The organism is Streptococcus caprae (assembly GCF_042649745.1).
GTDB lineage: Bacteria > Bacillota > Bacilli > Lactobacillales > Streptococcaceae > Streptococcus > Streptococcus caprae.
Genome location: NZ_JBHRZV010000049.1, coordinates 96,112 through 143,207 on the forward strand (window position 1 = coordinate 96,112; position 47,096 = coordinate 143,207).

General features: G+C 44.5%; 44 protein-coding genes and 3 pseudogenes. 38 read left to right on the top strand and 9 right to left on the bottom strand.

The window, feature by feature from the left end; all coding sequences use genetic code 11:
* On the bottom strand, positions 1-567 hold a 567-nt coding region (locus ACFORF_RS06740), incomplete at its 3' end, for a transposase family protein (RefSeq protein ID WP_380426643.1).
* A 156-nt stretch (positions 568-723) separates the two neighbouring features.
* Here ACFORF_RS06740 and ACFORF_RS06745 point away from each other — a divergent pair.
* Complete coding sequence (locus tag ACFORF_RS06745) at positions 724-1,641, top strand: DMT family transporter (RefSeq protein ID WP_380426645.1); 918 nt, start codon at positions 724-726, stop codon at positions 1,639-1,641.
* Between the two features lie 385 nt (positions 1,642-2,026).
* On the opposite strand, the gene ACFORF_RS06750 is transcribed toward ACFORF_RS06745, so the two are convergent.
* Positions 2,027-2,674 carry a metal-dependent transcriptional regulator gene (locus tag ACFORF_RS06750; RefSeq protein ID WP_380426647.1) on the bottom strand — a complete coding sequence of 216 codons (648 nt, stop codon included), beginning with the start codon at positions 2,672-2,674 and terminating at the stop codon, positions 2,027-2,029.
* A gap of 138 nt (positions 2,675-2,812) precedes the next feature.
* Between ACFORF_RS06750 and ACFORF_RS06755 the strand changes: the two genes are divergently transcribed.
* From ACFORF_RS06755 to ACFORF_RS06865, 23 genes and pseudogenes are all read left to right on the top strand, one after another.
* Positions 2,813-3,742 carry a metal ABC transporter solute-binding protein, Zn/Mn family gene (locus ACFORF_RS06755; RefSeq protein WP_380426649.1) on the top strand — a complete coding sequence of 310 codons (930 nt, stop codon included), beginning with the start codon at positions 2,813-2,815 and terminating at the stop codon, positions 3,740-3,742.
* A gap of 128 nt (positions 3,743-3,870) precedes the next feature.
* A complete protein-coding gene (locus ACFORF_RS06760; protein WP_380426651.1) occupies positions 3,871-4,626 on the top strand; it encodes a metal ABC transporter ATP-binding protein in 756 nt (251 codons plus the stop codon).
* Positions 4,627-4,628: 2 nt separating this feature from the next.
* Positions 4,629-5,486 (top strand): metal ABC transporter permease, encoded by an 858-nt coding sequence (locus ACFORF_RS06765; protein WP_380426653.1) that lies wholly within the window; start codon positions 4,629-4,631, stop codon positions 5,484-5,486.
* Positions 5,479-6,309: a metal ABC transporter permease gene (locus ACFORF_RS06770; RefSeq protein ID WP_380426655.1), complete on the top strand. Its 831-nt coding sequence runs from the start codon at positions 5,479-5,481 to the stop codon at positions 6,307-6,309. Before ACFORF_RS06765 ends, ACFORF_RS06770 begins: the two co-directional genes overlap by 8 nt.
* A gap of 98 nt (positions 6,310-6,407) precedes the next feature.
* A complete protein-coding gene (locus ACFORF_RS06775) occupies positions 6,408-6,935 on the top strand; it encodes a YqeG family HAD IIIA-type phosphatase (RefSeq protein ID WP_380426657.1) in 528 nt (175 codons plus the stop codon).
* Positions 6,936-8,042: a ribosome biogenesis GTPase YqeH gene (gene yqeH / locus ACFORF_RS06780; RefSeq protein WP_380426658.1), complete on the top strand. Its 1,107-nt coding sequence runs from the start codon at positions 6,936-6,938 to the stop codon at positions 8,040-8,042. It begins immediately after the preceding gene.
* Between the two features lie 169 nt (positions 8,043-8,211).
* Entirely contained in the window at positions 8,212-8,520 is a 309-nt protein-coding gene (yhbY, locus tag ACFORF_RS06785) for a ribosome assembly RNA-binding protein YhbY (RefSeq protein ID WP_380426660.1), read from the top strand.
* A 42-nt stretch (positions 8,521-8,562) separates the two neighbouring features.
* Positions 8,563-9,195 carry a nicotinate-nucleotide adenylyltransferase gene (locus ACFORF_RS06790; RefSeq protein WP_380426662.1) on the top strand — a complete coding sequence of 211 codons (633 nt, stop codon included), beginning with the start codon at positions 8,563-8,565 and terminating at the stop codon, positions 9,193-9,195.
* Positions 9,192-9,776 carry a bis(5'-nucleosyl)-tetraphosphatase (symmetrical) YqeK gene (gene yqeK, locus ACFORF_RS06795; protein ID WP_380426664.1) on the top strand — a complete coding sequence of 195 codons (585 nt, stop codon included), beginning with the start codon at positions 9,192-9,194 and terminating at the stop codon, positions 9,774-9,776. Before ACFORF_RS06790 ends, yqeK begins: the two co-directional genes overlap by 4 nt.
* A complete protein-coding gene (locus ACFORF_RS06800) occupies positions 9,773-10,261 on the top strand; it encodes a GNAT family N-acetyltransferase (protein ID WP_380426666.1) in 489 nt (162 codons plus the stop codon). Before yqeK ends, ACFORF_RS06800 begins: the two co-directional genes overlap by 4 nt.
* Before the next feature lie 177 nt (positions 10,262-10,438).
* Complete coding sequence (rsfS, locus tag ACFORF_RS06805) at positions 10,439-10,792, top strand: ribosome silencing factor (RefSeq protein WP_380426668.1); 354 nt, start codon at positions 10,439-10,441, stop codon at positions 10,790-10,792.
* A gap of 58 nt (positions 10,793-10,850) precedes the next feature.
* Entirely contained in the window at positions 10,851-11,594 is a 744-nt protein-coding gene (locus tag ACFORF_RS06810) for a class I SAM-dependent DNA methyltransferase (protein ID WP_380426670.1), read from the top strand.
* Between the two features lie 9 nt (positions 11,595-11,603).
* Positions 11,604-12,116: a hypothetical protein gene (locus tag ACFORF_RS06815; protein ID WP_380426672.1), complete on the top strand. Its 513-nt coding sequence runs from the start codon at positions 11,604-11,606 to the stop codon at positions 12,114-12,116.
* A 48-nt stretch (positions 12,117-12,164) separates the two neighbouring features.
* Positions 12,165-13,250, top strand: a complete 1,086-nt coding sequence (locus ACFORF_RS06820) for a hypothetical protein (RefSeq protein ID WP_380426674.1) — start codon at positions 12,165-12,167, stop codon at positions 13,248-13,250.
* Complete coding sequence (locus ACFORF_RS06825; RefSeq protein WP_380426676.1) at positions 13,240-14,559, top strand: hypothetical protein; 1,320 nt, start codon at positions 13,240-13,242, stop codon at positions 14,557-14,559. Before ACFORF_RS06820 ends, ACFORF_RS06825 begins: the two co-directional genes overlap by 11 nt.
* 126 nt (positions 14,560-14,685) lie before the next feature.
* Positions 14,686-14,835 (top strand): annotated as a pseudogene (locus tag ACFORF_RS06830) (Abi family protein); the annotation flags it as partial.
* A gap of 197 nt (positions 14,836-15,032) precedes the next feature.
* A pseudogene (fic, locus tag ACFORF_RS06835) lies at positions 15,033-15,636 on the top strand (protein adenylyltransferase Fic).
* Between the two features lie 58 nt (positions 15,637-15,694).
* Positions 15,695-16,246, top strand: coding sequence for a restriction endonuclease subunit S (locus tag ACFORF_RS06840; RefSeq protein WP_380427087.1), 552 nt, complete (start codon positions 15,695-15,697; stop codon positions 16,244-16,246).
* A 115-nt stretch (positions 16,247-16,361) separates the two neighbouring features.
* A pseudogene (locus tag ACFORF_RS06845) lies at positions 16,362-16,886 on the top strand (N-6 DNA methylase); the annotation flags it as partial.
* A gap of 1 nt (position 16,887) precedes the next feature.
* A complete protein-coding gene (locus tag ACFORF_RS06850) occupies positions 16,888-17,982 on the top strand; it encodes a nucleotidyltransferase (RefSeq protein ID WP_380426678.1) in 1,095 nt (364 codons plus the stop codon).
* Entirely contained in the window at positions 17,972-18,487 is a 516-nt protein-coding gene (locus ACFORF_RS06855) for a restriction endonuclease subunit S (protein ID WP_380426680.1), read from the top strand. Before ACFORF_RS06850 ends, ACFORF_RS06855 begins: the two co-directional genes overlap by 11 nt.
* Before the next feature lie 16 nt (positions 18,488-18,503).
* On the top strand, positions 18,504-19,427 hold the full coding sequence (locus ACFORF_RS06860; protein WP_380426682.1) for a site-specific integrase: 924 nt from the start codon (positions 18,504-18,506) through the stop codon (positions 19,425-19,427).
* Positions 19,428-19,926: 499 nt separating this feature from the next.
* Entirely contained in the window at positions 19,927-22,026 is a 2,100-nt protein-coding gene (locus ACFORF_RS06865; protein WP_380426683.1) for an ATP-dependent Clp protease ATP-binding subunit, read from the top strand.
* Between the two features lie 49 nt (positions 22,027-22,075).
* Here ACFORF_RS06865 and ACFORF_RS06870 read toward each other — a convergent pair whose 3' ends face one another.
* Together ACFORF_RS06870 and ACFORF_RS06875 are read right to left on the bottom strand one after the other, a co-directional pair.
* Positions 22,076-22,687 carry a DUF2812 domain-containing protein gene (locus ACFORF_RS06870; RefSeq protein WP_380426685.1) on the bottom strand — a complete coding sequence of 204 codons (612 nt, stop codon included), beginning with the start codon at positions 22,685-22,687 and terminating at the stop codon, positions 22,076-22,078.
* A 9-nt stretch (positions 22,688-22,696) separates the two neighbouring features.
* The gene (locus ACFORF_RS06875) at positions 22,697-23,008 is read right to left on the bottom strand and encodes a PadR family transcriptional regulator (protein ID WP_380426687.1); all 312 of its coding nucleotides are present in this window, start codon (positions 23,006-23,008) and stop codon (positions 22,697-22,699) included.
* Between the two features lie 172 nt (positions 23,009-23,180).
* Between ACFORF_RS06875 and ACFORF_RS06880 the strand changes: the two genes are divergently transcribed.
* Positions 23,181-23,897 (top strand): MerR family transcriptional regulator, encoded by a 717-nt coding sequence (locus ACFORF_RS06880; protein WP_380426689.1) that lies wholly within the window; start codon positions 23,181-23,183, stop codon positions 23,895-23,897.
* A 35-nt stretch (positions 23,898-23,932) separates the two neighbouring features.
* On the opposite strand, the gene ACFORF_RS06885 is transcribed toward ACFORF_RS06880, so the two are convergent.
* The 4 genes from ACFORF_RS06885 to ACFORF_RS06900 all read right to left on the bottom strand — a co-directional run bounded on the left by ACFORF_RS06885 (position 23,933) and on the right by ACFORF_RS06900 (position 28,614).
* The gene (locus ACFORF_RS06885) at positions 23,933-24,412 is read right to left on the bottom strand and encodes a glutathione peroxidase (RefSeq protein WP_380426691.1); all 480 of its coding nucleotides are present in this window, start codon (positions 24,410-24,412) and stop codon (positions 23,933-23,935) included.
* Positions 24,413-24,977: 565 nt separating this feature from the next.
* Positions 24,978-25,814: a sugar ABC transporter permease gene (locus ACFORF_RS06890; protein WP_380426693.1), complete on the bottom strand. Its 837-nt coding sequence runs from the start codon at positions 25,812-25,814 to the stop codon at positions 24,978-24,980.
* Entirely contained in the window at positions 25,814-27,175 is a 1,362-nt protein-coding gene (locus ACFORF_RS06895; RefSeq protein ID WP_380426694.1) for a carbohydrate ABC transporter permease, read from the bottom strand. Before ACFORF_RS06895 ends, ACFORF_RS06890 begins: the two co-directional genes overlap by 1 nt.
* 179 nt (positions 27,176-27,354) lie before the next feature.
* On the bottom strand, positions 27,355-28,614 hold the full coding sequence (locus tag ACFORF_RS06900; protein WP_380426696.1) for an extracellular solute-binding protein: 1,260 nt from the start codon (positions 28,612-28,614) through the stop codon (positions 27,355-27,357).
* 274 nt (positions 28,615-28,888) lie between these two features.
* On the opposite strand from ACFORF_RS06900, the gene ACFORF_RS06905 reads away from it, so the two are divergent.
* The 5 genes from ACFORF_RS06905 (at position 28,889) to ACFORF_RS06925 (ending at position 33,478) form a co-directional block, all read left to right on the top strand.
* A complete protein-coding gene (locus ACFORF_RS06905; RefSeq protein WP_380426698.1) occupies positions 28,889-29,632 on the top strand; it encodes a response regulator transcription factor in 744 nt (247 codons plus the stop codon).
* Complete coding sequence (locus ACFORF_RS06910; RefSeq protein WP_380426700.1) at positions 29,625-30,971, top strand: sensor histidine kinase; 1,347 nt, start codon at positions 29,625-29,627, stop codon at positions 30,969-30,971. The genes ACFORF_RS06905 and ACFORF_RS06910 overlap by 8 nt, the downstream gene beginning before the upstream one ends.
* Positions 30,972-31,071: 100 nt before the next feature.
* On the top strand, positions 31,072-31,806 hold the full coding sequence (locus tag ACFORF_RS06915; protein ID WP_380426702.1) for a hypothetical protein: 735 nt from the start codon (positions 31,072-31,074) through the stop codon (positions 31,804-31,806).
* Positions 31,807-31,829: 23 nt separating this feature from the next.
* Positions 31,830-32,705, top strand: coding sequence for an ABC transporter ATP-binding protein (locus tag ACFORF_RS06920; RefSeq protein ID WP_380426704.1), 876 nt, complete (start codon positions 31,830-31,832; stop codon positions 32,703-32,705).
* A 2-nt stretch (positions 32,706-32,707) separates the two neighbouring features.
* Positions 32,708-33,478: a hypothetical protein gene (locus ACFORF_RS06925; RefSeq protein ID WP_380426706.1), complete on the top strand. Its 771-nt coding sequence runs from the start codon at positions 32,708-32,710 to the stop codon at positions 33,476-33,478.
* Between the two features lie 119 nt (positions 33,479-33,597).
* Here the strand turns inward: ACFORF_RS06925 and pepF are convergent, their stop codons facing one another.
* Positions 33,598-35,394, bottom strand: a complete 1,797-nt coding sequence (gene pepF, locus ACFORF_RS06930) for an oligoendopeptidase F (protein WP_380426708.1) — start codon at positions 35,392-35,394, stop codon at positions 33,598-33,600.
* Between the two features lie 216 nt (positions 35,395-35,610).
* Here pepF and ppc point away from each other — a divergent pair, with 216 nt between their 5' ends.
* The 8 genes from ppc (at position 35,611) to mraY (ending at position 46,944) form a co-directional block, all read left to right on the top strand.
* Positions 35,611-38,436, top strand: a complete 2,826-nt coding sequence (gene ppc, locus ACFORF_RS06935; RefSeq protein WP_380426710.1) for a phosphoenolpyruvate carboxylase — start codon at positions 35,611-35,613, stop codon at positions 38,434-38,436.
* Between the two features lie 162 nt (positions 38,437-38,598).
* The gene (gene proB, locus ACFORF_RS06940) at positions 38,599-39,399 is read left to right on the top strand and encodes a glutamate 5-kinase (protein WP_380426712.1); all 801 of its coding nucleotides are present in this window, start codon (positions 38,599-38,601) and stop codon (positions 39,397-39,399) included.
* A gap of 13 nt (positions 39,400-39,412) precedes the next feature.
* A complete protein-coding gene (locus ACFORF_RS06945; RefSeq protein ID WP_380426714.1) occupies positions 39,413-40,663 on the top strand; it encodes a glutamate-5-semialdehyde dehydrogenase in 1,251 nt (416 codons plus the stop codon).
* Between the two features lie 74 nt (positions 40,664-40,737).
* Entirely contained in the window at positions 40,738-41,490 is a 753-nt protein-coding gene (locus ACFORF_RS06950; protein WP_380426716.1) for a hypothetical protein, read from the top strand.
* A gap of 821 nt (positions 41,491-42,311) precedes the next feature.
* Positions 42,312-43,262 carry a 16S rRNA (cytosine(1402)-N(4))-methyltransferase RsmH gene (gene rsmH / locus ACFORF_RS06955; protein ID WP_380426718.1) on the top strand — a complete coding sequence of 317 codons (951 nt, stop codon included), beginning with the start codon at positions 42,312-42,314 and terminating at the stop codon, positions 43,260-43,262.
* A gap of 3 nt (positions 43,263-43,265) precedes the next feature.
* Entirely contained in the window at positions 43,266-43,589 is a 324-nt protein-coding gene (ftsL, locus tag ACFORF_RS06960) for a cell division protein FtsL (protein ID WP_380426720.1), read from the top strand.
* A complete protein-coding gene (pbp2x, locus tag ACFORF_RS06965) occupies positions 43,590-45,836 on the top strand; it encodes a penicillin-binding protein PBP2X (protein WP_380426722.1) in 2,247 nt (748 codons plus the stop codon). It abuts the gene before it with no gap.
* A gap of 100 nt (positions 45,837-45,936) precedes the next feature.
* Positions 45,937-46,944, top strand: coding sequence for a phospho-N-acetylmuramoyl-pentapeptide-transferase (gene mraY / locus ACFORF_RS06970; protein WP_380426724.1), 1,008 nt, complete (start codon positions 45,937-45,939; stop codon positions 46,942-46,944).
* Positions 46,945-47,096 lie beyond the last annotated feature (152 nt).

Consider the following 47,096-nt stretch of genomic DNA (forward strand, 5'->3'; position numbering starts at 1 on the left):
GGTAGCCTGTGTCCGCCCATCAAGAATAGCTAGGATTTTGAGCGAGTCAAAGTCTTGAGCGATGAAGCTCATTTTGCCTTTCTTGAAACTGTACTCGTCCCAGCTCATATTCTCAGGTAGCCAGTTCAAGTCTGTCTTGAACTGGAATTCCTTTAGCTTTCGGATAACCGTTGAGGTTGATACAGCTAGGCTGTCAGCGATGGCCGTCATTGTCACCTTCTCAATCAGTTTCTGGGCGATTTTCTGATTAAGAATGACGGGAATTTGGTGGTTTTTCTTGACCAGTGAAGTTTCAGCGACAGCTATTTTCCTGCAATTTGAACAACGAAAACGGCGTTTCCTTAAACGAATTAACGTTTTATAGCCAGCACAGTCCAGGTAGGGTATTTTGGATGGTTTCTGGAAGTCGTACTTGGTCATCTGTTCTTGGCAATGTTGGCATTTTGGGGCAGGGTAGTCCAGCTTAGCGATGACTTCCTTGTGGGTTCCAGCATCGATATAGTCTGAAATCGAGATATTAGGGTCTTTTATTCCGAGTAGGTTTGTGATAAAATTGAACTGTTCCATATGAGTCTTTCTAATGAGTTGTTTTATCGCTTTTCATTATAGGTCATATGGGACTTTTTCTATACTCAAAAAGGCTCCATAATCTCTGCAGGGGAGTTACCCACTACAGAAATTATAGAGCCCATTATACTTAAAGAACGGTGAGGAGAGGTTAAGATGACCAAGGAATTAAAGGGGAGCCTGATGGTTCTGATTGCAGGTTGTGCCTGGGGCATATCAGGAGTATCGGGTCAATTTTTGATGGACCAAGGTGTTTCAGTCAAGCTTCTCACCAGTTTGCGTTTAATTATCGCGGGTCTGGTTCTAACAGGAATCGTTGGTCTTTCTCAACCCCAGCAGTTGAAAAAGATTGTAAAAGATAAAGGAACCCTGGTTGGGATTTTTATCTTTGCGATTTTTGGTCTCGTTCTCAATCAGTTTGCCTACCTCCAAGCCATTCGTTATACCAACGCAGGTACTGCAACGGTTTTACAATACATCACGCCGGTCTTGATTTTAGCCTTTGTCTGCTTGAAGAACCGTACTCGACCAACCTTGGCAGAAGTGGTAGCAATCGTGCTTGCTATCGGTGGGACCTTTGTGATTGCCACCCATGGGAAACTTGGCAGTTTGGCCATCACGCCAACGGGGCTTTTTTGGGGTATTTTGTCTGCCTTTACCTACGCAGCTTATATCCTCATTCCGGTCCGGTTGATTCAGAAGTGGGGATCGCTTGCCGTTATTGGGCTTGCCATGTTGATGGGCGGATTGGTATTTCCCTTGGCAACTCAGGCTTGGCAGTATGAGGTCCACCTATCCTTGAGTACTCTGTTGGCCTATCTTGGTCTGATTGGGATTGGAACGATTTTTGCCTATACCGTTTTCCTTAAAGGGGTTAGTCTGGTTGGAGCCGTAAAGGGGAGTCTACTAGCTTCTATTGAGCCTATCGCAGCGGTCTTTTTTTCTGTGATTCTTGTTCATGAAACATTTTATGCTGTGGATATTATCGGTATGGCTATGATTATCTCTGCGGTAACGCTAGTGTCGCTCCGCGATTTGCTGGCAGAAAAACAAGCGAAACAAGTAGAACATTAAAAAAGAGTGGAACAGAACTAAAAAAGTCACAAGAGTTCGTATTCCCGCCCCTGTATGGCTTTGACAGTTTGGGGGGAGGCTATCAAAGGTGCGAGCTTAAAAATTTGAAAGTGAGCAGTAGTTCAGTAGACTGTTTGAAGTTGGAAATTGAACAAGCGTTGTTTGCCTCAGTCGTTAGAACTGAAAAAGCTGATGAAATCAGAATATTAAAGTTCACTCAGCAGTGGTTCATTGGTGTGAAGCACCAAATGAACTGTTCAGGGGCCTTTCAAAGCTGGCAAGGCCAGTAGAAAGGCTCCCGACCACTGCGTCTTGCAAGTATAACTGAAAAAACAAAGAAGCTGATGACTTTTGTATCAGCTTCTTTTTTACTTATTCTTTTTACTCAACAGGCTTCGACAAAGAGTTGTCTGGCAACGCTTGTCGTAATCTGTAGCGATACTCCATCACGTTCAAGGGTCAGTGTGCCAGCAAAGTCATCGATGGCAGTAATGGCGAGCCTATCTCCGATAGCCAACTGATGTTCGCTCATATAGTTGAGCAAGGGCTCATTATCCTGAAAACGCACCAGGCGGTAACGACCAGGCCGATCGATTGTATCCAGTGTTATCTGATAATCTTCGACCAAGGGTTGCCCTTTTTGGGGGATGTTGCCACCATGCGGGCAGTGTTTAGGGAAGTTCAGTAGGATTTCAAGTCGATCGATGAAGAGGTCGGAGACGGTGTGCTCTAAGATTTCAGCTTCTTGATGAACTTGTTCGGGAGAATAGCTGAGCTGGTTGATGAGGAAGACCTCTAAGAGCCGATGCTTTCTGTAGAGCTGAGCTACTTGGTCTTGACCAGCTCCTGTAAGCAGGTAACCTGATTCTTTGCTTTTTTCAATCCAATTTTCTAGAAGGAGTTTTTTCAGCATCTCAGAAGCAGCAGGAGCAGAAACAGCCATATTCTCTGCAATCTGTTTATTGGTGATTTTATCGCTTGCTTGCCCCAACTCATGGATGCATTTTAAGTAGTCTTCTTTGTTAGGTGTCATACGTGGCTCCTTTTTCTTTGTTTTATTATAACAAAAATTTAAAAAATAGTTGACAAAAATATATTTTTAGCTTATATTTATATTAAAGTTAGGGCAACCTAATTTATAAAATAAACAAATTTAATCTAGGAGATACATATGTTTAAGAAACTTGCAATTGCCGGATTGGCACTGTTTTCGGCACTAGGGCTAGCAGCCTGCTCTGATTCAAAAGAGGCTGGGACTTCAACTGAAAAACCAACTGTAACGGTGACGACATCCTTCCTCTACGATATGGTTGACCAATTGGCTGGTGACTATGTCGACCGTGAACTGATTATTCCGGCTGGTGAGGATCCACACCTTTACGTCGCAAAATCAAGCGATCTTAAAAAGCTGCAATCTGCTGACCTTGTCCTTTATCACGGTCTTCACTTTGAAGGCAAGATGGTGGATGCACTTGAAGCGTCTGGTGTGGCAGTGACAAAAAACTTTGAAGAGAGTGAGATTGGCACTATGGAGGAAGATGGAGAAGTAGAAACTGATCCACACTTCTGGTTTGATGTTGCCCTCTACAAAAAAGCAACCGAGGTAGCTGCTGAAGAATTGGAAACATTGGTTCCAGATCATAAGGATGAGATTGCAGCAAACGTCAAGAACTACCTCAAGGAATTGGACGACTTAGATGCTTGGGTTAAGGAAAGTTTGGCTGATATTCCATCTGAGAGTCGTTACTTGGTCACTCCTCACGATGCCTTTAACTACTTTGCTCGTCGTTATGACTTTACCCTCTACGCTCCTCAAGGAGTGAGCACGGATTCTGAAGTTGCCAACAGTGACATGATGAAAACTGTTGATTTGATTATTGAACATAAAATCAAGGCTATCTTTACGGAATCAACGACAAACCCAGAGCGGATGGAAAAACTCAAGGAAGCTGTTGCTGCCAAGGGTGGTTCTGTAGAGGTCGTAACTGGAGAAGGTAAGGAACTCTTCTCAGACTCTCTAGCACCAGAAGGTGAAGACGGTGACACTTACATCGATATGTATAAACACAATGTTAACCTTATGGTTGAATACTTAAAATAAACTCTTTCAAAATCTTAACTTGCATGAGTAAGTTTCCTGTGTTAGGATAGGTAAGAGTAAGAAGAATAGCATGCAGTCAAGGTCTTGAGGTTCTCAGACCTTTTCTGTGTAGATGAAAGGAAACGACAATGCAGGAACAAATTTTAAGGGTTGAGCATTTGCGGGTCGACTATGGACAGGTACAGGCTTTAGAAGATATGACGCTGTCTATCCCCAAAGGAGTACGTGCGGCAGTGGTCGGTCCAAATGGTGCTGGGAAGTCCACCTTTTTCAAGGCAATTTTAGGACTAGAAAAGGCGACTCAAGGTCAGGTCACTCTTTTTGGTCAGTCTAATCAACTTGAGCAGATTATCAAGGACAAGGTAGCCTATATTCCTCAGGCTAGTCAAGTCAATTGGAATTTTCCAGCAACCGTTTATGATATCGTCATGATGGGACGGTTTGCCCATATCACAGGCCTCTTTAAGCGTCCTCGTGCACTGGACCGTCAAAAGGTTGAGGAAGCACTGGAGACCATGAGATTAACGGATTTGAAGGACCGTCAGATTGATCAACTTTCTGGTGGGCAGCGTCAGCGGGTCTTTATTGCTCGCGCCTTGGTTCAGGAGGCAGACCTTTATCTTATGGATGAGCCATTAGCGGGTGTTGATATTGAAACTGAAAAGATTATCATGGCAACACTAAAAACCTTTCAGGAGCAGGGGAAAACGTCGATTGTTATCCATCATGATTTGACGACGGTGAGTTCTTATTTTGACTATATGGTTTGGCTCAATCGCAGAGCTGTCGCAGCGGGTCCTCTTAAAGAGGTGATGACAGAGGCTAACTATCTAGCAACCTACCGGGTCCAGGATGTCAGTCTCCTCTTTGGTAAGGAGGGCTAGGTATGGACTTGTTAAGAGATTATAGTTTCTGGACGGTCGCTCTGGGAACCGTATTTCTGGCCTTGGCAGCTAGCTGTGTCGGGACCATTACAGTCCTGACCAAGCAAAGTCTAGTTGGGGATATGGTGGGACATGCCTCTTACCCAGGTGTGGTTTTTGCCTATATGGTGTTTCAGAGTCGCCAGCCCATCTTGCTGATGCTGGGAGCCATGCTTTCTGGCTATCTATCCTATGGCCTGGTTTACTGGGTTAGTCGGCATTACCGTCAAAGTTTGACCAATGGTCTAGCCCTGGTTTCGGCAGGTTTCTTCGGATTAGGGATGGTGCTGAAACAGTTTGTCCAGGGAAATGCACACTTTGTCAATGCCTCCCAGGCAGGCTTGCAGACCTATCTCTTTGGGCAAGCAGCCTTTATTCAAAAGGATGATGTGTTTTTGATTCTAGCTATGGCGACTGTGTGTTTGATTTTGTTTGTAGTCCATTACCAACAGTTTAGGCTTTATCTTTTTGACCCAGTATTTGCTCAGACACATGGCATTCGCATTGGTTGGCTCAAACAATTGACTATTCTTATGATGGTTGGTCTGATAGCCGTTGGACTTAAGGTGGTGGGAGCTATTTTGATGAGTAGTTTTCTCATCGCTCCAGCTGTCTTTGGGCTTCTCTTAGGGAAATCCTATCCGCGGGCTCTGCTATGGTCAGCTAGTCTAGGAATGGGTGCTGCTTTTGTCGGGACCTATGTGTCGTCTCTAGTTTCGGGGCTGTCGACAGGACCAAGTATTATTGTGACCATGACTGGTGTGACCCTTTTGGCTTACTTTGGTCAGTTGGCGATGAAAGGAGGACGGGTTCATGGGTGAAGTATTAGCGATTTTAATCTGCGTGGCCCTATCCTGTGGGCTAGTTGGCGGTCTTTTAGTGGTGCGTAACCAAGCCATGCTGGCAGATGCCCTATCCCATTCGGTGCTTTTAGGGATTGTTTTGGCCTTCTTTGTGGTCAAAGATTTGGACTCGCCACTCTTGATGTTAGGGGCGACGGTGTTTGGGGTACTGACGGTCTTTTTCATCGAGGGTCTGGCTAGTAAAGTCTTGGCACATGATGCGGCGACCGGCTTGGTATTCCCTCTATTGTTTGCTTTGGCCGTCATTTTAATCTCTCTTTTTGCACGTAATGTCCACCTGGATATTGACATGGTTCTGATGGGTGAGGTCCTCTTTGCCCCTCTTAATCGTATGGATTTGTTTGGGTTATCCTTGCCAAAAGCCTTGGTCAAGTCAATTGTTGTCCTGATTGGGGTTGTTAGTGCTATTGGATTGAGCTTTCCAGTGCTTAAGGTCTATCTCTTTGACCAGACGCAGGCTCGACTGGCAGGTATTTCTCGGTTGGCTTTGGAGATTTTTCTGACCTTATTGACAGCGCTGACGATTGTCAATTCCTTTGATTCGGTAGGATCGGTGTCAGTTATTGCCCTCTTAGTGGGACCTAGTATGACGGCTCTCCTGTGGGTCAAACAGTTCAAGAAGCTCATGTTTTGGACCTGTCTGGTGGCACTGGTGGAGGTGCTTGTAGCCTATGCCGTGGCTATGGCCTTGGACTTTACCCTGGCAGGGACTTGCGCCCTGGTCTGTCTCCTTGGTCATGTGGTCGCTCTGCTATTGCATAAAAATAGAAAATCTGTCTAAAGTAGGTCCGCTGGGCTTGCTTTTCTTGTTGCTAGAGAGGTGCTTTTTACTAAGAACTGTGGTAAAATAAGGGGTAATAAACTTTTTTGGAGTAGAATGTGAGTATAGAAGATTATAGGCCGACCTTTGCAGTGGAAGCAGTTTACGATCTGCGTCCAGACAGTCTAAGAAAACACAATATTCGTGCGGTTTTGGTGGATTTGGACAATACCCTTATTGCTTGGAATAATCCAGAAGGAACACCGGAATTGCGGGAATGGTTGGATGAGATGACGGAAGCTGACATTCCGGTTGTCGTAGTGTCTAATAATAATCATAAACGGGTGCAACGGGCGGTCGAGGCCTTTCACGTTGACTTTGTCAGTCGGGCCATGAAGCCATTTACGCGTGGCATCAATATAGCCATTGAACGTTACGGCTTTGATCGTGAAGAGGTGGTTATGGTTGGTGACCAGATGATGACAGACATCCGGGCTGCCCACCGAGCAGGTATTCGGTCAATCCTGGTTAAGCCTATCGTCACGTCTGATGCTTGGAATACCCAGTTTAACCGCTGGCGAGAGCGTCGGGTTAAGGCCAAACTCACGGAAAAATACGGTCCCTTGGACTATAAAAAGGAACTTTAAGTGGAAAAATTATTGTGTATCGGGTGCGGTGCCAGCATCCAGACGGAAGATAAGGCAGCAGTGGGTTATACACCCCAGTCTGCCCTGGAAAAGGGGCTTGAAACTGGCGAACTTTACTGCCAACGTTGTTTCAGGCTCCGCCATTATAACGAAATCACCGATGTCAACATCTCAGACGATGAGTTTTTGAAACTCCTCCACGAAGTTGGGGATAGCGATGCTCTTGTAGTCAATGTGGTTGATATCTTTGACTTCAACGGCTCAGTCATTCCAGGGCTATCTCGCTTTGTATCAGGCAATGATGTGCTCTTGGTCGGAAATAAAAAGGATATTCTCCCTAAGTCAGTCAAGGATGGCAAGGTCACTCAGTGGCTGACGGAACGGGCTCATGAAGAAGGACTGCGTCCTGTTGATGTTATTTTAACCTCTGCTCAGAACAAGTATGCCATCAAGGAATTGATTGAGCGGATTGGCCAACTGCGCAAAGGCCGGGATGTCTATGTGGTCGGCGTGACCAATGTTGGTAAATCAACCCTCATTAATGCCATTATCCAGGAAATCACAGGTGATAAGGACATCATCACGACTTCTCGTTTCCCAGGAACGACCTTGGATAAGATTGAAATTCCGCTGGATGACGGCAGTTACATCTTTGACACGCCGGGGATTATCCATCGCCACCAAATGGCCCACTATCTGACGGCCAAGGACCTCAAGTACATCAGTCCCAAGAAGGAAATCAAGCCCAAAACCTACCAGCTCAACCCAGAGCAAACCCTCTTTTTGGGTGGCCTAGCACGCTTTGATTATGTTTCTGGAGAAAAGCAGGGCTTCACAGCTTATTTTGACAATAACCTGCAACTTCACCGGACGAAACTCGCTGGAGCCGATGCCTTTTACGATAAGCATGTTGGGACGCTGTTGACACCGCCAGCCAGCAAGGACTTGGCTGAGTTTCCAAAACTCATCAAGCATGACTTCACCATCACGGAAAAGACCGATATCGTCTTTTCGGGCTTGGGCTGGATTCGTGTGTCCGGAATCGCAAAAATCTCAGCCTGGGCGCCAGAAGGCGTTGCTGTCATCAAGCGCAAGGCGATTATCTAAAGTCGCTGAATCAACAATTAGTTGATAGAGCTAGAATTTATTGAGACTGGCTCTAGCAGGTGGAGTCCTTCAGGTATCTTTAGACTTGGCTTATCTAGCCATACGCTAAAGTGAACTTGGGTCGGGAAAACTGTCCTGCTCTGCTATTGAACAAAAAGAAAGAAAACCTATGCTAACATCTAAACAACGGGCCTTCCTCAAGTCGGAAGCCCACAGCCTCAAACCTATCGTCCAGATTGGCAAGAACGGTCTCAATGACCAAATTAAAACCAGCGTCCGTAATGCCTTGGATGCTCGTGAGCTGATCAAGGTCCAACTCCTGCAAAATACGGATGAGGATATCAATGAGGTCGCTGAAATCCTGGAGGAGGAAATCGGTGCGGACACTGTTCTCAAAATCGGTCGCATCCTTATCCTTTACAAGCAGTCGGCCAAGAAAGAAAATCGCAAACTCTCTCCTAAGGTGAAGGTAATCTAGGGGACGAGCCCCGCAGCTACTAAGAATCACAAGGAAGACATTATGGCACTTGAACTCTTAACCCCTTTTACAAAAGTTGAATTGGAAGTTGAAACCAAGGACAAGAACCGCAAGCAGGTCGGCATCTTGGGTGGAAATTTTAATCCTGTCCACAATGCCCATTTGGTTGTGGCTGATCAAGTCCGCCAGGAACTGGGCCTAGACAAGGTCTATCTGATGCCGGAATTTTTGCCACCCCATGTGGACAAGAAGGAAACCATTGACGAGCAGCACCGCCTCAATATGTTGTTACTGGCTATTAACGGTGTTGAGGGCTTGGACATCGAGACGATAGAGTTGGAGCGCCAGGGCATTTCCTATACCTATGACACCATGAAGCTCTTGACCGAGGCCAATCCTGACACGGATTACTACTTCATCATTGGAGCTGACATGGTCGAGTACCTGCCCAAGTGGCACCGGATCGAGGAGCTGGTCGACCTAGTTCAGTTTGTCGGTGTTCAGCGACCTAAGTACAAGGCAGGGACCAGCTATCCTGTCATCTGGGTAGACGTTCCTCTCATGGACATCTCCTCCAGTCTGGTCCGTGACTTCCTCAAAAAGGGCAAAACCCCTAACTATCTCCTGCCTGAGCCAGTCCTCGCCTACATCAAGAAAGCGGGGCTCTACCGATGAAATACGACGCCTATATCGATTTTTCTCGCGAGGCGCTTTTGGAAAAAATAGCCGGAGCTATGAGCGAGAAACGCTTCCGCCATGTTTTGGGTGTTGAGGAGACCAGTCTGGAGTTAGCCGCACGCTACGCGACGGACCCCGTCAAGACCAGCCTAGCGGCGCTCTTGCATGACTACGCCAAAGAGCAAACGGACAGCGTTTTTCTAGACCTGATTGACCGCTACCAGCTGGACCCAGACCTGAAACACTGGGGAAACAATGTCTGGCATGGAGTGGTTGGACGCTACTTGATTACCGAGCATTTCGGCTTGACAGACGAGGAGATTCTCACCGCCATCGCCCGACACACGGTGGGAGCAGGCGAGATGACTCTGCTTGATAAGGTCCTCTATGTGGCAGACTACATCGAGCCTGGGCGGGATTTTCCAGGTGTGGACACTGCGCGTGCCATCGCCAAGGAAGACCTGGACAAGGCCGTCGCCTACGAAACCGCCCGTACCGTCGAACACCTAGCCCACAAAGGTATCCCCATCTACCCACAGACCATCGAGACCTATAATGGGTATGTGGGGTATCTATGATCACATTGAAACCTGTTGATGAGAGCAGCTTTTATCAGGTCTTACAGCTAACGGTGCGTGAGGAGCAAAGACATTGGGTCGCGGATAATGCGACGTCTCTTGCTGAGTGCTGGCTCTATCGTGACAATGGCGATGTCTTTCCCTATGCTGTTCATACGGATGAAGGTGTGGTTGGTTTTGTCCTGATTGACATTGATGAGGACGACAAGCAGTTTATGCTCTGGCGGGTCATGATTGACCAAAGCCAGCAAGGGAAAGGTTACGGTAAATCCGTGCTAGAAGCGGTGATGGAACTTGCTAAGAACCATCCTATTTGTGATCACCTGCGCGTGGACTATGTCAAAGGAAATGACAAAATGGCTCACCTCTTGAGCAAACTCGATTTTGAGGTTTGCGGTGAGGATGAGCGGGAAATGTTTACCCAAAAAACCTATAAAAGGTACCCATCTATCCACAGATTATCGAGTTCTGTAAGGAGCGCGTGAAACGCGCCACAAGCGGATGCTGATGCTGTGGTGAAATACTTGGTAGCAGAGGTTTGCTACCAAGTGACGGAAGTTTTGAGACTTGGGGCTCAAAACTTAGGTATGGAACTCTGCAAGAGGTTGCTACCGTCCGCACCACCCAAGTCAGTATCAAAAAATAATCATAAAGGAAAACAAATGACCAAACAAGAATTACTAGAAATCATCGTCAAGGCCGCTGATGAAAAGCGGGCTGAGGACATCGTAGCTTTAGACCTGGCTGGCTTGACTAGCATGACCGACTACTTTGTCATCATGAATGCGACCAACTCCCGCCAGCTAGAGGCCCTTGCGGACAATATCCGTGAGAAGGTCAAAGAAGCAGGTGCTGACGCCAGCCATATCGAAGGCGACAGTAAGGGTGGCTGGGTTCTCTTGGATCTCAACGATGTCATCGTCCACATCTTTGCTGAGGACGAGCGTTACCACTACAACCTGGAAAAACTCTGGCACGAGGCACCACTGGTGGACGTGACAGGATATATTGCCTAATGAACAGCTGAAAAGCTGTTTCTTTTGTAGCGAGCCTAGAAAGGTATCAAAAAAGAAAATGACTAAAAACTACGAAACCTTTGCGTCGGTTTACGACGCCATCATGGACGATTCGCTCTATGATGCCTGGACGGACTTTTCGCTCCGCCATTTCCCCAAAAAAGCCAAAGGCACTCAGCTCCTAGAGCTGGCCTGCGGAACGGGCATCCAGTCGGTGCGGTTCGCACAAGCGGGCTTTGCCGTGACGGGCTTGGACTTGAGCCAGGAGATGCTGGACATCGCCGCCAAGCGCGCAGCTTCAGCCAAGGTCGCTATCGACTTTGTGGCAGGCAACATGCTAGACCTATCTGGTGTCGGGAGCTTTGACCTAGTGACCTGCTACTCGGATAGCCTGTGCTACCTGGCGGATGAGGTCGAGATGGGGGACACTTTTGCCCAGGTTTACGCCCATCTCAATGAGGGCGGGACCTTTATCTTTGACGTCCACTCCGTTCATCAGACGGACGAGGTGTTCCCGGGTTACTCTTACCATGAAAATGCCGACGACTTTGCTATGGTCTGGGACACCTATGAAGACGAGGCACCGCACTCCGTGGTTCACGAGTTGACCTTTTTCATCCAGGACGAGGATGGACGCTTTACCCGCTATGATGAGATTCACGAAGAACGCACCTACGACCTCCTGACCTACGATATCCTGTTGGAGCAAGCAGGCTTCAAAAATGTCAAAATCTATGCTGACTTTGAGGATAAGGAGCCGATGGAGACCAGCAAGCGGTGGTTTTTTGTGGGGAGGAAGTAGGAGGTAAATATGGATTGGGTAAATTGCATAGATTGGTTTTTACGTATTTTACAAATCATAGCTTTTGTTGGGGTCATATTGAAGGTTTCTGTTCAGAAAGGTTATTCAAGTAATATAAAGGTAGAGGATGTCACACAGAAAGAAGAAAAAGATTATTTTTCTAGATTTCGTTTTATTGATCAGTATGAACATTTAGAGCATGGTTTTGAAAAAATCTTGATTTATCCTGTAGAAACAGATATTAAAAAATTGGTTTTTTATAATTTAACCTATGAAAACGGAAAATTGATTAAAAAATTGATTGAGACAAAGCGAGATATAAAAAATAGCACAGCTATTTTATTGAGAACAACACTTCCTGAGGGGGTTCCATCTTTAAAGATAGAGTGGACAACATCTGACGGGGAGATAGGAGAACACATTTTCCGTTACAACGGCTTTAACGGATATCATCATTTAACTGAGTATAAGTATAGATTAACTCTTAAGAAAAAAATCTTATCTGTTTTCGGTTTAAATTAGAATAGACCAACCTATAATATTTGATTACACTTTTGATAGGAGAAATATATGAATAAGTACTTGAGATTATTTCATTTTTCTAAGAATGAAGCAGATGTAGCGGTAGAATCGGGAATTATCTTTGATAATCAATATGAAAATTTTTCTGATATTTCCAGAGATATTGATAATCGTGTTTTATCATGTAGAGATGACCGTAATGTAAAAAACTTTCGGTTTAAAAGACCTACTCTGGAACTGGTTACAAATGTTTCAGAAATTTTTGATAGTCAAGAGACATTTGAGACACGTTCACAATTCATAGCTGAAAAGTTTAAAGAAGCAATACAAAGAAGATTTCATAAAGATTTTTATCTTGTTGTCTTTGCTACTCGAATAGCTGATGAAGACTTACTTTTTATTGCAAAAATGGAAACCAATACTGCTTTACAGGTGACAGACCAAAATACATTGAAAACTCTTAGAGATGTCTTACCTGATAGTAAATCAAGATTACATAAGGCAGTTGTAATTTATAAGGAATCAACAGTTCGGTATAAAGAAGGAAGGGAGGAGGAAGGTCAAGAACGCAGTAATATCCATTCAAAAGTTTTGGATAGATCTGATGATAATATTTCAGAGTATTTTTTAGGTAAATTTTTAGAAAGTGATCCCATTATTGACAATCCAGAAGCAGCAGCCCAGATAGCATTTGAGAATATTGCTCTTGTTACAAAGCCATATATAAAAACTGATAGAGAGCCTGATAGTGTTGAGAAGAAATTAAAATATTTTCTTTCAGAAGAACGACAGACATCGTTTGAGGGACTAATTCATGAAGTACAAGATTTACTTGATTTTGCGAATGCAGATAGACCAACAGATGCTGAAGCTTTGGCAAAACAAGCTTATGATAATGCCAAATCTAAGAATAATACTGTTGTACAAGAATTTAGAGCGAAGTTAAAACGTCCACCAAAGAAAACATTTATTTCATCTGATGATTATGGAGATAGGAAATTTAAGGTATCGTATTATGAAAGTTTAGAAGAAGCTGATATTATTATTTGGGAGGAAATTGAGGAATATAAAATTTTAAAAATTCACAAAGACTTACTCCCAATAGAAGAAAAAGGTCATTCAAATGCTGAGTGAATTATTTGAATTATTATCACATAATTCATCATTCTTAGATTCTATTACGACTAATATCATGGAATTTCGAGATGATGGAACGTTTAAATATCAAATTCAACTTCTTTCAATAAATAAAGAAGAAACATTATTATTACAGAACTCTTTAGGGCCTTTTGATAGTCAGGGCAATATGACTATTCATATTAATGATTTTCATATTAAAGATAAACCTGAAATTTCAGAGAAAAATAAGATTGCACTAACAATTTCTCAAAAGTATTTACCAGATGAAACAATCTATTTATTTTTAGAAAAAGATTTTCCTCTGTTTGAGAGAAAATTTTTAGAAAAATGTTGTTTTAAAGATTTGGTTGATTATCAAAATAAAATAACAATTGAATTTCCTGAAAATAATATAGATATTTGTTCACCTATTTTTTCCACTCTAAAGAATGATAGTATTCAAATTCCTAAGATTTTTCTTGAGAATAAAAATTTTCAACAAATAAGTCTTTTTGCAACTCCATACTTAGTCAACTCAAATAATATTTCTAAGTATGCTAGTCATGCAATTGACGGGCTACTTGATATTTTATCAGAGAGAAGAATATCAGATGATGAGATCATTATTAGTTTTAATAGAAATTCGATACTGGATAGAAGAAAGATTATTTTAAATCAATCTACGTTTGATAACTTATACTATATTTTGAATTTTATATTCTCTGAGAGAGAAAAATATTATGATAGATTAATAATTTTTAAAGATTTATTTTCAGTTCTTGCGAATGAAAATGATGAGCTATCAGATAAAGAATTTGAGAAATTATCAAAGAAACTTAAGTCTAATTATACACTTTTTATTACTGATAAAATGAAAAGTTATATGGATGATAAAAATAAGTTAACGGAAGAATACGCTAAAATTCATAGTGAAACCATCGCTGGTATTCGCACTGTTATTAATGATTTAACGCAACAAATTACAGTGCTATCAGGTACAATTCTAGCTTTTCTGTTATTTGATGGTATAGAAAATATAACTAAAATATTGATTTCATCAATTGTAGCAATGCTGTATTTGGTTATTATAAATTTTGTTAACCATCAAAAGGGTTGGTATTTTGAATCAGAAGCTATTCTAAAAAATAAACAACATGTAAAGAGTATGTATCAAGTATTGAGCAGTGTTGAGCAAGAGTTCATTCAATCATTGGATAGTGACTTTGATAAAGACTTGGATAAGCTGAAAAGAATTGAAAAGTTTAATAAATATTTTTGTCTGATTTTACTATTTGTTAGTTTCCTAGTATTGTTATGGGCATGATTAAATATATAATCATTGTTATTAGATATTTTTACCATGCTACCCACCTACGAAAAAATCCCCCCACTTTTTTCCTGACAGGTTATCAAAAATGATATAGAAGTAGCTTAATGGGAGATGAGAAGGATGAAAGAATACACGACATTTAATCAACAGCTGATGATTCTAAGAAACCGTGGTATGATTGTGCCGACGGATGGTAAGCCCAAGCGTTTTTTAGAGCAGGAAAATTATTACAATGTGTTCAACGTCTACAAGGACTTGTTTTTGAAAAAGATATTTATCACTTATCGTCCCTCTCTCCAACCCGTCTTGCAGCTGAAGAAGCTCATTCGTAAAGGTAAAGAAGGTGGCTAGTGATTCTCTGTTTGTCGGTGATGGGACTTCTTACGTTAATGATAGTCGAAAACAAGCATGACACTTTTTCATCCAATGTTGTGCCTTGAGTGAAACGAAAGGAATGAACAATCATTATGGTATTAGAAAACAAGTTAGGCTTAACCACTTCCAGCGACTTGGCAAGGGAAGAGGAAAAAATCAGTAAAAAAAGCATTGGAGCTTTTTGAACAAGATTTGCTTAGAGACAAACCTCCAGGCATGTTTAGTACCCTCGCCTTTATTCACACCCACCTTTTTGAGGATATTTATCCTTTTGCAGGAAACATTCGGACGGTCAACCTCGCCAAAGGGAATTTCCGTTTTGCTCCGACCATGTACCTTCGAGCTGCTCTTGAGCATATCGACACCATGCCCCAAGCGACCTTTGACGCTATTATCGACAAGTATGTTGAGATGAACGTCGCTCATCCCTTTCGTGAGGGTAATGGCAGAGCAGGGAGACTTTGGCTTGACCACCTTCTAAAACATCAGTTAGGACAAGTTGTTGACTGGTCAAAAATTGATAAAGAAGATTATCTTCTTGCCATGGAACGTAGCCCCATTCGAAGTATTGAAATTAAACACCTTATCCAGCATGCCTTGACAACAGCTGTAGACAACCGTCAGATTTATATGAAAGGGTTGGACGCCAGCTATCATTACGAAGGTTATTTTACCTATAAAACGGACGAATTATAGCTATTCTGCCGAAACAATAAGTTTTTCAGCAACAGCTAATAAAAAGATAGCTTGCCCAATCCCTTCCCAACCCACTAAAACTTGGGAAAAGCGACAGTTGGGGGAAGTAGCGGAGATAAATCCTAAATCAGTTCTCCCTGAGGAATTCGAATACATTGATTTAGAGTCGGTAGTTGGGACAGAACTAGTTTCTCATAGGAGTGAAAATCTGCAATCAGCTCCATCTAGAGCTCAGAGGCTTGCTCAAAAAGGTGATATTTTTTATCAAACAGTTAGACCTTATCAAAAAAATAACTACTATTTTGATAGAGTTGAAGAGAATTTTGTATTTTCTACAGGATATGCGCAAATTCGTACTAGCAATGATGGTAGATTCATATTTACGTCTATTCAGACGGACAACTTTGTAACAATGGTGCTAAATAGTTGTACAGGTACGAGCTACCCTGCAATCAACTCATCTGATTTAGCTAAAATATTATTTTATCTCCCCACCCACCCCGAACAAACCGCCATCGGCAACCTTTTCTCCCAGCTAGACAGGGCTATCGCTCTTCAAGAGTGTCTTTTTAAAAGGTATAAACTACCATCTATATTGTCAAATTACTGAATGTTCGTGGTTTAAACCAATTATTTTTTTATTTTTTTCTGATAGAGAAAGGAGATTTATGACTGATACAATGACTTCTCAGAGTCTTTACAATTCCTTGTGGAAGGCGGCGGATATTCTCCGGGGTGCAGCTGAGAAGACCATTCGTCAAAAACTATTGGAAATGGGAGCTATTGATACCGTTATTGGTCTGCCATCTAATATTTTTTACAATACCAGCATTCCAACAACGGTCATTGTCCTCAAGAAAAATCGGACCAACAAGGATGTTCTCTTTATCGATGCTTCCAAAGAATTTGAAAAAGGGAAAAATCAAAACAAACTATTGGATGAGCATGTTGAACATATCTTGAAAGTCTATCAAGACCGCCAAGAGGAAGAAAAATACGCTCATGTAGCCAGTTTTGAGGAAATTGTTGAAAATGACTATAACCTCAATATTCCTCGCTATGTCTCCACTTTTGAAGAAGAGCCAGTTGTCCCTCTATCAGAGCTATCAAAAGAACTTATTTCTATTGACGAAGAGTTGGCCAGAGTAGAAAAAGACTTGTATGGCATGATGAGTCAACTGGTAGCAGACACACCAGACCTAGAAGAAGAACTGAAAAGTCTGATGGCGCTGTTTGAGGCAAGTGAATAAGATGACCATTTCAGGTATTATCGCGGAGTTCAATCCCTTTCATAACGGCCACAAGTACCTGCTGGATCAGGCGGAAGGCCTGAAAATCGTCGCTATGTCAGGCAATTTTTGCCAGCGGGGCGAGCCTGCTATCGTGGACAAGTGGACGCGTGCCCAGATGGCGCTGGACAACGGTGCAGACATCGTGGTGGAGTTGCCCTTTCTGGTGGCGGTCCAGTCGGCGGACTACTTTGCCCAGGGCGCGGTGGACATCCTTCATCAGCTGGGCGTGGACCAGTTGGTTTTTGGGACGGAGGAATGGCAGAGCTATCAGACAGTTGCCGATACCTATGCGGAAAAAAGAGAGGAGATGGAGGTTTTTCTAGCCGACCAACCAGCTTATCTGTCCTATCCTGAGAAAGCCCAAGCCATGTGGAAGGCGTTCACAGGTCTAGAATTTTCAGGCGACACACCCAACCATATCCTGGCGATAGCCTACGCCAAGGCGGTCGCAGGAACAGGTATTCACCTCTGTCCTATCCAGCGGCAGGGAGCTGGTTTTCACTCAGAGGACAAGGTCAGTCAGTTTGCCTCAGCGACCGCCATCCGCAAACACATGGACGATAAAGACTTTGTCCGCCAGGTCAGCCCTGCTGCAGACTTATTGCTAGGAGCGCCACGAGTGAGCTGGACAGATTATTTCCCTCTGCTCCGCTACCAAATCTTGACCAATCCAGACCTGACAGACATCTATCAAGTTAATGAGGAATTAGCCAGCCGCCTCCGCTCTGCCATTGGGACAAGTGAGACAATCGAAGACCTCATCGAGCAGGTGGCGACCAAGCGCTACACCAAGGCACGGGTGCGACGGGTCTTGACCTATATCCTGGTGCAGGCGAGAGAAGCAGCACTCCCGTCCAGCCTGCGGGTGCTGGGTTTTAGTCCAGCTGGGCAAGCCCATTTGTCGACCCTGAAAAAGTCAGTCTCTCTCGTCACCCGTATCGGCAAGGAGCCCTGGGACCAAATCACCCAGCAAGCTGATCGCGTCTATCAACTTGGGGCTCCCGACCTACCAGAGCAAAATTGGGGACGCACCATTCTAAAAAGTGATTTATAATGAAGGTACCAAGGAAATTTGGTGCCTTTTTTGCTGTCTAAGTACACTCGCTTGGGAAAAGCGACAGTTGGGGGAAGTGTTGACAATAAATAGTGGTCGAGATTATAAGCATCTAGAACCTGGAAAAATTCCAGTTTACGGTACAGGTGGATTTATGTTATCCGTTTCAGAGGCGTTATCTGCAGAGCTAGATGGAATTGGTATTGGTCGAAAAGGTACAATTGATAAACCTTTTATTTTGAGAGCTCCTTATTGGACTGTTGATACGTTGTTTTATTGTATTCCTAGGGAAATGAACAATTTAAACTTTCTATATTCGATATTTACAAAGATAAATTGGAAAGCGTTGGACGAATCAACTGGTGTTCCATCATTATCTAAATTGACTATTAAAAATGTGAATGCGAAAATCCCTTCTCATTCCGAACAAACCGCCATCGGTACCTTTTTCTCCCAGCTGGATCGGGCTATCGCTCTTCAAGAGCGTACGTTTTTGAAAAAATAAAAGGAGGACATATATTATGTCACATGCAGATAAAAATCAACAGCTTTTTCATCAGTATTATCTGGACTGGATAGATGTCTATAAGCGGGGTGCAGTGAGAGAGGTGACCTTGAGGAAATACCTTACGAGTCATTCTTGGGTTGTCAAGCTGATGCCGGAAGTGAGGCTCTGCGATTTGAACCGTGTTACTTATCAAAAACTTATCAATGATTATGCGAAACAGCATGAAAAGCAGACGACCTTAGATTTTCATCATCAGCTAAAGGGAGCTATTCTAGATGCTGTCGATGAAGGTTACTTATCCAAGAATCCAACACGAAAAATTGTCATCAAAGGGAAGAAGCCTGGTCTGAAAAAGCCAAAATTTCTTAATCAATTTGAGTTGCAACTGTTGTTGAATCATTTGGATTTAGGGGCTGAGGTGAACTGGGATTGGCTGATTTTTTTAATCACCAAAACAGGTCTCCGTTTTTCTGAAGCATTAGCGGTAACACCAGCAGATTTTGATTTTTCGCGTCAAATGCTAGTTGTCAATAAAACGTGGGATTATAAGAATGGGCAAGGATTTTTACCGACAAAAACAGCTTCCTCCATTCGTAAGGTTCAATTGGATTGGCAGACCGTTATTCGTTTTGAAGAATTGATCCGTCACTTGCCTGCGGATGCTCCGATTTTTGCTCGAGAGGCCGTTTTTAATTCGACGGTAAATGCCCATCTGGAAAAACATTGCCGTTCCTTAGAGATACCAGTGATATCATTACACGGCTTACGGCATACACATGCCTCCTTGTTACTCTTTGCAGGGGTGTCGATTGCCAGTGTATCCAGACGCTTGGGACATTCCAACATGACAACTACTCAAAAAGTCTATCTCCATATCATTCAAGAGTTGGAAAATCAGGATATGGACTTGATGATGCGTTCATTATCACGACTGTAATTCTTTAACCCATCAGCAGACGCTCTCTGCTGATTTCTTTTTTAAAAGGTCAAAAAAAGTCAAATAAAACCATTGACCTTTATTGACCAATGGTGTATAATAGTTTTCGTAAGGTAAAGAAACCTTGCGAATCCAAATGGATTTTATTTTTAAGACAAAGGTCAGTTTAGGTCAGAAACGAACAGAACTAGAACTGACAATCAGAAAGGAGGCTTGGTCATGGACAGGCGATTATTTTTTGAAAGATTGGTCAGTGAAGGTCAACTGTACCTGGCTGAGCCGGAAATTATTCCACGAGTGACATGGCGTCACTTTGATTTTTAGAATATTGGTCAGAAATGGTCAATCAAAATACACAAAACTAACAAACATTACAATTTAGAAAAGGAATTGAACCCGAACCGAAAGCTCGGAAAAAAGATAGCTCGTAGCTGACATCAGGATATCAGCCGACCTCCTATTTTTCAGTCGCTTTCTAGTGGTTCTTGGTATCTTATTTATGAATAACAACTTTAACAATTTCAACAACATGGACGATATTTTCAACCAACTCATGGGCAACATGGGTGGCTACTCTAGTGAGCGGCGTCGTTACAGCATCAACGGTCGCGAGGTGACGCCGGAAGAGTTTGCCTACTACCGTCAAACTGGTCAGCTTCCGCAAAGTGAAGCCAGCTCTGCTATGCCCCAAAAACAAGGGAACATGAAGCAAGACGGCATCCTAGCCAAACTAGGCACCAACTTGACCGAGCAGGCACGTCAAGGCAAGCTCGATCCTGTCATCGGGCGCAACAAGGAAATCCAGGAAACGGCTGAAATCCTGGCCCGTCGGACCAAGAACAATCCGGTCATGGTCGGGGACGCTGGGGTCGGTAAGACTGCGGTTGTCGAAGGCTTAGCGCAGGCTATTGTCAACGGTGATGTGCCAGCTAGCATCAAAAACAAGGAAATCATCTCCATCGACATCTCTGGACTTGAGGCTGGAACCCAGTACCGTGGGGCTTTTGAGGAAAATGTCCAAAACTTGCTGGACGAGGTCAAACAGGCTGGCAATATCATCATTTTCTTCGATGAAATCCACCAAATCCTGGGCGCTGGTTCAACGGGGGATGGTCAAGGTTCTAAGGGCTTGGCGGACATTCTCAAACCTGCCCTGTCCCGTGGCGAGCTCTCTGTCATCGGGGCGACCACCCAGGATGAGTACCGCAATACCATCTTGAAAAATGCTGCGCTGGCCCGCCGCTTCAACGAAGTCAAGGTCAATGCACCGTCTGCAGCGGACACCTATGAGATTTTGAAAGGCATCAAGCCGCTCTATGAAGCCCACCACAACATCGAGTTGCCAGATAGTGTCTTGAAGGCAGCAGTGGACTACTCTGTGCAGTACATTCCACAACGGAGCTTGCCAGACAAGGCCATCGACTTGATCGACGTGACGGCAGCTCACTTGGCAGCCCAACACCCTGCGACAGACCTCAAGAGCTTGGAAGCAGAAATGGCTGAAGCCAAACGCCTGCAAGAAGCAGCAGCAGAGCGGGAGGACTACGAAACAGCCCTTAATGAAAAAGTGCGGATTGAAAAACTGCAAGAGCAGATGGACAACCACACCGAGAGCCAAAAGGTCGTGGCTAGTGTCAACGATGTAGCAGAGGCAGTGGAACGCATGACCGGCATCCCTGTATCGCAAATGGGGGCCTCAGACATTGAGCGCCTCAAGGACATGAAGTCTCGCTTGGAGGCTAAGGTCATCGGGCAAAATCCTGCAGTTGAGGCTGTCTCTAAGGCCATTCGCCGCAACCGTGCTGGCTTTGACGAGGGCAACCGCCCAATCGGCTCCTTCCTCTTTGTCGGTCCAACAGGTGTCGGCAAGACCGAGTTGGCCAAGCAACTGGCCCTGGATATGTTCGGCAACAAGGATGCTATCATCCGCCTGGACATGTCTGAGTACAGCAATCGGACAGCAGTGTCTAAGCTGATTGGGGCGACGGCTGGTTATGTCGGCTACGACGACAACAGCAACACCCTGACCGAGCGTGTTCGCCGCAACCCTTACTCCATCGTGCTTTTGGACGAGATTGAAAAGGCAGACCCACAGGTCATCACCCTCTTGCTCCAGGTCCTGGACGACGGTCATTTGACGGACGGCCAAGGCAACACCGTCAACTTCAAGAACACGGTTATCATTGCGACTTCTAACGCTGGCTTTGGCTATGGCTCTTCTGGGGAAATGGCGGAGCAGGACATCATGGACCGGATTGCACCATTCTTCCGTCCAGAGTTCCTCAACCGCTTTAACGGCGTGATTGAGTTTAACCACTTGAACAAGGAAGACTTGGGGCAAATCGTGGACCTCATGCTGGCTCAGGTCAACCAAACCCTTGGCAAGAAAGGCATTCACTTGGATGTTACCGACGTAGCTAAAGACCTCCTCATGGAAGAAGGCTACGACCCAGACATGGGTGCCCGCCCACTGCGCCGTGTCATCGAAAGCCAAATCCGCGACAAGGTCACTGACTTCTACCTGGACAACCTGGAGGCTAAAGATCTTCAAGCAGACGTGGTTGACGGGGAAGTCGTCATTACAGAAAAAGTAGCTTAATCAGAAAAGCCACCACCTATTCACATAGGCGGTAGCTTTTTAGTAGAGATTATTTTTTCGGTTTAGCCTGATAGGCACTATAGAGGTAAAATAGTGTCGTTGCCAAGGTCAAGTAGAAGAATAGACCAGCCCGAATAAGGGCAAACGGCAGTTCAAAGAGAAAAGAGAAGATAAACGCTTTGCCGCTTAATTCCCAAAGTCCTGGTGTTAAAAATAGAGATTTAGGGTCTTGAAAAGGAGTAGCGAGATCGGAGATGCTGGTGAAATGAATAAAACTGTAACATAAGAAAATCATGGCTGTGGCAAGGGCGCTTTTACGGTACCGTTGATAGAAAGCCAATTGCGATTCCTCATCAGAAAACAGAACGTCTTTATGACCATGAGCGAGTTGTCGGAAGTAGTGGCTCCCACTGGACGGTGATCCAGAAATGTGTTCCCAACCGCTGTCTTCAAAAAGCATGAGATAGTCCTGGTATTGTTCCTTGGATAGTTGATCTCGGAAATCAATTCGGACAGTGGTGATTTGTTCAGCAATACAAGGTTCAAAGTGGTAATAGAGTTGGGGAATAGGAACGCCTACCAATCGATATCCTTTGGATTGCATACGGTTTATCCAGTCTTCTTCTCTTTTTAAGTTAGTGAATAATTTCCATTTTTTCATGATAGCCTCCTACAAATTAAAGTGTTCAGCGATTTGAGTGAGTTTTCGAAGACGTTTTGTTTCCAGAATAAGGATTTCTTTTCCAGCCTCAGTGATCTGATAGACCTTTCGCCGAGCATCATTGGAAGGAACACTGGTAATCCAATTAAGTTTTAACAAATTTTCAATGGCTCCGTACATGGTTCCAGCTGCAATTTTAACCTCACCATCGCTCATGTCATCTACCAACTGCATTACAGCATAGCCATGAGCAGGTTCCATCAATGCCAATAAGATATAGTAGGTCGTCTCCGTTAAAGGAAGTTGCTTGGGTCGTTTCACTAGGCATTACCTTTCTAGTCTGTTCAACTATACAGTTTAACTTTATATCTCTATTGTATATCGTCAAACTATATATGTCAACTGTATAGTTGGTTTTTTAAAATTTTTTCAAAAAAACACTTGACCCTAACGCCACGTGATAGAATAGAATGAGAAGCAAGGAGGAACAAGCATGAAAACAGTCAAAGAAGTCAGTCAACTGGCAGGTGTGAGCGTACGCACCCTGCATTATTACGATGAGATTGGGCTCCTACGCCCCGCTCAGGTGACAGACAGCGGCTACCGGCTTTATGACGATAAGGCCCTCATGCGGTTGCAAGACATCTTGCTGTTTCGTGAGTTAGATGTTCCTCTGAAGAAAATAGCAGAGCTGATGGACAGTAGCCAGGCAGTTAGACAGTCTGTTCTGAGAGACCATGTTCGCCTCTTAGAACTTCGCAGAGACCGCTTGGAAACCCTTGTTCAGCTCGCCAATGACCTCATCAAAGGAGAACAACCGATGAACTTAGAAGCTTTTAACCAAGATCAATTAGCAGCCTTCCAAGAGGAGGCACAAAAACGCTGGGGAGATACAGCGGCCTTTCAATCCTTTGCGCAGACAATGACAGATCAAGACTGGCAAGACAGCAACCAAGAATTGATGACAGTCTTTGCTGGATTTGGCAACTTGCGAGACTTGCCTGTGTCAGACACTCAGGTCCAGCAACAAGTGAAAGTCTTGCAAGAGACCATCACTAAACGTTACTACCCTTGCACGCCAGAGATTTTAAAAGGCCTAGGCATCATGTACACGGAGGACAATCGCTTTACCCAAACCATCGACCAATTCGCTGGAACTGGCACAGCCCAATTTGTCCATGAAGCAATTGATGTCTTCACTTCAAACTAAGAAAAAATCCTTCTGAATCATTTCAGAAGGTTTTCTTACCCCAACAATTTCTCAATATCTTCCGCGATTGTTGCGGGGTCGGTTTTTGAGGAGTAACGATTGTATACTTTGCCGTCTTTATCGATGAGAAATTTGGCGAAGTTCCATTCGATTTTCTTACCAAGCAGGCCTGATTTTTGGTCTTTAAGCCAGACGTAGAGGGGATCTGCGTCCTTGTCATTAACCTTTATCTTGGCAAAGCGTGGGAAGGTGGTCTGGTAGTTGAGGCTACAAAAGCTGTTGATTTCTTCTGCTGTCCCTGGTGCCTGACCCATGAACTGGTTACATGGAAAATCAAGTACGACAAATCCTTTATCTTTGTAAGTATCGTAGAGATTTTGTAGGGCCTCGTACTGGGGTGTCAGGCCACAGCCTGTGGCCGTGTTAACCACTAAAACAACTTGACCTTGGTACTGGGCCAAGTCAATCGCTCCGCCATCTTGCCCTAAAACGGAAAAATCATATAAATGTGTCATGCAATCCCTCGCTTTCTGTGCTTATATTTTATCATGAAATGGGTGGTCTGGTTGGAGAAAACTGTAAAGGGAGTGGGAAAGAACTCCAAAAAACAAAAAAGAGTTCGATAGCTTCGCTTCTGGATTTTTGAGCTCAGGCTGAAAAGGTCTCTTCCCAGACTTTTTTTGACACTGACTGCGTCAGCTTCATTTCCAACTTCAAAAGGTCCCCCGGACCTTTTGAACTCCCACCCCCGCATGGCTTTGACAGTCTGGGGAGAGACTGTCAAAGGTGCGAGCCTAAAAAATCGAAAGCGAGCAACAGTCTGGTGGACTGTTTAAGGTTGAAAAAAACGCAAACTAGGTTTGCGTCATTTGATAGGGTTTTAAAAGCTGACAATATCAGCGGATTAGAGCTCATTCAGAAGTGGTTCATTGGTGCTAAAGCACCTAATGAACTGTGCAGGGGCCTTTCTAGGCTGGCAAAGCCAGCAGAAAGGCCCCCAACCACTGCGTTAGAATGTTAAAACAAACTCTAGATAGAGAGGTTGGACTTTATGCCCAGCCTCTTTTGGTATTAAGGAGGCTATTTAACAGAACCGCCAGTGATGCCTTCGACGTAGTATTTCTGCATGAAGATGAAGAGCAGGGTGATTGGTACAGCGATGAGGACAGAACCTGCGGTAAAAGGCATGAACCATTCATTGATAGTATCAGCCCGCAACATGGAGAAGAGGCCGATAGCAACCGTGTATTTGCTTGTAGCGTCCCCAAGGATAACCTTGGCAAAGATGAAGTCCACCCAAGGTCCCATGAAGGCCATCAAAGCTGTGTAGACGATGATGGGTTTGGACAAAGGTAGGGTGATTTTGAAGAAAATATCCTTGCGGGTTGCACCGTCAATCATGGCGGATTCATCGAGCGAGTAAGGAATGGTGTCAAAGAAGCCTTTGGCGATGTAGAATCCAAGTGCAGCACCAGCTGAGTAAACCAAGATCAAGGCAGTCAAAGTTTGAGTCAGGCCCAGGGCTTTCAAGATGTAATAAACCGCAATCATGGACATGAAGCCTGGGAACATGTTGAGGACCAGGGCTAGTTTCAAGAATTGGTTTTTAAACTTGAATTTGATCCGGCTGAGGGAGTAAGCCATGGCTACCGTAATAAAGGTAGACAGAAGGCAAGACATGGTCGCAACATAAAAGGTATTGAGGAACCAACGGCCGAATGGGAAGGTGCTATTGGTAAAGAGTTTGGTATAGTTGGCCAGGGTAAAACTCTTTGGAATAATATAGCTAACGTAGGCTGTCCCTTCAGCCCGAAGACTTGAGAGAACAACCCAAACAACAGGGAAGAGCCAGATAATGGATAGGACTGTCAGGAGCAGGTAAATGAGCCCGAGACGGATTCTTTTCTTTGTTTTCATTATTTTGCGACTCCTTCCTTGTAAGATGCGGTGCGGGTATAGGCCAAAAGACTAAAGATGGCAGACAGGGCAAAGATCAAGATACCGATAACAGAGGCCAAGTTGTAGTCAGCAGCGGATACGGTCAGTTTGTAAAGCCAAGTCACTAAGAGGTCTGTTGAGCCTGCCTGGTAGTAGGTAGAATTGGTTGGGCCACCACCTGTCAAGAGGTAGATGACGTTGAAGTTGTTGATGTTTCCGATGAATTGCTGGATGAGTGTAGGGGTCATAATCAGCAAAATCTGTGGGAAGGTAATGGATTTGAACACCTGGAATTTGCTGGCGCCGTCGATTTCAGCAGCTTCAATTTGCTCAGCTGGCAGGTTCATGATAATCCCTGAAGAGACCAACATGGTGTAGGGAATGCCGACCCACATGTTGACAATGATGATGGAGAACTTAGCCCAGAGAGGGTCAGAGAGGAATGGAAGTGGTTTTGAAATCCAGCCCCAATTTTGCAGGATACTGTTAATTGGTCCCACATCGTTGAGCAAGTTTTTCATGATGAGAAGGGAGATGAACAGAGGTACTGCGATGGTGATGACGAAGAAGGTACGCCACATTTTCTTAAACTTCAGCCCTTTGGTATTGATCAAGAGAGCCAAGAGAATACCGAAGAAGAAGTTGGTTGCAGTCGCAAAGACCGCCCAAATCAAGGTCCAGGAAAGGAGGGGGAAGAAGGTTCCTGCCATCCGACCAGTAAAGACGTTGCCGAAGTTTGCCAGACCGACCCAGTCAAAGAGGGATTTCGGTGGCAAGTGATTGTGATCGTAATTGGTGAAGGCCAAGCAGATCATGTAAATCAAAGGCAAGATGGTGAAGAGAAGAACTCCAATCAAGGGAATGGCCATCAGGGTCATGTGGAAACGACCGTTGGTCAAGGTGTGGAAGTCCTCCTTGAAACTTGGGATTTTCTCTCCATTTTTCTTGAGAAAGTAAAGGTTGCAGGCGCTCTTAATGTTGCACCAGTAAATATAGGCAAAGAAAAGGCAGAAAATCAGAGAAGCCAGGCCAAAAATCAGAAGCAACATGGAGTTGTCCCCCTCAGTAGCGACTTGGATTTTAATGCCATCCACTTCCTGTGTCGTCGTGCCTTGAAGCTGGGTTCCTAGGGTAATCAGCCCACCGATAGCAGGGATAATCTGAGTCGCAAAGGCAATGATAAAGAGAATTTCGCTCAGAAGAAAGAGCAGTCCTTTGATGATTTGTTTATTCTTGAGATTGGCAAAACCCATGATGAGGAAGGAGAGTTTGGTCTCCAGTCCCCCATTTTGGAAGGCTTCTTTTATCTCTGCTTTTGTAAAAGATAGTGCATTGTTCATAAAAACCTCCTTTGGCGTGTGTGGCTATCCATACTCATTCAAAATCTCATGGGACACGTAGGTTGACCTAGACCGTATCGTTTTGATTTAGGAAGAGTATTAAGGTAAAAGGGAAAGGTGAGGGTCTTCACCTTTCCCTGTCACATTGTTATGAGCTACCTTGATAGCATCTGTCACGCTTATTCTGCTGCAGCGATGTCTTGGTCGAATTGTTGCAAGCGAGCGAGGTAGTCAGCTTCAGCGATTTTACCGTTGTAGGTATCGCTCAAGATAGCAGCGGCTTCTGTCCAGAAGACTGAGATTTGGCTAAGTTTAGGCATAACAACTGTGTAGTCGCTTGAAGAGCCCATTGTGATAACGGTTTGAGCCAATTCGTTTGATTGAACAGCGTCTGATGCTTGAATTTCTTTGTTTGAAGGGACAACGGAGCGTGTTTCAAATTGGTTCTTTTGGCTGTCGGCGTTAGTGATAGCTGATCCTAATTTGTAAGCAGCAGCGATACGTTTCGTGTCCCCGTTTGATGGTGCTTGGTTTACAGCATAGAGTTTAACACCCATGAAGGCTTTTTGTTGAACTGTTTTGCCACCGATAGTAATGGTTGGGTAAGCGGCGATACCGAGGTTTTCAGCTCCAACAGCTTCTTGAGCAGCTTGGAAATCCCATGGTCCGGATTCGATAGCAGCAACAGAGCCATCGCCGAATTTAGAAATCACGTTCGTAGCATCCAAGTTTACAAAACCTTTGTTGTTGTTTTGCTCTGCAATCCATTTAAGGACAGAAACACCAGCTTCATTACCCCAGTTTGTGCCTTTTGGATCTTCACCTGATTCACCGAAGAGGGTGTTTCCAACTGAGAGCATCAACGGTCCAGTGATGTAGGCGTTCATTTCTTTGAAGGTTTGACCAAAGGTTGCCTTGGTTGTGATGGTTTCATAAGATTTAACGTCTTCTGCAGTCAGTTTAGACTTGTTGTAGTAGAGAACTTGTGTTTCGATACCGTAAGGGAAGGCATAGGTTTTACCCTTGTATTGAGCACCGACAACAGCTTGGTCTGTGTTGTTCTCAGCAACTTCAGAAGCGTATTGTTCTGGCAATTCTTGGATAACACCAGCTTCTACCAATTGACCGAGTTGGTCATGCGGCATGGCAAAGACGTCAGCAGCAACGCTTGGGTCTTTTTTCACGTTTTCTTGTGCTTTAGAGTCTTCTGAGTCGATGATCTCAACCTTGTAGCCAGACTCTTCTTCAAACTTGGCAACAGTGTCCTTATAAGAATCCACACCACCAGTTGGCACCCAGAGTTTGATGGTTGAGCTTGATGCAGCGGAACTTGATGAGTCTGCAGACTCGCTAGACTTGCTGCCACCACAAGCTACCAAGAGGGTACTTGCCAAGGTTAATCCTAAACCAGCCGTAGCTAATTTTTTCCAAGATTTCATAAATGTTTCCTCCTTAATTGAAACAGTTAAATAAGTTACACTCTTATTATGCAATCGTTTGCAAAAAATGTCAAGTGGTTTTTTCGTTTTTTTAAAATTTTTTTGATTTCCAAAGGTTTTTAAACGGAAATCGATTGCTTAAGTATTAGGGTTGTCAAGATTTTTCTATTGAAATTAATCTGGTTATGGACTATTTTAATCCAACTGGTCAAATTAAGCTCTGCTATGGTAAAATTAGAGTAATTATCTAAAGTGATGTGAGGAGAAGGGGATAGTGGCACTGAATATTTTTATCCTAGAAGACGATTTTGTCCAGCAGGGACGGATTGAGGCGGCCATTGATAAGGTGTTGAAAACGACCGAGGTCACCTGTCGAAAACTAGAAATTTTTGGGAAGCCTGATCAGTTGTTAGAGGCAATCACGGAAACGGGCAATCACCAGCTTTTCTTCTTGGATATTGAGATTAAATCAGAAGAGAAGAAAGGCATGGAGGTCGCTCGGGATATCCGTCGTCGTGACCCACAGGCGGTCATCGTCTTTGTTACGACCCACTCGGAGTTCATGCCGGTGACCTACCGCTATCGCGTTTCGGCCTTGGACTTTATTGACAAGGCCCTACCCGAAGAGGAATATGAGGCGGCCATCGCCTCAGTCATGCTTCATGCCTATGACAATATCAGCGAAACTATTTCAAGTGATGCTTTTGTCCTAAAGAATGACCACGCCCACATCCAAGTGCCTTTTGCGGACATTCTCTTTTTTGAGACATCGCCAACGGTCCACAAGGTCATCTTGACCACTAAGACTGGTCAGCTAGAATTTTACGGCAAGGTCTCAGAAATTGCTAAGCTAGATGACCGTCTCTACCAATGCCACCGGGCCTTTGTCGTCAATCTTGCCAATGTCCACAAGGTCGATAAGGCTAGTCAGACCGTGGTCTTCCAAGGGGGACAGGAGTGTCTGGTCTCCCGTCTCAAGCTCAAGGGCTTGTTGGAAAAGGTGACCCCGCATGTTTAAGCTGACGATTTTTAGTGCCATCATCGTTTTAATTGACTGGCTGGTCAAACTCTATGTCTTTGGTAAAATCAGCAACCTCAAACCGCATCGCAAGCAGACGTTTGGGTTTTTGTTACTCGTCCTAATTATCTACATCATCAACCCACTTTATGGCCTGTTGCTGGAGCCACTATACCTGCCTTTACTGGTCTTTTTGGTTCTAAAACCAAGCTGGAAAATCCTCCAAGGACTCTTTTACAGCCTCATGCCCTTTGTCTTGGTCGAATTGACCCAACGCATGACTAATCTCTACACAGCTAGGTACCTCCTCTTGATGGAAACACCAGATTTTATACCGGGATTTTGGCTGACTGTCGTCGGTTTGCTGGCTATTCTTATCTGCTACTTTTTCTTTATCAAAGTGATGGCGGTAGATTTTCAGGTGGTGCGTCAGATGTTTCATCACCGCAAATTCACCAAGGTCTTACGTATCTTGAGCGTCGGGCTCTTGACCTATGCGGCCTTTCTTCATCCTCTTTTGACCCTGTCAGGGACGGAGCAAGAGGCCGTACTTGAGTTTGGCAATAGCACCTCGACACTGTCTATTGATATTTTATTTTCCTACCTTGTTCTGTTTGTGACGGGGCTGATTTATCTCAACTACAAGTCCAAGGATTTGATGGCCATGGAACTTCAGGCAGCCAAGGATAGTCAGTTGGCAGACTTAACCCGATACAGTCAACATGTTGAGGCCTTGTATGGAGAATTGCGGAGCTTTCGCCATGATTATTCCAATGTTCTAGTCAGTCTCAATCTTGCTATCAAGGACAGGGACATTGACCAGGTGGAGCAGATTTACCAGTCGGTCATGGCCAATTCAGACAAGGCTTTTTATGAGAGCAAGTACGATATTGCAAAGCTGGCCAATCTCCAAGACCCTGCGGTCAAAAGTCTGGTTTCAGCCAAACTCATGACAGCCCAGGCTCAAGGTGTCACCATCTCCGTTGAAATCGAAGAGCCAATCGGCCCACCAGATATAGACTTGTTAGAGTTTATTCAAATTCTTTCCATCTTTCTGGACAATGCCATAGAGGCAACGGTCAAGGCAGACAAACCAGCTCTGCTATTGGCCTACTTCCAAGAAGGTAAGGACAAAATTCTCGTTATTGAGAATAGCACAGCCGAGGCTAGTGTCAATACCCGGCAGATTTTTGCGGATGGCTACTCGACCAAGGGGACCAACCGTGGTATCGGCCTGGCTAATGTCCGCACGATTTTGTCCAAGTACCCGAAAGCCAGTCTTGAAACCCAGAGCTACAAGCACCGCTTTAGCCAGGTTCTAACCTGTCGTGGGGAGTGATTTTTACCATTCATTATAAAAAAATAACCATTCATGACATTCGTGCTTGTCATGAGTGGTTTTTGATAAACTAATGTCATCAACACAAAAGGAGTTTCTCATGACACTGTTTTCCGCAATATTTACCTCCGTTTTCAAACGGCGGGACGTTAAGATTTTACTGGCCTTTATGGTCTTGCCGATTTTAGGGCCTGCCCTCAGCGGGGTTTCTGAGAGCCAGCTAGATTTGGATATCTATGGCAATTTCCTCAGCTTTATGACCAGTTCCTTGGACCTGCAGTTCCAGTTGGTCTTACCAGCTCTGATTATGGGCTTCATCGTCTCCTCTGTCTTTCAAGAGGAGATTGCGACCGGAATTCTCTTTCTTTACAAGGACATCAACCGGAAGCGGATTTTGAAGGCAAAATTGCAGAGCTTGTATCTGGTCTATGCCCTCTACTGGCTGGGGACAGTCGTCGTCTCTATGCTGGTCTATCTGGTCTATGTGGTGCCAAAGGCAGGTTTCCATTTCTTGCCGACGGACAATCTAACCCAACTTGTCCTACAAAACATCAGCAATATCTGCCTCAATCTCATTCTCATCACCCTGATTGCGGCAGTATCCATCAAGAAGAAAACCTTAATGGCGGTCTTGCTAGGGGTACTCTTTAACTGCGTAGCTCTGACAGCACCATTGCTCAATGGCTTCCGCTATGTTTTCCCAAATACCTACCCTCGTTTGTTGGACAAGATACCCTTCCCAGTCGCTCTGGCCATGAGCCTTGGCATCAGCCTGCTTTACCTTGCCCTAGCTTATGTGAAAGCCCACCAAAACTTCAAAAAAATTGAATTTTAGCCCACTAGAAAAGGAACATTATCATGCTTAAAATCGAAAATCTCTCTAAACAATTTGCTGGTAACGACTTTTACTCCCTCAAAGACGTCAGTCTTGAGATTAAAAAGGGTGAAATCGTCGGTCTCATCGGGAAAAACGGGGCTGGAAAGTCCACCCTCATGAAGCTCATGGCCAAGTCCCTCAAACCAACGACAGGCACCATCACTTACGAGGGTGTGGACATCAACACCGCTGACAACCTCCTTAAGGACTTTGGGATTATGATTGACCCTGTTTTTTACCCTGAGATGTCAGTTGTTGATAACCTCAAATTTTATCTCAAGCTCCACGGCAAGACCGAGTACCTGCCAAACATTGAAAAGACCCTTAAACTCTTGGAACTCTGGGATGCCCGCAACCGCAAGCCAAAAGGTTTCTCTTTCGGGATGAAACAGCGGACGGCCCTAGCCATCGCTATGGTAGCTGAGCCTGATTTCCTGATTTTGGACGAGCCCTTTGTGGGTCTTGACCCAATCGGGGTTCAAAAGCTGATTGACATCCTCAAAGAGTGGTCCAGCCAGCGTCAGATTTCCATGCTGATTTCTAGCCACCAACTGGGTGAGCTCGAGGCCCTCTGCCAACGCTATGTCTATATTGACAAGGGGCAACTGGCGAGCGAGTTTGACGGTCAGGGGGCACCGAGCGTTTTGATTCATGTCACTAGCAGAACTGACCACGAGGTCCTCTCAGTCTATCTCAATGATAAAATCAGCTTGGACGGTTCAGTCCTCCAAGTCTCTACCCAAGCGACCAGCGACGAGCTCAATCCTCTGCTGGTCTACCTCTCAAGCAACCAGCTCATCGATTGTCTGGAAGTCAAGGAAAACCACCTCAAAGAAATCTTTAGCCAAGGAGAGTAACCATGTTCACCATCTTCAAACCTGTCTTTGAATCTGTCTGGAAACGGAAGGAAACCAAGATTTACCTATCATTCGCCATTATCTTTCCCCTCGTCTTTTTGGCCTCTACTTTTTTACCTGAAGGCTCAAACTTTATGGTGCCAACAGTTGAGGGAGACTACCGATTTACATTTCTAAATATGTTTATGATAATTTTAATGGCAGCTCTTGATTTAACCTTACCTGTCTTAGCCCTTTTCTACCTTACCTATACCGTTTTTCGAGGCGAGGTGGACAGCCATACCCTCTTTCTTTACAAGGATATTAAGCGTCGAGATGTTTTTTGGGCAAAGCTAGCTAGCCTTCTCCTGATTACCATTATCTTCTTTGGTTTGTTCTTCCTAGTCATGTTGGGGGTCTATTATGGCCGAGTCGGTTATATGCCCTATGCTAGTCTGACTTTTTGGGATAAAATACCTGAGGATGGTTTGCATAATTTGTACGCCTTTATCACCTATATATTCGATGGTCTAGTCAGTATTTTACTAGCAACCTGCTTATCCCTTTACGCAGGGCTAGGCAAGACCATGACAGCAGCCTTTACCTATGAGATAGGAACCGCTCTTCTTAGTATTTTTGGATTAGGGATTTTGGTGCCAAATGGTCTGAGTAATAACATCTTTGAGGGCATGCCTTTTGTCACCGCCCTCGGTCTATCTAGCCTTATCACGCTTATTTATTCGTCGATTCTCATTTTCCTCAGCCTCAAGTTTTTCAAGAAGATTGAGTTTTAAAGGTCTGTCAAATTTAAACAGTTTGGATTTTCAGGTCAATGTAAACAGGTCTTCTTTGTTTAGATAACTTTTTGATACATCAAACCAGCCACCCTGTGATGAGGATGGCTGGTCTTTGTTTATTGGCCTAGTTGGTCAGAGTAGGCGATGATTTGTTCGACGGTTTGATCGAGGAAGGCGATGGTATCGCGGAGCGGTTTTTCGGTAGAGATATCAGCACCGATGATGAGGGCGGAGTCGAGAGGTGTTTTGCTACCGCCTGATTTGAGGAAGTCTAGCCACTCTGTAGCCCCATTCGGGTTGTTCTTGATGTTGAGGTAGCCAGCCGTTGAGATGACGAGACCAGCAGAGTAGGTATAGCTGTAGAGTCCCATGTAGTAGTGGCTCTGACGCATCCAAGTCAAGGCTGCATCGTCGTCAATTTCGACAGCGTCACCCCAGAACTGGGTCAGGACGTCTTTCATGATGGTGTTGAGCTGGTCTGCACCGAATGTTCCACCATTTTCAATCAAGCTATAAACCTGACGCTGGAAGGCAGCCTCCAAGAGGTGGGTGATGAAGTTGTGGAAGTAGGTGTCTGTCAGACGGTGAGCCAGGGCAAAGCGCTTCTGACGAGGATTGTCATACTGGTGCTCCAGATAGTCGCTGAGGAGCAACTCGTTAAGGGTAGATGGTGCCTCAACGAAGTAGGTCGACATGTGGGCATTGAAGTAGGACTGGTTGTTGTCGGAGAAGATGAACTGACCGGTGTGGCCAATCTCATGGATGAGGGTATAGACATCGCTCATTCGGCCTGTCCAACTCATGAGGACATAAGGGTGGACGCGGTAAGGGTCAGTTGCGTAGCCACCAGAGTCCTTGCCGGTGTTGGCCGCAAAGTCCACCCAACGCTCTTCCTGATAGCGTTCCACTTCACGGCTGTATTCAGCTGTGAGAGGCTCGATAGATTTCATAACCAGGTCGTAGGCGTCGTCGATGGAGACTGCTGGATTGAGTTCGTTGTCAATGTCCAGTTTCCAGTCGGCGAAGGTCATCTTGTCAAGGCCGTTGACCTTGGCCACATGCTTGAGGTATTTCTGAGCGACTGGGGCAAACTCGGTCATGATGAGGTCGATTTGACGGTCGAACATGGCACGGTCCACTTCTTGCTCAGCCAGTAGGTAGTCAAAGACAGAGTCATATCCTCGCATATCAGCCAGGAGTTTTTCAGATTTGACTTGGGCCAGGTAGGCTGCAGCTGCAGCGTTTTGGTGTTGGCGCAGGCCAGCTGAGAAGGAGCGGAAGGCTTTTTCACGGACAGCCGCATTTTCGTGGTTTTGGTAGAAGTTTTCGTAGCTAACAAAGCTGTTTTTATAGGTTTCACCATCGACCTCGAAGTCGTCCATAGCAAAGTCACCAGCCCGCATCTTAGTGTAGATGTCTTGCGGTGCTGCGAGGACTTCACGCAGGTTGGTGAGGGCCTTTTCGACAGCTGGGTCGAGTGCATTTTTCTTTTGGATTTTCGCCTGGCGAATAGCAGAGCTGAAGTGCGGATTTTGTTCTAGTTCATCCAGTACGGCATCATCAGCCTGGTTCAAGGCTGTGTTGAAGAAGCTGAGTGCGACGGCTGACTTGGTCAAGAAGTCATCACCAGCCTGGGCGATCTGAGCAAACTCTTCATTGCTGTAGTCTGTCGTTTGTGGCATGAAGGAGTAGTTAGCGATGTGGCTAGTCTGGATGAGGATTTGCTCGTATTCCATCAGGGCTTGAGTGAAGTCATCGGCAGTCGCTAGATTGCCCTCGTAATTTTTAGCAAACTGGTCCACGTCAGCTAGGGCCTTCTCAATAGCCAGCAAGAAGTCTTCGCGATCCTTGTAGAGGGCAGTTAGGTCCCAGAGTTCATTTTCTGGGAATTCAGAACGGTGTTTGAGTTCCATAAGTCATCTCTTTTCTCTATATAATTTTTTAGTTTAGTATATCAAAATTTTTATATTCTAGCACCCTGGAGATTAGGGGGCATTCAGGAGTTTAAAATTGTGGATTGAAAAAATTGTCAAAATATTCGCAAAAAATCACTGGAAATACAGGACCTGTCTTTTATTTTGCTCCTAAACATGGTAGAATGGAAGGAAATGAACCCTGAAGGAGATGTCATGACCCAAGCATTTGAGCAGAATCAGAAGAAAAATTTACAAGAAGAAGTGGCGATTTTAACCACGATTTTAAACGAAACGACCCGTCAGGTAGTGGGGGACGTTATTTTTGAGAAAATCCAAAACCTGGTTAGCTTATCAGCAGATGATGATTTTCGTCTTTTGGAGCAGGAGATTGCCAAACTTGAAGCTCGTGAATTGACCTTCGTGTCACGCTACTTTGCCATTCTGCCCCTCCTCATCAATATTTCTGAGGACGTGGACCAAGCCTATAAAATCAACTACCAAAACAACATGGGCATGGACTATCTAGGTAAGATGTCTTCGACTATGGACATGATGAAAGAGGTTGACGAGGCTCAAGAAATCTTAGAGAATATCAACGTCGTGCCAGTTCTGACTGCCCATCCGACCCAGGTTCAGCGTAAGACTGTCTTGGAATTGACCAATAAAATCCATGAATTGCTCCGGAAGTATCGTGATGTTCAGGCTGGTGTGGCCAATCGGGATAAATGGTACAGTGACCTCCGTCGCTATGTCGAATTGCTCATGCAGACTGATATTATTCGAGATAAAAAACTCAAGGTTAAAAATGAGATTACCAATGTCATGGAGTACTACAATAACTCCTTGATCAAGGCTATCACTAAATTGACCCGTCAGTACAAGGAATTGGCAGCTGAGCGTGGCATCACTCTCAATAATCCAAAACCGATTAGCATGGGGATGTGGATTGGTGGGGACCGTGACGGAAATCCATTTGTTACGGCGGATACCCTAAAGCTCTCTGCAACTGTACAGAGCGAGGTCATCCTTAACTACTACATTGATAAATTATCAGAGCTCTATCGGACTTTTTCGCTGTCGACCAATCTTCATCAGGTGACTCCAGAGGTTCAGGCCTTTGCCGACCAATCCTCTGACCGTTCGGTCTACCGTGAAAACGAGCCTTATCGTAAGGCCTTCCATTTTATCCAGACCAAGATGATTCAGACCCTGCTCAACCTTAATGGTCAGTCTAGCCTATCTAGTATTGAGGATGAGGAGCGTCGCAATACCTATTCAGATATTAACTCAGCGACCAGCAATAGTGGCAGCAATGTCGTCGCCCGTTATCTCCAATCTCGTGTGTCGGATGTTACTGCAGGCTTGTCTGAAGAGCAACCTTGCTATGCCAACCCGCAAGAGTTCAAGGCTGACCTTCAAGTCATCGAGCAGTCGCTCAAGGCAACAGGCAATGGTCATCTTCTGACCGGAGATTTTGCCGAAATCATGCAAGCCATCGATGTCTTTGGCTTCTATTTGGCCAGCATTGACATGCGTCAGGATTCGTCAGTTCACGAGGCCTGCGTCGATGAATTGCTCCGCTCGGCTAACATTGTGGCTAACTATAGCGACTTGTCTGAGGAAGACAAGTGTGCCATTCTCCTCAAGGAATTGACAGAAGATCCACGGACCCTGTCTTCAACCCATGCTGAAAAATCGGAACTCTTGCAAAAAGAGTTGGCTATCTTCCAGGCGGCCCGTCAACTCAAGGACCAATTGGGAGAAGAAGTCATCAAGCAGCACATCATTTCCCACACGGAAAGTGTATCTGATCTCTTTGAATTGGCTATCTTGCTCAAGGAGGTGGGGCTGGTTGATACAGACAAGGCCCGAGTGCAAATTGTTCCCCTCTTTGAGACCATCGAAGACTTGGAAAATGCCAAGGGGATTATGGAAAGCTACCTCAGCTACGACATTGTTAAAAATTGGATTGCCAGCAACCGTCACTATCAAGAAATCATGCTGGGTTACTCAGATTCCAACAAGGACGGTGGCTATCTAGCGTCTGGTTGGACCCTCTACAAGGCTCAAAATGAATTGACGGCGATTGGAGAAGCGCACGGTATCAAAATCACCTTCTTCCACGGTCGTGGTGGAACAGTCGGTCGTGGTGGAGGCCCATCTTATGAGGCTATTACGTCTCAACCTTTCGGGTCCATCAAGGACCGCATCCGCTTGACTGAACAAGGGGAAATCATCGAGAACAAGTATGGCAACAAGGACGCTGCCTACTATAACCTGGAAATGTTGGTGTCAGCGACCCTGGACCGGATGGTGACGCGCATGATTACGGACCCAAGTGAAATCGAAGGATTCCGGGCAACCATGGAAGGGATTGTGGCTGATTCTAATGTGATTTACCGTGATTTGGTCTTCAATAATCCACATTTCTACGATTATTTCTTTGCGGCTAGTCCAATTCGTGAGATTTCCAGTCTCAATATTGGTTCCCGTCCGGCAGCTCGTAAAGCCATTACGGAAATCGGTGGTCTCCGTGCCATTCCTTGGGTCTTCTCTTGGTCACAGAACCGGGTTATGTTGCCTGGTTGGTACGGTGTCGGCTCTGCCTTTAAACACTTTATCGACGCGGAGGAAGGCAACTTGGCCAAACTCCAGCACATGTATGAAGCCTGGCCGTTCTTCCACTCCCTCTTATCAAATGTTGACATGGTGCTCTCCAAGTCTAACATGAACATCGCCTTTCTCTACTCTCAATTAGCAGAAACTAAGGAGGTTCGTGAGGTCTTCTATACCATCTTGGATGAGTGGCAGTTGACCAAGGACGTGATTTTGGCCATTGAGCAGCACGAGGATTTGTTGGAAGAATCGCCGAGCTTGAAAGCCAGCTTGGACTACCGTTTACCTTATTTCAATGTGCTCAATTACATCCAAATCGAGCTTATCAAACGCATGCGGAGCGGCCAATTACCGCTGGACCGTGAAGTTCTTATTCACATCACCATTAACGGGATTGCTACAGGGCTCCGTAACTCTGGTTGATGTCTATCCAAAGTCTGTCAAAACTGGCAGGCTTTTTATGGTTTATTGAAGAAGAAAATCGCTAGTCAAAGTTTGAATTAAAGAAACTAAAAATTTTATTTTTCAGTGAAAAAGCCATGGATTGAGGTGCAAGTAGTGTTTTAATCTGCTATAATAATACCTATGAAACGAAATTTTAAAGAAGTAAAACGCCTAGTGATTAAGGTGGGAACCAGCTCTTTGGTACTGCCGACGGGTAAGATAAATTTAGATAAGATTGATCAGCTGGCCTTTGTTATTGCTAATTTGATGAACAAGGGATTAGAAGTGGTCTTGGTATCGTCTGGGGCCATGGGATTTGGTCTAGATATTTTGAAGATGGCCAAGCGTCCAGTAGAACTCTCACGTCAGCAGGCTGTGTCCAGTGTCGGTCAGGTTGCCATGATGAGTCTCTATTCCCAAATTTTCTCCCACTATCAGACCAATGTCTCTCAGATTCTTCTGACCCGAGATGTGGTGGAGTTTCCAGAAAGTTTGGCCAATGTTACTAATGCCTTTGAGAGTTTGATCGGCATGGGCATCGTTCCCATTGTCAATGAAAATGATGCGGTCAGCATCGACGAGATGGACCATCAAACCAAGTTTGGGGACAATGATCGTCTATCAGCGACGGTTACTCGGATTGTAAAGGCAGACTTGCTGATTATGCTATCTGATATCGACGGGCTATTTGACAAGAATCCGACCATCTATGATGATGCCGTTTTACGGAGTCGGGTCGGAGCAATTACCGATGAAATTATCGCTTCAGCAGGTGGTGCAGGGAGCAAATTTGGAACAGGTGGCATGCTCAGTAAAATCCAATCTGCCCAACTGATTTTTGAAGCTGGAAGCCAAATGGTGCTGATGAATGGGGCCAACCCACGCGATATCTTGCGCGTGCTTGATGGAGAAGAACTGGGCACCCATTTTATCCAAGACTAGAAAAGAGGATGAGATGACCTATATCGATAGGCTAGGCCAGCGGGCCAAGGTCGCCAACCGTGATTTGGCAAAGTTAGGGACCCAGGAAAAAAATACGATTTTGAGGGCAGTTGCCCAGGCCCTGGTGCACCAAACGGATTTTATTTTGACAGAGAACCGTAAGGACCTTGCCCAGGCTGATGAAAATGGGATTTCAGCAGTCATGGTGGACCGTTTGACCTTGACACCTGACCGCATTGAAGGTATGGCAGAAGGTGTTCGTCAGGTCTCTGACTTGGCAGATCCGATTGGACAGGTGGTTCGCGGCTATACCAATCTCGATGGCTTGAAAATTGTTCAAAAGCGGGTGCCTCTGGGCGTCATCGCCATGATTTTTGAGAGCCGGCCAAATGTCTCTGTCGATGCCTTTAGTCTGGCTTTCAAGACCAGCAATGCCATTATTCTTCGTGGTGGTCGGGATGCCATCAACTCCAACAAGGCCTTGGTCGAAGTCATTCGTCAAGCCCTATCGAGTCATCATATCAATCCAGATGTCGTTCAGTTGGTAGAAGACACTTCCCATGCTGTGGCTGAGGAACTCATGCAGGCGATAGACCATGTTGACTTGCTTATTCCTCGCGGTGGGGCCCGCTTGATTGAGACGGTTAAGGCCAAGGCCAAGGTGCCCATTATTGAGACGGGTGTGGGAAATTGCCATATCTACGTCGATGAGTTTGCGGACCTGGATATGGCGACTGAGATTGTCATCAATGCCAAAACCCAGCGTCCTAGCGTATGTAATGCTGCGGAAAGCCTGGTCGTTCATGAGGGCATAGCAGAGCAGTTTCTACCAGCCTTGGAGACCGCAGTGGCTAAGGTCCAAGCGGTGGAGTTTCGTGCAGACGAGAAGGCCCTAGCTCTTATGACGAGTGCTAAGCCGGCATCCGCAGAAGATTTCGCCACCGAATACAATGACTACATCATGTCAGTGAATGTGGTGTCCTCTTTGGATGAAGCGATTGAATGGGTCAACCGCTATACAACCCATCACTCAGAAGCCATTGTGACACGTGATATTGGCCGTGCAGAACGTTTCCAAGACGAGGTCGATGCGGCAGCAGTCTATGTCAATGCTTCGACCCGATTTACGGATGGATTTGTCTTTGGTCTGGGGGCTGAGATTGGGATTTCCACCCAGAAAATGCACGCCCGTGGGCCAATGGGACTTGAAGCCCTGACCAGCACCAAGTTCTATATCAACGGCACGGGTCAGACCAGACAGTAATGACAAAAATTTTTAGTCATATTTTTACGAAAACGTAGTTGAGATGTTACGTAAGGAGAAAGGTTAGGATAATAATGAAAAAAAAGGTAACTCAGACACAGATGGGAATCTTAAGTCTGCTAGTATTGGTTCTACTGGGCGGTCTCTTTATTCTTAAGGACCAATTTATTACACATGGTGAATCTCAAATCAAGACCAGTTTGGACCGTATTGAAATTAAAGCTGAACGAGCTAGATTAAAGGCGGCAGAAGAAGCAATAGAGACACTCGAAAAGAAACAGACTCAAGAAAATTTGGATAAGGCTCAGAAAGCTCTTGATGCTTTAACCATTACCACTGAATCAACGAAGTCCAATTTACAAGCACGAATTGATAAAATCTCAAAAATTATTACTGCCAATCAGGCTTTAGCGATGGCTGAAAAAATGGTTTCTGAGTTGGAAACAAATCCGACTTTGGATAATCTCGTGGCAGCTCAAGAGGCTATTGATAAGGTAACCAATGATAGTTCAAAAGGCCGATTACAATCACGTTTAGATGCGGTTCGAGTGAAAATCGAAGAAGCCGAAGCGAGTCAAGTTTCAGAGGTCGTAACGAGATCATCGGAAGCGGGAGTGACTCAAGCGACTGTAACAGAAGTTGTTGAAGAGGATGAGGAAGAAGAGTACATTTATGTGCCAACACCGCCTGTCCATTCGGAAAGTGTCGTGACTGAAGCAGTCACTTCTGTTCAAAATCAGGAGGTAACTAGTGCATCCTCAAACGATCGTGTAGTTGTTCCGAATACTGAACCAAGTGTATCTGAAGCATCTAATAGCAATCAGTAGAATGGAATATAAAACTGCTTGTCTTAGTTGCAGAACTAAGAGGCTGGGCATAAAGCCCAGCCTTGCTATCTAGAGTTCGTTTTAACATTCTAATGCAGTGGTTGGGAGCCTTTCTGCTGGCTTTGCCAGCTTAGAAAGTGCCCTGCACAGGTCATTAGGTGCTTTAGCACCAATGAAACACAGCTGAATGAGCTCTAATACGCTGATGTTGTCAATTTTTAAAACTCTAACGAATGACGCAAACCTAGTTTGCGTTTTTTTTTCAACCTTAAGCACTCCACCAGACTGTTGCTCACTTTCGAATTTTTAGGCTCGCACCTTTGACAGCCTCTCCCCAGACTGTCAAAGCCATGCGATGGTGGGAGTTCAAAAGGTCCGGGGGACCTTTTGAAGTTGGAAATGAATCTGACGACGTCAGTGTCAGAACGGTCCGGGGGACCTTTTGAAGTTGGAAATGAATCTGACGACGTCAGTGTCAAAACGGTCTAGGAAGAGACTGTTTCAGCCTGAGCTCATAAACCCAGAAGCGAGGTCATCGAACTCTTTCTCGCTTTTAATAATTCTTTCCCACTCCCTTTTAGATTTTTAAAGATTAAGCTTTAAAATCGAGCTGAGTATAACATTGAATTTGTTAAAACTAGAAATTAGAATAAAGGGTAGAGGGCAAAGCAAGAGTACGATTAAGGATGTAAAAATCTATTTTTTTGTTGAACTAATTTTTCTTATCTCTAGATTTTGTCTAGTCAAAATTTGTAAAAAGGATATTATTTCCTCCTCCACTTTTTAAGACAGGGGAGGGGCTTTATGATATAATTAAGGTTATGACTAGAAATTTCCACCATGTAACTGTTCTTCTAAAGGAAACTGTAGATATGCTCGCCCTTAAATCAGATGGGATCTATGTAGATGCTACCTTGGGTGGTGCAGGTCACTCGTCTTATCTCTTGTCTCAGCTGGGACCAAAAGGGCATTTGTATTGCTTTGACCAGGATCAAAAGGCGATTGACAATGCTAAAATTGTTTTAAAGGAGTATATTGATAGGGGACAAGTTACCTTTATCAAGGATAATTTTAGGTTTTTAAAGTCCAATCTTGCGGCACTGGGAGTGACTGAGATTGATGGTATTCTTTATGATTTAGGAGTATCTAGTCCTCAATTAGATGAGCGTGAGCGTGGATTTTCTTATAAACAAGATGCTCCCTTAGATATGCGGATGAATCAGGAAGCTAGTCTGACGGCCTATGAGGTAGTCAATTCATACGATTATCATGATTTGGTTCGGATCTTCTTCAAGTATGGAGAGGATAAGTTCTCAAAACAAATTGCGCGGAAAATTGAGGAAACACGACGTGTTAAACCGATTGAAACCACAACTGAGCTAGCAGAAATCATCAAGTCAGCTAAGCCCGCTAAGGAACTCAAGAAAAAAGGCCACCCAGCGAAGCAAATTTTTCAAGCCATTAGGATTGAGGTTAATGATGAACTGGGGGCTGCAGATGATTCCATTCAAGAAGCGATGGATTTGCTAGCAGTGGATGGACGGATTTCTGTTATCACCTTTCACTCTCTGGAGGACCGTCTGACCAAGCAACTCTTTAAAGAAGCTTCTACTGTCGAAGTTCCTAAGGGATTGCCTTTCATACCAGATGAGTTGCAACCCAAGTTTCAATTGGTAACGCGTAAACCAATTCTTCCTAGCCAAGAAGAACTTGCCGCCAATAACCGGGCTCACTCTGCCAAACTGAGAGTAGCTCAAAAAGTTAGGAAATAATTCATGAAAAATGAAAAACGCAACGATGCTATAATGACAATCTTGCAAAAGCGTATTCGGACTTTTTCTCGTGTAGAGAAAGCCTTTTACGCTTCTTTGATAGGTACAGCCATTATTATGGCCATCGCTATCATTTTTTTACAGAGCCGAATTTTGCAGGTTCAACAAGAAATGACGGATCTTAATAGCGAAATAGCTGCAACCCAAACTGAGTTGACTAATGCTAAACAAGAGGTCAATGAATTGACACGCCTTGAGCGTGTGTCTAAGATTGCCACTGATGCTGGCTTGACCAATAACAACGAAAATATTAAGAAGGTAGAATAGATGAAACTATTTTTTCAGCGCCTTCTGGCTTTTATTGTAAGAGACCGGAAATCACCGGAGGAAAACAGGGTCCATGTTGGGCAAAACTTATTATTATTGACGATTGGATTGTTTGTCGTATTTGTCGTGAATTTTGCAATCATTATCGGTAGAGACGATAAATTTGGAGTTGATTTATCGGAGAAGGCAAAACAGGTTTATCAGACGAATACAGTTGTACAGGCAACTCGTGGAACGATTTATGACCGTAATGGGTATCCGATTGCAGAGGATTCTACAACTTATAGCATTTATGCTGTTATTGATGATTCCTATGTTTCGGTATCTGGGGATGTTCTTTATGTCCAACCTTCGCAGTATGACACGGTCGCACAAATCTTCCATGATAATCTTGGTATGGAGACAGATTTTGTTCTAAATCAACTCAAAAAAGATGCTTATCAGGTTGAGTTTGGAAATCAAGGAACTGGAATCTCTTATAGCACCATGACCACGATTAAAGATGCGCTAGCAGCAGCTGGGATTCAAGGTATAGCTTTTACGACAAATCCAAGTCGAATGTATCCTAATGGGATGTTTGCCTCTGAGTTTATCGGAATGACCAGTGCAGTTAGTGATGATGAAAATAATGTCACTATTGAGGGAACTTCAGGTCTTGAAGCAGCCTTCAATGATATTTTATCAGGGACAGATGGCTTAATTACCTATAAAAAGGATAGTCGAGGCAACGTCCTACTAGGTACGGGAAATGTTGTTCGAGAAGCAGTGGATGGTAAGGATATCTATACAACCTTATCTGCAACCTTGCAGACACGCTTGGAAACGCAGATGAATATCTTCCAAGAAGAGACAGGAGGTGTCTATGCCTCAGCGACAGTTGTCAATGCTAAGACTGGCGAAATTCTAGCAACGACCCAGCGACCAAGTTTTAATGCGGACACCATGGAAGGCTTGGATGCTGAAGGTTATACTTATCAGAGCCAACTCTACGAGACCATGTACGAACCAGGGTCTACCATGAAAGTTTTCACACTTGCATCGGCCATTGATAGCGGAAATTTCAATCCCAACCAAACTTATTTCAATGATAAGTTAGAAGTTTACGATGTTACGATTCGAGACTGGGACGTCAACTCTGGTGATTCAGATGGTCAATACATGTCTTTAGCTCAAGGATTTGCCCATTCTTCCAACATTGGAATGGTTATGTTGGAACAAATTATGGGAAATGATTTATGGCTTAAGTACTTGTCTGAGTTTAAATTTGGTACAAGAACACGTATTGGTATGATTAATGAGAGTGTTGGACAAGTGACGTCTGATAATGCGGCCAATATTGCACAATCAGCCTTCGGTCAAGGGATTTCTGTAACTCAACTCCAGATGTTGAGAGCCTTTACAGCTATTTCAAATAATGGCGTCATGTTGGAACCACAGATTGTAAGTCAGATATATGACGTCAATACAGGGACGACGCGTGCCGCTTCATCAGAAATTGTTGGGAATCCTATCTCAGCTGATGCAGCTAGTCAGACTCGTAATTACATGGTTACAGTCGGGACCGATCCATACTTTGGTACCCTTTACTCTAGTTCTGTAGGTGGTCCAGTTATCCAGGTCGGAGGCTACTCTGTGGCAATGAAATCAGGGACTGCCCAGATTGCCAAGGATGGTGTTTATCTAGATGGTGAATATCTCTATTCTGTTATTGCTATGGTTCCGGCTGATGAACCTGAGTTTTTAATGTATGTGACTTTGCAACAACCTGAGCATTTTTCTATCGTCAACTGGCAAGAAATCTTCAACCCAATTCTTGAAGAAGCTATGCAAATGAAGGATACCCTACTTGCACCCGCAACAGTAACTGCAAGCACAGAAACTCCGTATACGATGCCGGAAGTAATCGGTAAGAAAACAGGGGACACAACAGACACTCTTAGACAAAATATTGTTCAACCAATATTATTAGGTTTAGGTGAAAAAATTGTAAAATCTTCTGTAGCCGAGGGAGAGAATCTAGCTTCTAACCAGCAGGTATTGCTGTTGACGGATGATTTTTCAACGTTACCAGATATGTACGGCTGGACCAAGGAAAATGTAGAGACCTTTGCCCAATGGATGGGAATTGAAATTTCCTATGAGGGTAGTCTGACTGGGACTGTTATTGGTCAAGACAAGGATGATGGGACAGCGATGTCCGATGTCAAGAGTCTGACAATTACCCTGGAAGAGGATATAAGTGACTAAACGTTGTGACGGGGTTAAGGATCAGAAGGCTGAGAGTTGCAAAAACAGTCTCAGCATGATAAGATTAATCCCGTTACAGTTTTTATTGAGGAGAGATTAAATGCTTTTAGCACTGTTTGCAGGTTTGCTTTCGTTTCTAGCAACGGCACTTGCAATGCCTTACTTTATTCGTTTTTACCAGATTAAAAAAATCGGTGGTCAGCAGATGCACGAAGATGTTAAGCAGCATCTTGCTAAGGCTGGAACGCCTACCATGGGAGGTACTGTCTTCCTGCTAGTTGGACTTATCGTTAGTCTCCTGTTTAGCAGTATTCAGGGTCTCAGTGGGACTCACTTGGGAGCAACCATTGCCATCCTATCAGTTGTCCTTATCTATGGAGCAATCGGCTTTCTCGATGATTTCTTGAAAATTTTCAAGAAAATTAATCAGGGCCTTACTTCTTGGCAAAAAATGGCCATGCAGATTATTGGTGGGTTACTATTCTACTTTATCCATGTACGTCCTAGCGGAACGGATTCTCTCAATGTTCTTGGCTTTAATCTTCATTTAGGAGTACTATACGTCTTCTTTGTCCTCTTTTGGGTTGTTGGTTTCTCAAATGCAGTCAACCTGACGGATGGTATTGATGGGCTAGCTTCGATCTCAGTTGCGATTTCCCTCTTCTTTTACGGAGTTATTGCCTACGTTCAGAAGCAGTTTGATGTGCTCTTGATTATTGTTGTCTTTATCGGCGCTTTACTCGGTTTCTTTGTCTTCAATAGGAAACCTGCTAAGGTTTTCATGGGGGATGTTGGTAGTTTAGCTTTGGGAGCCATGTTGGCAGTGATTTCCATCGCCTTGCGACAAGAATGGACACTCCTGATTATCGGTTTGGTCTATGTCTTGGAGACGAGTTCAGTTATGCTACAGGTAGCCTATTTCAAATGGACGAAGAAACGCACCGGAGAAGGAAAGCGGATCTTTAGAATGACACCGCTCCACCATCATTTTGAACTTGGTGGTCTGACTGGTAAGGGAAGCCAGTGGTCAGAGTGGAAGGTTGATGGTTTCTTCTGGACGCTTTCTTGCCTTGCAGGCCTCCTTGTCTTGGCTATTCTTTATCTATAATTTAAACACTTGAGCAGTTAGGGACTTCTAGGAGACCTGCCTGCTCTTTTTGGTGGCTCTTTGTCAACTGTAGTGGGTTGACCAATTTAACACCGAGAGAGGACAGGACTTGTCTTCTCTCGTTTTATGTTTATGGCAATGAAAATACGAGT

Excerpts from the sequence above, each read along its gene's own strand:
- yhbY (WP_380426660.1), top strand. The coding sequence starts at position 8,212 with ATGCTAACATCTAAACAACGGGCCTTCCTCAAGTCGGAAGCCCACAGC.
- ACFORF_RS06770 (WP_380426655.1), top strand. The coding sequence starts at position 5,479 with ATGGGTGAAGTATTAGCGATTTTAATCTGCGTGGCCCTATCCTGTGGG.
- rsfS (WP_380426668.1), top strand. The coding sequence starts at position 10,439 with ATGACCAAACAAGAATTACTAGAAATCATCGTCAAGGCCGCTGATGAA.
- ACFORF_RS06890 (WP_380426693.1), bottom strand. The coding sequence starts at position 25,814 with ATGAAAACAAAGAAAAGAATCCGTCTCGGGCTCATTTACCTGCTCCTG.
- ACFORF_RS06800 (WP_380426666.1), top strand. The coding sequence starts at position 9,773 with ATGATCACATTGAAACCTGTTGATGAGAGCAGCTTTTATCAGGTCTTA.
- mraY (WP_380426724.1), top strand. The coding sequence starts at position 45,937 with ATGCTTTTAGCACTGTTTGCAGGTTTGCTTTCGTTTCTAGCAACGGCA.
- ACFORF_RS06810 (WP_380426670.1), top strand. The coding sequence starts at position 10,851 with ATGACTAAAAACTACGAAACCTTTGCGTCGGTTTACGACGCCATCATG.
- ACFORF_RS06760 (WP_380426651.1), top strand. The coding sequence starts at position 3,871 with ATGCAGGAACAAATTTTAAGGGTTGAGCATTTGCGGGTCGACTATGGA.
- pepF (WP_380426708.1), bottom strand. The coding sequence starts at position 35,394 with ATGGAACTCAAACACCGTTCTGAATTCCCAGAAAATGAACTCTGGGAC.
- ACFORF_RS06865 (WP_380426683.1), top strand. The coding sequence starts at position 19,927 with ATGAATAACAACTTTAACAATTTCAACAACATGGACGATATTTTCAAC.
- yqeK (WP_380426664.1), top strand. The coding sequence starts at position 9,192 with ATGAAATACGACGCCTATATCGATTTTTCTCGCGAGGCGCTTTTGGAA.
- ACFORF_RS06895 (WP_380426694.1), bottom strand. The coding sequence starts at position 27,175 with ATGAACAATGCACTATCTTTTACAAAAGCAGAGATAAAAGAAGCCTTC.
- ACFORF_RS06910 (WP_380426700.1), top strand. The coding sequence starts at position 29,625 with ATGTTTAAGCTGACGATTTTTAGTGCCATCATCGTTTTAATTGACTGG.
- ACFORF_RS06765 (WP_380426653.1), top strand. The coding sequence starts at position 4,629 with ATGGACTTGTTAAGAGATTATAGTTTCTGGACGGTCGCTCTGGGAACC.
- ACFORF_RS06900 (WP_380426696.1), bottom strand. The coding sequence starts at position 28,614 with ATGAAATCTTGGAAAAAATTAGCTACGGCTGGTTTAGGATTAACCTTG.
- ACFORF_RS06745 (WP_380426645.1), top strand. The coding sequence starts at position 724 with ATGACCAAGGAATTAAAGGGGAGCCTGATGGTTCTGATTGCAGGTTGT.
- ACFORF_RS06880 (WP_380426689.1), top strand. The coding sequence starts at position 23,181 with ATGAAAACAGTCAAAGAAGTCAGTCAACTGGCAGGTGTGAGCGTACGC.
- ACFORF_RS06820 (WP_380426674.1), top strand. The coding sequence starts at position 12,165 with ATGAATAAGTACTTGAGATTATTTCATTTTTCTAAGAATGAAGCAGAT.
- ACFORF_RS06790 (WP_380426662.1), top strand. The coding sequence starts at position 8,563 with ATGGCACTTGAACTCTTAACCCCTTTTACAAAAGTTGAATTGGAAGTT.
- ACFORF_RS06825 (WP_380426676.1), top strand. The coding sequence starts at position 13,240 with ATGCTGAGTGAATTATTTGAATTATTATCACATAATTCATCATTCTTA.
- ACFORF_RS06950 (WP_380426716.1), top strand. The coding sequence starts at position 40,738 with ATGAAAAAAAAGGTAACTCAGACACAGATGGGAATCTTAAGTCTGCTA.
- ACFORF_RS06815 (WP_380426672.1), top strand. The coding sequence starts at position 11,604 with ATGGATTGGGTAAATTGCATAGATTGGTTTTTACGTATTTTACAAATC.
- ACFORF_RS06945 (WP_380426714.1), top strand. The coding sequence starts at position 39,413 with ATGACCTATATCGATAGGCTAGGCCAGCGGGCCAAGGTCGCCAACCGT.
- ACFORF_RS06925 (WP_380426706.1), top strand. The coding sequence starts at position 32,708 with ATGTTCACCATCTTCAAACCTGTCTTTGAATCTGTCTGGAAACGGAAG.
- ACFORF_RS06755 (WP_380426649.1), top strand. The coding sequence starts at position 2,813 with ATGTTTAAGAAACTTGCAATTGCCGGATTGGCACTGTTTTCGGCACTA.
- ACFORF_RS06885 (WP_380426691.1), bottom strand. The coding sequence starts at position 24,412 with ATGACACATTTATATGATTTTTCCGTTTTAGGGCAAGATGGCGGAGCG.
- ACFORF_RS06920 (WP_380426704.1), top strand. The coding sequence starts at position 31,830 with ATGCTTAAAATCGAAAATCTCTCTAAACAATTTGCTGGTAACGACTTT.
- ftsL (WP_380426720.1), top strand. The coding sequence starts at position 43,266 with ATGAAAAATGAAAAACGCAACGATGCTATAATGACAATCTTGCAAAAG.
- pbp2x (WP_380426722.1), top strand. The coding sequence starts at position 43,590 with ATGAAACTATTTTTTCAGCGCCTTCTGGCTTTTATTGTAAGAGACCGG.
- proB (WP_380426712.1), top strand. The coding sequence starts at position 38,599 with ATGAAACGAAATTTTAAAGAAGTAAAACGCCTAGTGATTAAGGTGGGA.
- ppc (WP_380426710.1), top strand. The coding sequence starts at position 35,611 with ATGACCCAAGCATTTGAGCAGAATCAGAAGAAAAATTTACAAGAAGAA.
- ACFORF_RS06750 (WP_380426647.1), bottom strand. The coding sequence starts at position 2,674 with ATGACACCTAACAAAGAAGACTACTTAAAATGCATCCATGAGTTGGGG.
- ACFORF_RS06870 (WP_380426685.1), bottom strand. The coding sequence starts at position 22,687 with ATGAAAAAATGGAAATTATTCACTAACTTAAAAAGAGAAGAAGACTGG.
- rsmH (WP_380426718.1), top strand. The coding sequence starts at position 42,312 with ATGACTAGAAATTTCCACCATGTAACTGTTCTTCTAAAGGAAACTGTA.
- ACFORF_RS06915 (WP_380426702.1), top strand. The coding sequence starts at position 31,072 with ATGACACTGTTTTCCGCAATATTTACCTCCGTTTTCAAACGGCGGGAC.
- ACFORF_RS06860 (WP_380426682.1), top strand. The coding sequence starts at position 18,504 with ATGTCACATGCAGATAAAAATCAACAGCTTTTTCATCAGTATTATCTG.
- ACFORF_RS06850 (WP_380426678.1), top strand. The coding sequence starts at position 16,888 with ATGACCATTTCAGGTATTATCGCGGAGTTCAATCCCTTTCATAACGGC.